Genomic DNA, 56318 nt, shown 5'->3' on the forward strand with positions numbered 1-56318 from the left:
CGCCGCGATAATCGCATAGGAGCTCGGGGCCGGATTGGTCGGCCAGTGAGCCGGCTTGATGTTGAGCGGCAGCCCGGTCTTCTTGGCCTGACGCGCCAGTTCCTGCAGGCGGTATTCCTGCCGCGAGGGGTGCCGATCCTTGGGCGGTGTGCCCCCGGTACGGCCGAACAACGCCATGATATCCAAGGGTTTGTAGACGATGGTCAGACCGTGCTTGGCCGCGATCTCTTCGACGCGGCCCCCGGTGAGATAGGTAAAGGGTGAGATTGTTGCGAAATAGTAGTCCAGCTGTGCCATTGATGCCCCCCGCAGCCTTGTCCGCGCCCGGATGGGGCGCTTGCCTAGGCAAGACCGTATGGCAGTGGTAAGCGGTGTCAACTCCACCACGAGGTGAGTCCCCCGGCAACAGGCCCGCAAAGGATCAAAGACCCGATGCCCGCACAAATCTCCCCGAAAATCATCTCCGGCAATGCCAATGTCCCCCTGGCGAAAGCCATTTCGCGCCGCATGTCCGCCTATCGCGGCATGGCGGTGGGTCTGGTCGACACCCGCGTGGAGCGGTTCAACGATGGCGAGATCTTCGTCGAGGTGTTCGAGAATGTGCGCGGCGAGGATATGTTCATCATCCAGTCCACGTCGAACCCGGCCAATGACAACCTCATGGAGCTGCTGATCATCTCCGACGCGCTGCGCCGCTCGTCGGCGAGCCGGATCACCGCGATCATCCCCTATTTCGGCTACGCGCGGCAGGACCGCCGCACCAAGGCGCGCACACCGATCACCGCCAAGCTGGTCGCGAACATGATGGTCGAAGCCGGGGTCGAGCGGATCCTGACCATGGATCTGCACGCGGCCCAGATCCAGGGCTTCTTCGACATCCCCGTGGACAACCTCTATGCCGCGCCGATCTTTGCGCTGGATGTGCTGCACCACTTCGCGGGCAAGCTCGAGAACGTGACCGTGGTCTCGCCGGATGTGGGCGGCGTGGCCCGCGCCCGCGAACTCGCCCAGCGGATCGGCTGTGGCCTCGCGATCGTGGACAAGCGCCGCTCCCAACCCGGCGTGGTCGAGGAAATGACCGTGATCGGCGAGGTCGAAGGCAAGACCTGCATCATTGTGGACGACATCTGCGACACGGCCGGAACACTCTGCAAGGCGGCGGACCTGCTGATGAGCGAAGGGGCGACCGAGGTCCACTCCTACATCACCCATGGTGTGCTCTCGGGCCCGGCTGTGGAGCGGATCACCAAATCCTCAATGAAAAGCCTCGTGATCACCGACTCGATTGCAGCCACCGAGCCCGTGAAGGCCGCCCATAACATCCGGATCGTGCCCACAGCCCCGGTATTCGCGCAGGCAATCCTGAACATCTGGAACGGGACAAGCGTGTCATCTCTTTTCGACACCGACACGCTGACACCGATCTATGAGGGCATGTACGCCAACGCGAGTTGAGCCCTGTGTGACGCGCCGGTGCAGCTATGACCTCGGCGTCTACTCTGTACCGCGCGCGTTCATAAAACGATCGGCATGCTCCGCGTAGCGGGGCAAATGCCCGAAATCGAGACGCATCGAGCCGGTCATCGACCAGGAGTTTGCATGCTCCTCCCTGAGCTCGATTTTTAGGGTCACGGCCCCAAATCCGTCGCAGGTCGCGGTCAGGTTCATGCCAAGTTCGAGCGGTTCCCACACCACCTCCCCCGTCTAGGGCGTCTCGAAGGCTGCGAGCTACTGAAAGAAGTCAACGAAACTCCTGTCGAGGACGTGGCAGTACAGGCTTACTCTCTTGACCGCCTTGAGCCCCGGTTGTTCGACCGTGACGTGAAACGCGTCTTTTGATCTGCCCCAAAACGTAAGGGAAGACGGCGGGTCCGACCCATTCAGGACGAAGACTGGCTGCAAGGTCACGCCTCCTTTGCGCTCGACGATCGCAGGCTGAGGTCAATCGACCTGCCACTGATCCTCTGAGGTCAGCTCGCCAATTGCGAGCCACGTCGCGTGGAGACGAGCGACCCGGCTATCGCCCCAGGTTCGAAACACGAGGTCGAATCCCTCCGCGGTGACGGCGTCGGCCTGCAGATCCGCGCGTTGGTTGGCACCGTGGTCCATATCCCAGAGCGCCAGCCCCACATGGACCACCGGCACCGCGCTGAACGAGTCAGAGAAGGTCACGGAACGGCGCACCTCGCGCTGCCCTTCGCCGGTCCACATCTCGCCGCCATCCTCGAAATCGGAAAACAGGGAGACGTAGCCTTGATCGACACCGATCAGGTGAGTGCGGAGTTTCTTCATGTCGGCGCTTTGCAGGGGACCATTGCCGCTGTTTTAGGCAGAGGGAGGCAAAGAGGCAAAGAAAAAGCCCCGCCGAAGCGGGGCCCTGTATTCTTTGCAGTGTTCTTCAGGTGCCGGGTTGGGCGCGCAGGCCTCAGACCATATCCTCGAGCAGGCGCACGAAGTCGGACACGACCTTTTCGGCCACGTCCTTGTGCTCTCCCTCGGCCTCGGCGGCCTTGGCGCGCGCAGCTTCGAGATGCTCTTCGATGGCGGCGCGGGACTCCGTACCGGCGGGATAGGCCCGCTCGGCCAGCACGGTCGTGCCGGTCGGGCTGATCTCGGCAAAGCCACCGGTCACCACATAGGCCGACGTCCCCTCGGGGCCGTTGACCTGCAGCAGGCCGGGGCGCAGCGTCGTGATGGTCGGCGCATGATCGGCCATGGCCGTCATATCGCCGTCCGCCCCGGGCAGCTGCACCTCGGTCACCTCAAGCGACGCAAGGCGCCGCTCGGGGGACACGAGGTCGAATTGCAGGGTGTTTGCCATGATGACCCCTTACGCCGCGTCTGCGGCCATGCGCTCGGCTTTGGCGATCACCTCGTCAATGCCGCCCACCATGTAGAAGGCGCCTTCCGGCAGGTGGTCGTACTCGCCCGCCACAACGGCCTTGAAGGACGCGATGGTGTCTTCGAGCGGCACCTGCACCCCGTCGGAGCCGGTGAACACTTTCGCCACGTCGAAGGGCTGCGAGAGGAAGCGCTGGATTTTCCGGGCGCGGGCCACGGTCAGCTTGTCCTCTTCGGACAGTTCGTCCATCCCGAGAATGGCGATGATGTCCTGCAGCGACTTGTAGCGCTGAAGGATCCCCTGAACCTCACGGGCCACGCCGTAATGCTCTTCGCCGACGATAGCCGGGTCCATGAGACGCGAGGTGGAGTCGAGCGGGTCCACGGCCGGGTAGATCCCGAGCTCGGAGATCGCACGCGACAGAACGGTCGTGGCGTCGAGGTGAGCAAAGGACGTGGCCGGCGCAGGGTCGGTCAGGTCGTCCGCAGGCACGTAGACGGCCTGCACCGAGGTGATCGAGCCGGACTTCGTGGAGGTAATCCGCTCCTGCATGGCGCCCATATCGGTGGCCAGTGTCGGCTGGTAGCCCACAGCGGAAGGAATACGACCCAGAAGCGCCGACACCTCGGAGCCCGCCTGCGTAAAGCGGAAGATGTTGTCCACGAAGAACAGAACGTCGGTCCCGGACTGGTCGCGGAACTGCTCGGCCAGGGTCAGACCGGTCAGAGCCACACGCATCCGGGCTCCCGGAGGCTCGTTCATCTGACCGTAAACAAGGGCCACCTGGCTCTTGGACAGGTCATCGGGGTTGATGACGTTGGATTCGATCATCTCGTGGTAGAGGTCGTTGCCCTCACGGGTCCGCTCGCCCACCCCCGCGAACACCGAGAAGCCCGAGTGCACTTTGGCGATGTTGTTGATCAGTTCCATGATGAGAACCGTCTTGCCCACACCGGCACCGCCGAACAGGCCGATCTTGCCGCCCTTGGCGTAGGGTGCGAGCAGGTCGATCACCTTGATGCCCGTGGCGAGCACGGCGCTCTCGGTGGACTGCTCGTTGAACTCGGGCGCGTCCGCGTGGATCGAGCGGGTCTCGGTCGCTTCGACCGGGCCGCCTTCGTCCACGGGCTCACCCACCACGTTCAGGATCCGACCGAGGGTCGCGTTGCCCACGGGGATCGTGATCGGGCCGCCCGTGTCCTCAACCGCCTGCCCGCGCACGAGCCCTTCGGTTGCGTCCATGGCGATCGCGCGCACGGTGTTTTCGCCGAGGTGCTGGGCCACTTCGAGGACCAGCCGCTTCCCATTGTTGTCCGTCGTCAGAGAGTTCAGGATTTCCGGCAGGGCATCCTCGAACTGCACGTCGACAACGGCGCCGATCACCTGAGTGATTTTGCCTTTAGCATTTGCCATTTGATGTCTCCGGTTCCGTTAGAGCGCCTCGGCGCCCGAAATGATTTCGATAAGCTCGTTGGTGATGACGGCCTGACGCGAGCGGTTGAACTCGATGGTCAGTTTGTCGATCATCTCGCCGGCATTGCGCGTCGCGTTGTCCATGGCGCTCATGCGAGCCCCCTGTTCGGACGCGCCGTTCTCCAGCAGAGCTGCGAAAATTTGCGTTGCGACCCCGCGCGGCAGAAGATCGGCCAGAATGGCCTCTTCGGACGGCTCGTAGTCATAGAGCGTGGCGTCTCCGCCCTCTTCAGGGGCATCGAAGGAGGCCGGGATGATCTGCTGCGCGGTCGGGATCTGGCTGATCACCGACTGGAATTGCGCATAAAAGATCGTCGCGACATCGAACTCTTCGGCGTCGAAGCGGGACAGCAGGTCCTGCGCGATATCGGCAGCATTGTCATAGCCGATCCGCTTGACCTCGGAGAGATCCACGTGACCGACGAAATACTCGCCCAGATCGCGCTTGATCGCCTCGCGGCCCTTCTTGCCGACGGTCAGGATCTTGACCGTCTTGCCCGCTGCGATGAGCTCCTGTGCATGGGTCCGGGCGAGCTTGGCAATGGACGAGTTGAACCCGCCGCACAAACCCCGCTCCGCGGTCATGACCACCAGAAGCTGCACCTGATCGCTGCCCGAGCCCACGAGGAGCTTGGGACCGCTATCGCCATCGCCGACCGATGCCGCAAGCCCGCCGAGCACGGCATTGAACCGCTCGGTATAGGGGCGCGAGGCCTCGGCCGCATCCTGGGCCCGCCGCAGTTTTGCGGCGGCCACCATCTGCATGGCCTTCGTGATCTTCCGAGTGCTTTTCACACTCTCGATCCTGTTTTTGAGGTCCTTAAGACTTGGCATGTCTCAGACCCCTTACGCGAAGGTCGCGGCGTATTCGTCGAGCGCGGCCTTGATCTTGTCCTCGGCGTCCCCTTTGATTTTCGGGTCTTCCTTGGTGATCATGTCGAGAACCGCGGAATGCTTGCCGCGCAGATGCGCCAGAAGCCCGGCTTCGTAACGCCCCACATCCTTGACGTCGATCTTGTCGAGATAGCCCTTGGTACCTGCATAGATCACGCATACGATCTCGGCATTGGTCAGCGGCGAGTACTGCGGCTGCTTCATCAGCTCGGTCAGACGCGCACCACGGTTCAGCAGCTGCTGGGTCGCGGCGTCGAGGTCGGAGCCAAACTGGGCAAAGGCCGCCATCTCGCGGTACTGGGCCAGTTCCAGTTTCACCGGACCCGCAACCGACTTCATCGAGTTGGTCTGGGCCGAGGAGCCCACACGCGACACCGACAGGCCGGTGTTCACGGCCGGGCGGATGCCTTGGTAGAACAGCTCGGTTTCGAGGAAGATCTGACCGTCGGTGATCGAGATCACGTTGGTCGGAATAAACGCGGACACGTCGCCACCCTGGGTTTCGATGATCGGCAGAGCCGTCAGCGAACCGTTGCCGCTGTCATCGCCGAGCTTCGCAGACCGCTCGAGCAGGCGGGAGTGGAGGTAGAACACGTCGCCCGGATAGGCTTCGCGGCCCGGCGGGCGGCGCAGCAGCAGGGACATCTGACGATAGGACACGGCCTGCTTGGACAGGTCATCATAGATGATCAGCGCGTGACGGCCATTGTCGCGGAAATGCTCGGCCATGGCGGTCGCGGCATAGGGTGCCAGGAACTGCATCGGCGCCGGGTCGGAGGCGGTGGCCGCCACGACGATCGAGTAGTCGATCGCGCCGCTCTCTTCGAGCTTCTTCACCAGCTGGGCCACGGTGGACCGCTTCTGGCCCACGGCGACATAGACGCAGTAGAGCTTCTGGCTCTCGTCGTCGCCTGCGGCTTCGTTGTAGGATTTCTGGTTCAGGATCGCGTCCAGAGCCACGGCGGTCTTGCCGGTCTGACGGTCACCAATGATCAGCTCGCGCTGGCCACGGCCGATCGGGATCATCGCGTCCACGGATTTCAGGCCGGTCGCCATGGGCTCGTGCACGGATTTACGCGGGATGATGCCCGGCGCTTTCACGTCTGCGATGCCGCGCTTGGTAGCGCCGATCGGACCCTTGCCGTCCAGCGGGTTGCCGAGACCGTCCACAACACGACCCAGCAGCTCGTCACCGATCGGCACGTCCACGATGGAATTGGTGCGCTTGACGGTGTCGCCTTCTTTAATGTCGCGGTCGGAGCCGAAGATCACGATACCGACATTGTCGACTTCCAGGTTCAGAGCCATCCCGCGGATGCCGCCCGGGAATTCGACCATTTCACCGGCCTGCACATTGTCCAGCCCGTGGACACGCGCGATGCCGTCACCGACGCTGAGCACGCGGCCCACCTCAGCGACTTCGGCTTCCTGGCCAAAGTTCTTGATCTGCTCCTTGAGGATCGCAGAGATTTCGGCAGCTTGGATTCCCATTTACCCGACCTCTTTCATTGTATTCTGGAGTGCATTGAGCTTCGCGCGGATCGAGGTGTCGATCATCTTCGAGCCCATCTTGACGACAAGACCGCCGATAAGGGCGCTATCGACGGTCGTATTCACTTTAACGGTTTTGCTGGCGGAGGCGCTGAGCACCTTGGTCAGCTCTGCCAGATTCTCGGCGCTGAGCGGCTGAGCGGAGGTGACATCGGCGGTAATCTCGCCCTTCTCCTCGGCAATGCGCGCGCGCAGGCTCGCGACAAGCTGCGGCAGCACAAAGAGACGACGCTTGCCGGCCATCAGTGTCAGCGCATTCGCGAGCGTCTCGAGGAGCCCCATTTTCTTGGCAAGCGCGGCGATGGCAGCGCCCTGTTCGTCGCGGCTATACACCGGCGACGAGATCAGGTCGCGGAACTCCGCGCTGTCCTTGAGCGCGGCGTCGAGCGTGTCTGCACCCGCCTCCAACGCGCTGAGGTTGTTTTCTTCCTTGGCCAGTTCAAAGATCGCTGTCGCATAACGATCAGCGATACCGGAGGAGATCGAAGCTGAGTCTGACACGTCCACCCTTCCGCTGTCTGTGCCGCACGGAGATGGAGGTTCCGTGGCAGCCGCTTGAGGAACTCGCTGGACGCAAGTTCCGGAATTTCCCGGCGGAAATAACAGACCCCCCCACCTGCCGCAACTCTGTTAGTATTTGTGATCACTACCGAAAACTACTTAGTTTCAAGTCGTTAGGTTTAAACCCTTGAGAGCGCGACACTTTGAAGCTTGAATATTGACGGATCGGCTCGGAGTGTTAGCGCCCGAAGAGTGAATCGCTCTACCTCCGGTGGATTCGGTGGCGATCAAATCGGCTTGACCCCCGAGGCGGGTATCCCCTCCAGAACCTGAAGCGGTCGGCGCAGTCGCGTGGCCCGGTCCGCGAAGGTTGGCTCCTGCATCTGCTTCGACACCTCGACCAGAAAAACACCCCCCGCAAAGCGCGTCGGCAGGTATTGTCCCAGCTTTTCGCACGCCGCCGTGGAGCGCAGCCAGAACCGCTTTTCGCTGGGCGGGGTAAAGAGTGCGGAGGCGTGACGCTCATTGACGAACCCATGATCGCTGAGCTGCGCCTCAAGCTGACCGAGGCTGTAGGGCCGTCCATAGCCGAAGGGCGTGCCATCGCGCCGGGACCAGAGCCCCGCACGGTTTGGCACCACGAACAGCCCCCGCCCGCCGGAGGCCAGCACGCGCCAGCATTCCGCCAGAAGCGCGGCGGGCGTCTCGGACGTCTCCAGCCCGTGCAGCAGCACCAGCTTGTCGACACTGCCGGTCTCCAGAGGCCAAGAGCGCTCGTCACAGAGCACCGAGATATTCGGCATCCCCGCGGGCCAGGGCATCACGCCTTGCGGCCCGGGCATCAGCCCCACCACCCGGCGCGCATCGGCGAGATAGGGCCGCAGAAGCGGCACCGCGAAGCCGAAGCCTGCCACGGTCTCGCCCGCAGCCTTGGGCCAAAGGCTCAGCATCCCGTTGCGAATGGCCGCCTGCGCGACGCGTCCCAGCCGCGTGCGATAGTAGAACTGGCGCAGATCAAGAACGTCGAGGTGCAAACGCGGTCTCACAAAGAAAGGACGGTCGCGCACGCCGCTTCTTGAACGTGCTCACACCATTATTAACTACATGGCCCGGGCGGAACGGCAAAGAAATAGCGCCTCCTTCGCCCGGCGATGTTGTCGCGGCCCCTGACGCCTCAGCCTGATCACGACCGGTGATCCGCCGGTCAGGGCCTTGGACCTGTTGCCGCAAGACATCAATTTGCACAAAATATAGGCACAACCCCGGTATGGATCCGGCGCCTGCCCCCGAAACCTGCCGAGACATCTCGTCTCAAAACACCCGCGATTGCCGCCCGGCCAGATCCTCCCGCGCGGTTTTCCGCCAGAGAATACCCGTAAATCGGGAAAAAACGCGCAACGCCCGCGAAAGCGCGCGCCTGCCCTCTGGCTGATCACGAATGGGGTGAGACGGCGCTTTTAAGGAAAAAAACCTTGAAGCGCGCCAAAGAACACCGAACTTTAATGGATAAGGGAAATGGTCACGGAAACAGCCCCCATCCGTGGCCCCAATGAAAGGAGCTCCCGGTGCCTTCGTTTTCAAATACGCTCGAACAGGCAATCCACACCGCGCTCGCCCAGGCCAATGCACGTCGCCATGAGCTGGCGACGCTCGAGCATCTGCTTTTGGCGCTCATAGATGAGCCGGATGCTGCCAAGGTGATGAAAGCCTGCAATGTCGATCTGGACGCTCTGCGCCAGACCCTCGAAACCTTCATCGAAGACGATCTCTCGACCCTGGCTACAGATGTCGAAGGATCCGAAGCCGTGCCCACCGCCGCGTTCCAGCGGGTGATCCAGCGCGCAGCGATCCATGTGCAATCCTCCGGACGGCAGGAAGTGACCGGTGCGAATGTGCTCGTCGCGATCTTTGCCGAGCGGGAATCCAACGCGGCCTATTTCCTGCAGGAGCAGGACATGACCCGCTATGACGCGGTGAACTTCATCGCCCATGGCGTGGCCAAGAACCCAAGCTTCGGGGAATCCCGTCCGGTCTCCGGTGCCTCGGACATGGATGAGGAGGCGACCGCCGCCGCCGATCAGGGCGGGGAGGAAAAGGAATCCGCCCTCGCCAAGTATTGCGTCGATCTCAACGCCAAGGCCCGCAAGGGCGATGTCGACCCGCTGATCGGGCGCGACGGCGAGGTGGAACGCTGCATTCAGGTGCTGTGCCGCCGGCGCAAGAACAACCCGCTGCTTGTGGGTGATCCGGGCGTCGGCAAGACCGCCATCGCAGAAGGGCTCGCACGCAAGATCGTGCAGGCGGAAACGCCGGAGGTTCTGCAAGGGGCCACGATCTACAGCCTCGACATGGGCGCGCTGCTCGCCGGGACCCGCTATCGCGGGGATTTCGAAGAGCGTCTGAAAGCCGTTGTGACCGAGCTCGAGGATCACCCGGATGCGGTGCTGTTCATCGACGAGATCCACACGGTGATCGGCGCGGGCGCAACCTCGGGCGGGGCGATGGATGCCTCGAACCTGCTCAAGCCTGCCCTGCAGGGCGGCAAGCTGCGCTGCATGGGCTCGACCACCTACAAGGAATTCCGCCAGCACTTCGAAAAGGACCGCGCCCTGAGCCGCCGGTTCCAGAAGATCGATGTGACGGAGCCTTCGGTCGAGGATGCGGTCAAGATCCTCAAGGGTCTCAAGCCCTATTTCGAGGATCACCACGCGATCAAGTACACCTCCGACGCGATCAAGACCGCGGTGGAGCTGTCGGCGCGCTATATCAACGACCGCAAGCTGCCGGATAAGGCGATCGACGTGATCGACGAAGCCGGGGCGGCCCAGCATCTGGTGGCAGAGAGCAAGCGGCGCAAGACCATCGGCGCCAAGGAGATCGAGGCCGTGGTGGCCAAGATCGCCCGGATCCCGCCGAAGAGCGTGTCCAAGGATGATGCCGAGGTTCTCAAGGATCTCGAGGTCACCCTGAAGCGCGTGGTCTTTGGTCAGGACAAGGCGATCGAGGCGCTGAGCTCCGCGATCAAACTGGCCCGGGCCGGCCTGCGCGAGCCCGAGAAGCCCATCGGCAACTATCTCTTTGCGGGTCCCACCGGGGTCGGCAAGACCGAGGTCGCCAAGCAGCTTTCGGATACGCTGGGCGTCGAGCTTCTGCGCTTTGACATGTCCGAATACATGGAGAAGCACGCGGTCAGCCGTCTGATCGGGGCGCCTCCGGGCTATGTCGGCTTCGATCAGGGCGGCCTGCTGACCGATGGCGTGGACCAGCACCCCCATTGCGTGCTGCTGCTCGACGAGATCGAGAAGGCGCATCCGGATGTCTACAACATCCTGCTGCAGGTGATGGATCACGGGACCCTGACCGACCACAACGGCCGGACCGTGGATTTCCGCAATGTGATCCTGATCATGACGTCGAATGCCGGGGCCGCCGAGCAGGCCAAGGCCGCGATCGGCTTCGGGCGCGATCGGCGCGAGGGCGAGGACACCGCCGCGATCGAGCGGACCTTCACGCCTGAGTTCCGCAACCGTCTGGACGCAGTGATCAGCTTCGCGCCTCTCGGCAAGGAGATCATCCTGCAGGTGGTCGAGAAGTTCGTGCTGCAGCTCGAAGCGCAGCTCTTGGATCGCAACGTCACCATCGAGCTTACGCCGGAGGCTGCCCAGCTTCTGGGGGACAAGGGCTATGACGACAAGATGGGCGCGCGCCCGCTGGGTCGTGTCATTCAGGAGCAGATCAAGAAGCCGCTGGCCGAGGAACTGCTCTTTGGCAAGCTCGCCAAGGGCGGTGTCGTGAAGGTGGCCGTCAAGGATGGCGAGATCGACCTGCAGATCGAGCCGATTGGCGCGCCGCGCCTGTCGAGCAAGAAGCCACCGCTTCTCACTGCGGATTGATCCCCCCACAGAACGCAAAAAGCCCGGTCCAACGACCGGGCTTTTTTTAGCCTCCGCCGCGCCTATTTCTCGGTGAATTTCAGCTCGATCCGACGGTTGAGCGCGCGGCCCTCGGGTGTGTCCGCGAGGCTCACGGGCTGGTACTCCCCAAAGCCCGTGGGCGCGAGCCGCCCGGGCGGGATGCCGAGATCCTCGATCATATAGCGCACCACCGACAGAGCGCGGCCCTGGCTCAGCTCCCAGTTATCAGCGTATTTGCCACCGCCGAAGATCGGCACGTTGTCCGTATGGCCGTCGACCCGCAGCACCCAGTCGATCCCTGACGGGATCCGATCCGCCACCTCGCGCAGAATGCCCGCGACCTTGGCCACTTCGGCCTGCCCCTGCTCCGAAAGCTCCACCGCGCCGGTGTCAAACAACACCGAGGACGAGAACACGAACCGGTCCCCTGAGATCCGCACTCCCTCCTGATCGCCCAGAAGATCGCGCAACTGACCGAAGAATTCCGAGCGGAACCGTTCAAGGTTCTGCGCCTCGGCCTCCAGACGCAGGCGCTCGGCCTCTTCGAGATTGGCACGGGCGCGCTGTTCCGCAGCCACCCGGGCAAGCGCAGTGTTCAGCTCGGTCCCCAGCGCCTGGATCTGCACCTGCGCCTCGGCATCCTTGGCATTGGCGACATCCAGCAGCCCCTGCAACCCGTTGAGCTGCGACCGCAGAGCCGCGACCTGCTCGTTGAGGACGGCGACGCGCCGGGCGTCTTCGGCTGACTGCGCCTCAACCTGGCTGAGCTGCCGTTGCGCCAGCCCGAGCAAAAGCCGGTCGCGCTGTGCCGCGGTCAGGCGCTGGGACAGATCCTCCGCCCGGGCGCTCGCGTCGGCCAACTCGCCAGACAGCTGTTCCCGCGCGAGTTCGGCGGCGGCGAGCTTGGTCAGCGTGTCCTCCGCCTCCTGACGACGTTCCTCCAGCGCGAGGGTCATCGCGGTCAGTTCCGCATCGGCATTCTCGAGCCGCGCGCGCAGCGCTTCGGCCGCGGCGGCCTCGGCCAAACGTGCTGCTTCGGCTTCGCTCAGCGCGCCCTCGCTGGTATCCAACCGGGCGCGCAGGGCTTCGGCGGCGGCCAGTTCCGCCAGGCGCACGGCCTCTGCCGCGTCCAGCTCGGCGCTTTGATCCGCCACCGTGGCGCGCAACTCCTCCAGCCGGGCGAGATCCTCCAGCCGGGACAGCTCGGCCGCGTCGAGGGCTGCGGCCTGATCGGCCACGGTCTCGCGCAGCTCGGCAAGCCGTGCCTGTGCTTCGAGCCGGGCCAACTCCGCCGCATCAAAGGCCTCGGTCTGGCTGGCCAGATCCGCCTCAAGGGCCGCACGCCGGGCTGCCTCATTTTCCAACCCGATCTCTGCATCGGACAGGGCACTGCGCAGGGCGAGCTGATCCGCCTCCGCCGCCGCGATCTGCGCGAGCAGGGTGCTCAGCCGGGTTTCCTGCGCGGCTTGTTCCGCCTGCAGATCCGCCACCAGTGCCTCCAGCGCGTCCGACCGCGCCGCGGCGAGACGCGCGGCCTCGACCTGACTGTCCATCTCGGTGCGCATGCGCGCCAGGGCGAGGTTCAGGGCCTCGGCCTCGCTGAGCGCCACGTCGCGGGCGGCCTCCACTTCGGCGAGGCTGGCCGACAGGCTGTCTCGTTCGCCCGTGCGGTCCGACAGGGTCTGGCCAAGGGACTGGTTCTCGGACAAGAGCGCCGCGACCCGATCCTCGAACCCCGAGATCCGGGCATCGCGCTCGGCAATCGCGGCCTCTGCCGTATCGATTTGCGCCGTCAGCGTCGCGATCAGCGTGTCCTGCGCCAGCGCCTGCGCCTCGGCATCATCCAGCGTCGCCGACAGCGCGCCAACCGTCTCTGACAGGGTCTGGGTCCGCGTGCGTTCGAGCCCCAGCGCGTCGGCCAGATCCGAGAGCTGCACCGTGAGGCTGTCAAGCTCCGTATCCTTGACCTCGATCTGCTCGCTGAGCACCGATTGCATGACCATGAAAATTGTCAGAACAAAGAACAGCACCAGCAACAGCGCCGTCATCGCATCCACGAACCCCGGCCAGATGTTGCCCGTGGAGCGTTGGTTGAACCGGCGCGTCACGGCCATGGATCAGCGCTCTTCGTTGGGGTCAACGGGGCGGCGGGCGCGCAGCACGGCCTCTTCGGGATCGAAATCGTCGTGCAGAACCGTGCGCAGGGCCTCGGCGGCCACCGCGGTCGGGTCGCTGACGCCCGAGCGCGCGGCCTGCTTCACGGTCATGTTGAGCGAGGCGAGATCACCGCGCAGCTCGGATACGGTTTCCTGTCGCCCGGCGGACATCTCCTCGAGGATCCGCAGAAGCTGCACATCGATGCTGCGCAGGCGCATCCGGCTTTCCGCGTCGATCCCGTCATGGCCGGATGTGATCTGCTGTTCCAGAAGGTTGCCCAGCCGCTCCTGACTTTCGGCCACACGTTCCAGCGCCGCCGTCGTCTGGTCGTTTCGCCCCAGTTGCGAGGTCAGCGAGGTCACCGACTGCGCCACGCCCACCAGCCTCTGGTCCAGCCGGGTCGCGCGTTCATCGGCCTGCACGAAGAGGTCCTGCAGGGATTCAATCTGCGCCACCATGTGGTCCAGAACCTGGGCCACGATATCCATGTCGAAGCCGCCGCCCTCGACCTCGGAGGAGGCAAAGCCGACCTTGGTGATGGTGGACAGCCATTCCTCCAGCTCGCGGTAGAACCGGTTCTGCCCATGTCCGACGAAGAGCTCCAGCAGCCCGACCACAAGCGAGCCCGCCAGCCCCAGCAGGGACGACGCGAAGGCCGTGCCCATGCCGCCCAGCTGTGCCTCGAGCCCGGTCATCAAGCGGCCAAAGACCGCCACACCGCCCTCGCCTTCGGACGGATCGAGCGAGCGGATCGTCTCAACCACCGCAGGGACAGTCGTCGCAAGGCCATAGAACGTGCCCAAAAGTCCGAGAAAAATCAGAAGATTGACGATGTATCGCGTGATATCCCGCGCCTCGTCGATCCGGGTGGCCACAGACTCGAGGATCGAGCGCGAGGAGTTCGCGCTGAGCTGCATCCGCGCCTTGCGCGACCCCAGCAGCCCTGCCAGCGAGCCCACGAGCCGCGGTGCCGTCACCCGCGAGGCAGACGGCACGCCATTGGCGAAATTCTCGATCCAGCGCACCGCCGAGGACAATTGCAGCAGTTGCAGCAGGCAGGACATCACCCCGGCCACGAAGACCAGAACGATCACCCCGTTGAGATAGGGATTGGCGAGAAAGATCGGCGCGACCCGCGGATAGGCCAGCCAGCCTCCGGCCCCGACAAGTCCCAGCACCATCAGCATCAGCAGGAACTGACGTGTCGGGCGACCGAACAAGCGTCGCGCGCGGGGTTCCGGAGTGTCCATTCTCGAAGCCTTTTTGCCGGGTCTTGCGGAAACGATACGCGCTACGTCTCCTATTGCAAGTTGCGACATACCTGTTTTCCGGCTCAGGTCAAAGAGTTGAGGGCAATTCCTCGACCCGTGCGACCAGCCAGGCCAGGTCCGGATCGCGCAATCCGATCTCGCGCAAATGGGACTCGGTGTTGCGCAGATACTCGGTATTGGGTCCCCGCCCGCCCACGGCCCGGGCGATGATCTGCGCCTGATCCTCCAAAGGCAGGTTGCCGCAATACTGCACATGGGCCTGATCGACCACGTATGTCACCGCCGTCACGGCGCGGCCATCGCGCAAGGTCACCGGGGCGGTGATCTCCAGATAGGCCGACGAGACCAGCTCGCGCTCGCGCAGGGCGGCCATGGTCTCGGCCTCGGTGCCCGGGACCACGCGGAAGGCCACCCCGTCGCAATAGCTGTCGGGCGCGGTGTCCAGCGCCAGGACCAGTCCGGGGTCGGTCTCGGTCCCGCGATGGTGGATCGAGCGCATGCAAAAGGACCGGTGCCATCCGTCGAGCCGGGCAATCCCCTGCTCGGCCACCGGAAATTCCGGGTTCCAGATCAGCGATCCGTATCCAAAGACCCAAAGGGGCGCGTCCATTCTCTGGTCCTCCATGCTGCGCGCGGTTAAACAGCAGCACGTGCTCCGAGGGAAGGGAAAACCCCGATGAAATGGCTCCTGGGAATCTGTGCCGCAGCGGCGCTGGGATGGTTCGCTTATTGGTTTGTTGGCGCCTCGGCGCTGGAACGCAGTCTGACCGCCTGGTTCGAGGATCGCCGCGCCGAAGGCTGGCAGGTCGAGTGGACCGAGCTTGAGGTGCGCGGCTTTCCGAACCGGTTCGACACGGTGCTGACCGAGCCCGCCCTGGCGGATCCGGGCACCGGGATCGCCTGGGAGGCGCCGTTCTTTCAGCTTCTGGCGCTCAGCTACCAGCCCAACAAGGTGATTGCGGTCTTTCCCAACACCCAGACGATCTCGACCCCGCTGGGCCGGTCGCAGCTCGACAGCTCGAAAATGCAGGCCTCGCTGCATCTCGGGGCGAGTGCGCGCCTGCCCCTGCAGAGCGCGATCTTCGTGGCCGACGCGCCCGAGCTGAGCAGTGGCATCGGCCGGACCCGGGCCCAGACCCTGCGGCTGGCCATGCGCGCCACCGAGGGCGCGCCCCAGACCTATGACATTGGGGTCGAGGCGCTGAGCTTTGCCCTGCCCGTGGCGATCAAGCGACGGCTGGATCCCGGCGAGCTGCTGCCCGCTGCTCTGGAGACCCTGCGCTTGGATGCGGTGGTGCGATTTGACCGGGACTGGGATCTGGACGCAATTGAAACGCGCCGCCCCCAGCCCCGCGAGATCACCCTGAACGAGGCCCGCGCGGCATGGGGGCCGCTGGGGTTGCGTGCGGTTGGGGCGCTTGAGATCGACGACCGCGGACGCGCCAGTGGCGAGCTGACGATCAAGGCGAGCAACTGGCGCGATATCCTGCAGGTGGCGGAACGCTCCGGGCTGGTGCCCAGCGCGTTCTTGCCCCTGATGGAGCGCGGGCTGGAGGCGCTGGCCGGATTGTCCGGGCCGGAGACCTCGCTCGACATTCCGCTGACCCTGCGTGACGGGCAGATGCGGCTGGGCTTTCTGTCCCTCGGGCAGGCCCCGCGCTTCGTCCTGCGCTAGCCGTCTCCGAAACCCTCAGCGGCAATAGGGCCCGCTGCGGTAGCGTGCGACGTCGAAATGGAAGTGGTCCTTGTGGTAACGGTCCGCCTCAGGGCCAAGCACCGTGCCAAAGGGACCGCAGGCCGCCTGATGCATCTGGCGCAGCATCCTGCCCTGTTTGCGATCATCCCAGCCCTTGAGGACGGTGATCGCCGTTCCATCCTTGAGCATGATGGCCGAGATGTCGATCGCCTTGCCCTTGCCATGCTCCGAGATCTTGGCCCCGACCTTGTGGTTCCGGGTCCGGCAGCTGTAATGGGCCGCCACGCGCAGCTCGGCAACCCCGCCACCCGTGCGCTTCACCGCCGGTTTGACGCCCGTATCGACCCAGCGCCGCAGGGCCTCGGCGGCCTCGCATGTCATGGTCGACGCGGTGGAGAGGCGCACGCCCTCAACCTCGACCACCTGCACCGCGTTGCGCACGCCGCAGCCGCGCAGACGCCCGGCAATGTCGGGCACGGACCGTCCGAGGATCTGACGACTGCCGCAAATGCGACCGACTTTCGACGGTGTGCCCTGGGGGCGGGTGACCTGCACCCGGGCCGGGCGCGGTTTCAGGGTCCCTCGGGGGGTCGGGCGGGGCGAGACCCGCAAGCTGGGCAGGCTCGCGGCCTGGATCGCCCGGCTCGTATCGACCAGAGGCAAGGCGGGGCGCGGCACCGGCACGAAACGCTCGGCGACCTGCGACAGGATCACCGCCTCGGTGCGCGGTGCCGGGCGGGGGGACCGGTCGAGCGCCAGCGCGGGCAGGCTCAGCGCGGCCAGAACCGCCGCCAGAACCGCGCCGCGCCCGAGGCTCATTCCGCCGGAGCCTTGGTCTTGGCGGTGGGAACCCGGCCAAAATCCGGGGCATCCGTGTCCTGACCTGCGTCGATGATCCCCCGCCGGATCGCGCGGGTGCGGGTGAAATAGTCGTGCAGGTGATCACCATCCTCGGTGCGGATCGCCCGTTGCAGCGCGAAGAGCTCTTCGGTGAAACGTCCGAGGATCTCGAGCGTGGCGGCCTTGTTGGTCAGGAACACGTCCCGCCACATGGTCGGATCCGAGGCCGCGATCCGGGTAAAATCCCGGAACCCCGCCGCGGAATACTTGATCACCTCGCTATCGGTCACCCGGCGCAGGTCATCGGCCACACCCACCATCGTGTACGCGATCAGGTGGGGCGCATGGCTCGTGACCGCGAGCACCAGATCATGATGGGCCGGGTCCATCACATCGACATTGCTGCCCAGCTCTTCCCAATAGGTTCTCAGCCGCGCGAGCTCTGCTGGATCGCTCCCCTCGGCGGGCACGAGGATGCACCATTTGTTGTCGAAGAGCTCGGCAAAGCCCGAGCGCGGCCCCGAATGCTCGGTCCCGGCGAGCGGGTGGCCGGGAATGAAATGGACGCCCTCGGGGATATGCGGGGCCACGGCCTCGATCACTGCGGCTTTGACCGAGCCCACATCCGTGACCACAGCCCCCGGTTTGAGAACCGGAGCGATCTCGGCGGCCACAGCCCCCATGGCGCCCACGGGCACGCAGAGCACCACGAGATCCGCATCGCGCACCGCCTCGGCCGCACTGTCACAGACCGTGTCCACGAGCCCGATCTCGGCGGCGGTCGCCCGGGTCTCGGCACTGCGGGCATAGCCCGAGATCTCGCCCGCAAGCCCGGCACGACGCGTGGCATGGGCCATGGAGCCTGCGATCAGGCCGAGCCCGATCAACGCGATCTTGGGGTAGATGACGCTCATGGCCTGTGCTCCTTGAAGGCGGCGACCCCCGCGACCAGCGCCCGGCAGCTTTCCTCGTCGCCCACGGTCATCCGCAGGGCCGAGGGCAGCTTGTAACCCGTCACCCGCCGCACGATCAGGCCGCGCGCCTTGAGAAAGGCGTCGCAAGCCCCGGCTTCCTCGGGGCTGGCAAAGCGCGCGAGGATGAAATTGGCCGAGGAGGTGTCCGAGGGCACGCCCAGCGCCGCCAGCTCCGTCGCGAGCCAGCTGCGCCACTTGGCATTCTCGGCCCGGCACTGGTCGGTATAGTCCGTGTCAAGCACGGCAGCTTCGGCGGCGGCCAGCGCCCCAGTCGAGAGGTTGAACGGGCCCCGCACCCGGTGGAGCACATCCACCAGCGCCTTGGGCCCATAGCCCCAGCCCACGCGCAGGGCCCCCAGACCATAGATTTTCGAGAAGGTCCGGGTCATCACCACATTCTCGCGGCTCTCGACCAGCGCGAGCCCGGCATCGTAATCCGGCACATATTCCGCATAGGCCCCGTCGAGCACCAACAGACAGCCCTCGGGCAACCCGTCCGCGAGCCGGCCCAGGGCATTGCCCCCGATCATGGTGCCGGTCGGGTTGTTCGGATTGGCGATGAACACCATCTTGGTGCGTGCCGTCACTGCGTCGAGAATGGCGTCCACATCCGTCACGCGCTCGCGTTCGGGCACCTCGACCGGGGTGCCCCCTGCGGCCAGCGTGCTGATCCGGTACATGGCAAAGCCATGCTCGGTATGGATCACCTCGTCCCCCGGGCCCACGTAGGCCTGGCAAAGAAAGGCAATGATCTCGTCCGAGCCCGCGCCGCAGATCACCCGCGCCGGATCCAGCCCGTTCACCTCGGCGATCGCCGCGCGCAGGGAGGCGTGATCGGTCGAGGGGTAGCGATGCAGGTTGGCCGCGGCCTCGGTATAGGCCGCGATGGCCCGCGGACTCGGCCCCAAAGGGTTCTCATTCGAGCTGAGCTTGATAACCTTCTCGACCCCCGCCACATGGGAGGCCCCGCCCTCGTAAAGCGCGATATCCATAATGCCAGGCTGCGGGGCGATCTGTGTCATATCAAACTCTTAGCGGACGAGGGTGTTCTGCAAGGCCCATGGCGTGTCCAATGCCAGGTCCTCGGGAAAGGGGCTATCGCGGTCCGTGAGGGGCGTCCAGTCGGTGTAATGTCCCTCCACCGGGCCGAGATAGGGCAGCTGCACTTCGAGACAGCGGGCATAATCCATCTCGTCGGTCTCGACGATCCCAGCATTCGGGTTCTCGAGCGCCCAGACCATGCCCGCAAGCACAGCCGAGGTGACCTGCAACCCGGTGGCGTTCTGGTCGGGCGCGAGCGTCTTGGTTTCCTCGTTCGAGAGCCGCGAGCCATACCACAGCGCGTTTTTCGCATGCCCATAGAGCAGCACGCCCAGCTCATCGATGCCGTCGGTGATCTCATCCACGTCAAAGATGTGGTGCGCGGTCTGGATCTGGCCGGATCCGAACATCTCATGCAGCGACAGCACCGCGTCATCGCAGGGATGATACGCATAATGGCAAGTCGGGCGGAACTCGGGGTGGTCCCCCTCCCCCACGGTGAAGTAATCGGCGATGGAGATCGCCTCGTTATGGGTCACGAGGAAGCCGAATTGCGGCCCGCGCGTTGGGCACCATGTGCGCACGCGGGTATCGGCCCCGGGCTGTTCGAGCCAGATCGCGGCCTTGCAGCCTGCCGCCTGCCGGTGGGCATTGGCGGGCATCCAGGGCTCGAAGGTGCCCCAGCCCATCTCGGAGGGTTGGTAGCCCTCGGCGATGAAGCCCTCCACCGACCATGTGTTGACAAAGACCTGATGGGGCTTGGCCTTGGCGCGCACCTGCGTGTCCCGCTCAGCGATATGCACGCCCTGTACACCCAGATCGCGCATGAGCGCAGCCCAGCCGTCGCGGGTCGTGGGCGCCTCGCTGGCGTGGCCGGTATCCTTGGCCAGCATCATCAGCCCGGCCTTGACGAACCACGACACCATGCCCGGGTTCGCCCCGCAGCAGGACACCGCCGTGGTCCCGCCCGGGCGCGCGGCCTTCTCGTCGCGCACAGCCTGCCGCAGCGCATAGTTGGTGCGCGCCGCATTATCGGCCGTGTCGAAATAGTAGCCTGCCCAGGGTTCGACCACGGTGTCGATGTAAGGAACCCCGATCTCGCGGCAGTGCTTCATCAGGTCGAGCGATGACGTATCCACCGAAAGGTTCACGCAGAACCCCTTGCCTTCGGGAAAGAGCGCGTTCAGCTCGTCGCGGTAATTCTCGGGCGTCAGCGCCACCTGCTTGTGGCGGATGCCCCGCGCCTTGAGGATCTCGACCCCCTCGGGCTTGGGTTCGACCACCAGAAACTGGTCGCGGTCATAGTCGAAATGCCGCTCGATCAGCGGCAGGGTCCCCTGCCCGATGGAGCCGAAGCCGATCATCACCACAGGGCCGTCGATGCGGCCATAGACGGGGTAGTCGGACATGGGGAGGCTCTCCTGCTCTGGACGGCAAACACAAAAAGGGCCGCGCTGGTCTCGCGCGGCCCTGAAAAGCGGTTATGCGCGAACGGATTAGTTCTGTGCGTAGTATTCGATCACGAGGTTCGGTTCCATCATCACCGGATAGGGCACATCTGCAAGACCCGGCGTGCGGACGAAGGTCGCTTTCATCTTGTTATGGTCGGCATCCACGTAGTCCGGCACGTCGCGCTCGGGCAGCTGGGTTGCCTCCAGCAGGGCGGCCATCTGGCGGGACTTCTCACGCACCTCGACGACGTCGCCTTCCTTGACGCGGTAGGACGGGATGTTCACGCGCTGACCGTTCACCAGGACATGGCCATGGTTCACGAACTGACGGGCGGCGAAGATGGTCGCGACGAACTTGGCGCGGTAGACCACGGCGTCCAGACGACGCTCCAGCAGACCGATCAGGTTCTCACCGGTATCGCCCTTCACCCGCTCGGCTTCGCCGTAGATGCGGCGGAACTGCTTCTCGGTGAGGTCGCCGTAATAGCCCTTGAGCTTCTGCTTGGCGCGCAGCTGCAGACCGAAGTCGGACATCTTCTGCTTGCGGCGCTGACCGTGCTGGCCCGGGCCATATTCGCGGCGATTGATCGGGGATTTCGGACGGCCCCAGATGTTCTCGCCCATGCGGCGGTCGATTTTGTACTTGGCAGACGTGCGTTTGGTCACGGCTGATCTCCTTCGTTTGTGAAGGGCGTTGTCCTCTGGCCTTGCGGCCTGACAGGGATCCTCTTGCGAGGGCCACCAACACCAATGAATGGCGCGCTTATACGCATCGCCCTTCTGGTGTCAACGGCTGTCGCGCACTGGCGTGGCCCGGGGGCGATTTGGCGCGCTCAGGCGCCTGATTTGGTCTGCATAACGGCGCCGTTCAGCTGCGCCTCGCCATGGAGCACCCGGTCCGCCAGCACCGCGGCTGAGGTGCGATTCTCTACCCCCATCTTCTGGAACACCTGTTCGAGATGCTTGTTGATGGTGCGCGCGCTCAGGGACAGGATCTGCGCAATATCGCGGTTCGACTTCCCCATTGAGAGCCAATAGAGCACCTCGGCCTCGCGCGGCGTCAGCTGAAAGACCTGCGCCAGAAGCTCCTCGGGTGCCATTTCGGCCGCCGCGCGGACCCGCAACAGGATCTCCCGCGAGGGTGACGAGCCAAGATAGGAGATCTCGCAATCCCCTTCGCGGTAGGGCGTGGCGCTGGAGATCGGCGCGCTGATACAGGCCCGCAGCCACTGCCCGAAGGCCTGCCCGGAAAAGAGCTCCCGCGCGCAGGTGATCCCGCCCCGGGCCAGTTCCTCCTGGGCCTTGGGGCTGCTCCAGACAAGCTCGCCGCTGGTATTGACGGCGATCACCGTGCGGCCCGTGGTGTCGAGCGCCTCGCGCGCGCTCTGGATCATCTTGGCATTGATCATGTGGATCGTGATCCGGGCCAGCAGTTCGTCGACCACCACAGGCTTGGTGACATAGTCGACACCGCCGGAATTCAGGCCTTTCACGATATGTTCGGGCTCGGTCAGCCCCGTCATGAAGACGACCGGCGCCGGGATCGGGTCCGCGCCGCTCTTCATCCGAAGGCAGGTCTCGAAGCCGTCCATCTCGGGCATGACCGCATCCATCAGAACCACGTCCGGCGCGATCCGGCGGGCCAGATCGATGGCGGTGGCGCCACTGCGTGCGACGATCACCGTGATGCCGTTCTCTTCGAGAACCGAGGCCACCATGCCGAGAGAATCCGGATCATCATCCACCACAAGTGCAATATCGTGACGATCCCGATCAGCTGGCAACATCGCGCGTGTCCTTCAATACATCAACAATCCCCGGCAGGTCATAGAGCCCCGCCATCTTGTTCAGCCGCACCAGCATCGACCCTCGCAAGCTGCCGTTCTCGGCCAGCTCCGCGATCCGCTCGGTAAGCGCCCGGGCCATGCCGTTCCGGGCCAGCTCGATCAGGGCGAGCCGGTCCTCATCCGAAAGCTCCGAGACCGCGACCCCGGTGGGCGCCGTGGTCTCGGTCATCACCAGCTCGAGCCGCAGAAGCTCGGCGATCCGCACCAGAAGGTCATCGAGGCTGTAGGGCTTTGCAACGAAGGCATCGCAGAGCGCGACCTCTCGCGGGGGCGGTTTGCCGACCCGCGCATGCCCCGAGACCATCACGATCGGTGTCGCCCGGAACGCGCCCGAGCGCAGCTTCTCGGCCAGGGTCCAGCCATCCTGCCCCGGCAGGTCGATATCCAGCACAAAGAGATCCGGTGAGATGTCATCCAGCATCGCAAGCCCCTGCTCGGCGCTGCCGGCGGTGACCACGGCAAAGCCCAGCGGATCAAAGAAGGATGTGGCGAGTTGCAGATGGTTGCGGTCATCATCCACCACCATCAGCGTCTTGCGCGGCCCGACAAAGCCCCGCACCGCCCGGGTCCGCGAGGGCGAGCCGGTGGTCGCCGGGGCCTGATGGGTGTCCACGGCGACGCTGGGCAGCATCAGCCGGACACGGAACACGCTGCCCACCCCGGGGGTACTGTCCACGGTGATCTCGCCGCCGAGGATCTCGACCAGCAGCTTGGTGATGGTCAGGCCCAGCCCCGAGCCGGTTTCGCGCACGGTGTTGATCCGCTCGAACGGGTTCCAGATCCGTTTGAGGTCTTCGGGCGCGATGCCCACCCCGGTGTCGCGCACCTCGATCACCACAACCTCGTTGCGATAGATGATATGCAGCCCGACCTCACCCTCCTGCGTGTAACGGATCGCGTTGGACAGCAGGTTGATGATGATCTGGCGCAGGCGCTTTTCATCAAAGCTCACCCATTCGGGCAGGGCGCCCGACGTGGTGAGCGAGGATTTGAGGCCCTTCTCACGCGCGCTTTCTTCGAAGATCGCGCTGACCTGCCGCAAGAAAGAGGGAAAGGCGATGCGGTCCCGGCTGATCTCCAGCCGACCAGCCTCGATCTTGGAGATATCCAGCAGACCCTCGATCAGGCCGGCCAGATGCTCGCTGCTGCGCCGGATCGTCTTGACCGAATTGCGCCGCTGCTCGGGGATCTCGGGGTCCTTTTCGAGGATCTGAGCAAAGCCATAGATCGAGTTGAGCGGCGTGCGCAGCTCGTGGCTGAGCCCGGTCATGTAGCGGGTCTTGGCGAGGTTCGCGGCCTCGGCCTTCTCCTTGGCGCGCTGCAATTCGAGATCCGTGCGCTCATGGGCGCGCACCTCGAAAAGCAGGCGCTCGGTCTGCTTCTCGGCCTCGTCGCGGGCCTGATCCTGGCTCTCGCTGATCAGCAGATACATCCAGACCACCACCCCCACGGCGATCATCACCATCGAGAAGATCACCCACAGCACCGCGTCGAAATTCTCGGCATTCTGGAAACTGCGCACCAGAAGCAGAAGCGCCCCGAAGGCCGCCCCCAACAGGGAGGTCACCATGGCAAAGCGGAACATCCGCGACATCAGCACGGTCGCCACGGGCCGCGGGAATATCCCGGTCACGATACTCCTGGACATGTCGGCCAGCCGCGCGTGGGGCTTGCAGGCATCGCGGCAATTGCTGTCCAGCGTGCAGCAGAGCGAACAGATCGGCCCGGTATGGAACGGGCAATGGGTCATGTCCTCGGGATCGAAGGAGTATTCACAGATGATGCAGGTCGAGGCGATCTCATCCGGCGTCGGCCGCGCGATGTAGTAGCGCCCCTTGGTCGCCGCCGCGATCACCGGGGCCAGCACGAAGGAACTGCCCAGCGCGATGAAGGAGGACGTCGCCTCCGCCAGATCGCCAAACAGCCCGCCATAGGCCAGCAGCGACAGCACGCAGGCCGTGGCCATGGCGCCGATCCCCACCGGGTTGATATCGTAGAGATGCGCCCGGCGGAATTCGATCCCCGGCGGGCTGTAGCCAAGTGGCTTGTTCACCACCAGATCCGCGACCAGCGCCCCGATCCAGGCCAGCGCCACGTGGGAATAAAGCGCGAGCGTCTTTTCCAGCGCGCCGAACACGCCCAGCTCCATCAGCAGCACCGCGATGCCCACATTGAACACCAGCCAGACCACCCGCCCGGGATGGGCATGGGTGAGCCGCGAGAAGAAGTTCGACCATGCGATGGAGCCCGCATAGGCATTGGTGACATTGATCTTGAGCTGGCTGAGGATCACGAAAACGCTGGTCAGCAGCAACACCACCAGAGGCGAGTTGATCGTCTGGTTGAAGACGGTCTCGTACATGCGCGTGGGGTCGGTCGCATCCTCCGCCGGGACACCATGGGCGATGGCCAGCGTGATCAGATAGGACCCGGCCAGCATCTTGAGCATACCCAGCACCGACCAGCCCGGCCCCGCCACGATCAGCGCCCCCCACCAGCGGCGCTTGTCCGCCCGGGTCTTGGGTTCGGGCAGGAAGCGCAGGTAGTCCACCTGCTCGCCCACCTGCGCAATCAGCGAGAAGATCACGCCCGAGGCCGCGCCCAGCAGGATCAGCTTGCCCGCATTGTCCACCGGCTCCGGCGTGTTGCCCTGAAAGCTGGACCACCCCTCGATGTCGTAGCCCACGAAGGCGAGGATCACGAAGGGCGTGATATGCAGCACGACCCAGAGCGGCTGGGTCCAGGCTTGGAAGGCCGAGATTTTCGAGAACCCGTTGATCACCAGCGGAATGACCACAAAGGCACTGATCAGATAGCCCAGAACGAGCGGCACCCCGAAACAGTATTCCAGCGCGAGGGCGAGAATCGCCGCCTCCAGCGCGAAGAAGATGAAGGTGAAGGTCGCGTAGATCAGCGAGGTGATGGTCGAGCCGATATAGCCGAACCCCGCCCCGCGCGTGAGCAGGTCGATATCCACGCTGTAGCGCGCGGCGTAATAGCTGATCGGGAAGGCCGTCAGGAAGAGAAAGGCCCCGACCAGCATGATCGCCACGATGGCGATATCGAATCCATAGGTCAGGGTCAGCGCCCCGCCGATCGCCTCCAGCGCCAGAAACGAGATCGAGCCGATCGCGGTATTCGCGACCCGGGCATAGGACCAACGCCGGGCGCGCCGCGCGGTGAAGCGCAGGGCGAAATCTTCCATCGTTTCATTGGCAACCCAGCGGTTGTAGCGCCGCTTTTCCTGAGTTGCACGATAGAGCGTTGCCATATGGCCCCCGGGATCAATCGTCTCAACATACACACGGGCGGGCGCGGCTTAGCTGCGGCTAAGCGCGTCCCTCCGCCCCCTGTGTCCTTTAAGTTCCGTTAACGACCTTACAGGGGAGGAACGCGCACCTGCATACGTCATTCGACGTATAAGGTTTCTGACGCTCTTCGGGAAAAAGTTAACGCAGACGGCAGCGCGCTGCCCGACACGTCAACCTATCCCCACAAGGAGCTGTTATGACTGATCGCAAAACCCCGAAATCCATGTCCGGACCCAGCCGTCGCGCTGTGATGGCCGGCGGCACGGCGCTGGCGGCCTCGCTGTTTTTGCCCAAGGACCTGCGCGCGGCGGATTTCCCGACCGCCGAGGTGAACACGACCGGGCTGGCCGTGACCGACGACACGGTCACCATCGGCATCCTGCACTCCGTCACGGGCACCATGGCGATCTCGGAAACCGGCTCCGTGCAGGCAGAGAAGCTCGCCATCGAGCAGATCAACGCCCAGGGCGGCATCCTTGGCCGCAAGATCGAATATATTCAGGAAGACGGTGCCTCCGACTGGCCGACCTTTGCCGAAAAGGCCCGCAAGCTGCTGGTCAACGACAAGGTCGCCTCGGTCATGGGCTGCTGGACCTCTGCCAGCCGCAAGGCCGTCCTGCCCGTCTTCGAACAGCATAACGGCTTCCTCTACTACCCGACCTTCTACGAAGGCCTCGAGCAGTCGCCGAACGTCATCTATACCGGTCAGGAAGCGACCCAGCAGATCATCGCGGGCCTCGACTGGGTCTCCGAGACCAAGGGCGCCAAAACCTTCTACCTGCTCGGGTCCGACTACATCTGGCCGCGCACCTCGAACAAGATCGCGCGCAAGCATATCGAGAACTTCCTCGAAGGCTCCAAGGTCGTGGGCGAAGAGTACTATCCGCTCGGCCATACCCAGTTCAACTCGGTCATCAACAAGATCCGCCTGCGCAAGCCGGACGTGATTTATGCGATCGTCGTGGGCGGCTCGAACGTGGCCTTCTACAAGCAGCTCAAGGCCGCGGGCATCGACCCGGCTGGCGAGAGCCCGCTCGTGCTGACCATCTCCGTAACCGAGGACGAGATCCGCGGCATCGGTGGCGAGAACATCGAAGGCACCTATGCCTGCATGAAGTACTTCCAGAGCCTGGAAAACGAGAACAACCTCGATTTCGTCCGCGCCTTCAAAGAGATGTGGGGCGAGGACATGGTGATCGGCGACGTGACCCAGGCTGCCTATCTCGGACCGTGGCTCTGGAAAGCCGCTGTCGAAAAAGCCGGTTCGTTCGATGTGGACAAGGTCCGCGAAGCGAGCCCGGGCATCGAACTCACCACAGCCCCCGAGGGCTACGTCAAGGTCCATGAGAACCACCACCTCTGGTCCAAGACGCGCGTGGGTCGTGCGAAGGCCGACGGTCAGTACGACGTCGTGTTCGAGACTGCAGAGCTGGTCGAGCCGGATCCGTTTCCCGAAGGCTACCAGTAAGCTGCAAGCGAGGGAGGGCGCGGTGCCAGGCGCGCCCTCTCCCACTTCTCCCCCGGCGTTTTCCTAATCCCCCCAGAGGTTTGCGATGTTTTCCGACTATTCGATGGGCGAGCTCGGCGCGATTTTCGCGATGCAGGGTTTCGCCGGTCTCATCCTGTTTTCCGTCTTTGTCCTCATGGCCCTGGGGCTCGCCATCATCTTTGGTCAGATGGGCGTGATCAACATGGCCCATGGCGAGTTCATGATCCTCGGGGCCTATGTCACCTACCTGACCTCGAATGTCTTCGCGACCTACCTGCCAGACCTCTTCAGCATCTATTTCTTTGTCGCGATGATCCTCGCCTTCCTTGCCTCGGGCGCCCTGGGCCTGATCGTGGAATGGGGGCTCATACGACATCTCTATAAACGCCCGCTCGATACGCTTCTGGCGACCTGGGGCCTCAGCCTCATCCTGCAGCAGATCTATCGCAGCGTCTTTGGCGCGCGGGAGGTCGGCGTGACGATTCCCGACTGGATGATGGGCTCGCTGCCCCTGACGGACCTCGTGGAGATCCCGATCAACGGGATCTTCGTGATGGTGCTCGCAACCTGCATCTCGATTGCCGTCTACGTGATGATGTTCCGCTCCTCCTGGGGTTTGCAGGTGCGCGCGATCAACCAGAATCGGGTCATGGCGGATGCCACGGGCATCAACACCGCCTGGACCGACCGGCTGACCTTCGGGATCGGCTGCGGCGTGGCCGGTGTGGCGGGCTCGGCCTTTACGATGATCGGCTCCACCGGGCCGACGGCGGGCCAGCTATATATCGTGGACACCTTCCTCGTGGTGGTCTTCGGCGGCGCGGGCAGTCTGCTCGGCACCATCGCCAGTGCCTTCTCGATCAGTCAGGCCCAGTCGATCATGGAATTCTTCCTCTCGGGCTCGATGGCCAAGGTTCTGACCCTGCTCGTGGTGGTCGGCATCCTGATGGTGCGTCCGCAAGGCCTCTTCTCCCTGAAACTGCGCAAGTAAGGAGCTCGACCCGATGCAGGTTTCCTCCAACCGTATCTTCACCCGTCAGGACGTGATTGCTTTTGCTGTGCTGGCTGCCGTGATCTTTGTCCTGCTGCCCCTCGCGCTCGACACCTTTCGTCTGAACCTGTTCGGCAAGTACCTGACCTATGCCTTCGTCGCGGTGGGGCTCGTGCTCTGCTGGGGCGCGGGCGGGATCCTCAGCCTCGGACAGGGCGTGTTCTTCGGCCTTGGCGGGTATTGCATGGCGATGTTCCTCAAGCTGGAGGCTTCGACCCCGGAAAACACCGCGATCCAGTCCACGCCCGGCATTCCCGACTTCATGGACTGGAACCAGCTGACGGCCCTGCCCTGGTGGTGGGAACCCTTCAACAACCTCGCCTTTGCCCTGCTCGCAGTCGTCGCGGTTCCGGTCATCTTTGCCTTCATCATCGGGGTGGCCATGTTCACCCGGCGCGTGGGTGGCGTCTACTTCGCCATCATCACCCAGGCCTTCGCCGCGATCCTCACGATCCTGATCATCGGGCAGCAGGGCTTCACGGGCGGCGTGAACGGGATCACCGACCTGCGCACCCTGAATGGCTGGGACATCCGCACGGATGAGGCCAAGGAACTGCTCTATTACGTCAATGGCGTGCTGCTCTTTCTCTGCCTCGCCATCGCGCAATATGTCCGCAAGTCCAAGCTCGGACGGCTTCTGATCGCCATGCGCGACCAAGAGGACCGGGTGCGTTTCTCAGGCTACAACGTGGCGAGCTTCAAGATCTTCATCTTCTGCCTCGGCGCGGCCTTTGCGGGCGTCGGCGGCGCGATGTTCACCCTGCAGGTGGGCTTCATGTCCCCTACCCTCGTTGGGATCGTTCCCTCCATCGAAATGGTCATTTTCTGCGCCGTGGGCGGACGCCTGTCCATCGTCGGCGCGGTCTATGGCGCACTTTTGGTGAACTGGGCCAAAACCTCGCTCTCGGAAAGCTTCCCCGAGCTGTGGTTGTTGGGGCTCGGCGGTCTTTTCATCGCGGTTGTGATGCTCTTCCCGAACGGTCTGGCCGGTGTCTATTCCGAGCATGTGGCCCCGCGCATCGCGGCCCTGTTCAAGAAGACGCCCCCCGATCCCGACCCCGCCAACACCCCCACCGCGCCGACCTCGACGACGGTCGCGCCAGCCACCAAGACGGCCGCGGAATAGGAGCCAGCCATGCAAGGACATAACCCCAATTTCGTGCTCGCGGTCGAAGGGCTCACGGTTTCCTTCGACGGGTTCAAGGCGGTGGACGATCTCAGCTTCTATGTAGAGCCGAACGAGTGCCGCGTGATCATCGGGCCCAATGGGGCGGGCAAGACCACGGTGCTCGACCTGATCTGCGGACGCACCAAGGCCACGAGCGGGTCGGTGAACTTCAAGGGTCTGGAGCTGCTGGAAAAGCGCGAAGACCAGATCGTCCATGCGGGCGTCGGGCGCAAATTCCAGACCCCGTCGGTCTATGAGGATCTCACGGTCTTCGAAAACCTCGAGCTCAGCTATCCGCGCGGGCATTCGGTCTTTGGTGCCCTGCTCTTTCGCCGCGACCAGGAGGTGCAGGCCCGCATCCAGGAGATCGCCGAGACGATCTTTCTCGATGATCAGCTCGAAGAGAAAGCCGCCTATCTCAGCCATGGCCAGAAGCAATGGCTCGAGATCGGGATGCTGCTGATCCAGGACCCGGAACTGTTGATGCTGGACGAGCCCGTGGCGGGCATGTCCGTGGCCGAGCGCAAGAAAACCGCCGAGCTGCTCAACAAGATCATCAAGGACCGCTCGGTCATCGTGATCGAGCATGACATGGGCTTTGTCGCGGATATCGCGACCCGGGTCACCGTGCTGCATCAGGGCAAGACCCTGTCCGAAGGCTCGATGGAGCGGGTGCAGGCCGATCCCAAAGTCATCGAAGTCTATCTCGGCCACTGAAGGAGATCCGCAATGCTGTCCGTCGAAAACCTCTGTGCGGCCTATGGCGAGTCCGAGGTGCTGCACAGCCTCAACCTGGATGTGAAACCCGCCGAGATCGTGGCCGTCATGGGCCGCAACGGGATGGGCAAAACCACCCTGATGAAGACCCTGATGGGGATCGTGCCCGAGAAAGACGGGAGCGCCCGGATCGGAGACACCTCGATTGCAGGCATGAAACCGCATCAGCGGGTCTCGTCCGGCATCGCCTATGTGCCCCAGGGCCGGATGATCTTCTCGTCCATGACCGTGCGCGAGAATATCGAGACCGGCCTGACCTCGACCGGCTCCAAGACGGTGCCCGAGGATATTTACGAGCTGTTCCCGGTGCTGCTGGAGATGAAATCGCGCCGCGGCGGCAACCTGTCGGGCGGCCAGCAACAGCAGCTGGCGATTGCCCGGGCGCTGGCGAGCGATCCGAAGGTTCTGTTGCTGGATGAGCCGACCGAGGGGATCCAGCCCTCGATCATCCGCGAGATGGCCCGGACCCTGCGCAAGATCCGGGACCAGAAGGGCCTGACGATCATCGTGTCGGAACAGGTGCTGAGCTTTGCGCTCGACGTGGCGGACCGGGTGATCGTGATCGAGAACGGCACTTTCGTCCATGACAGCCCGCGCGACGGGATCGACGAGGCGAAAGTCTCAAAATTCCTATCGGTTTGACCAAGAAGGAGAGGACCTAACCATGGCTGACACACTGATTTCGGTGGATCTCAGCGAGAGCCCGCACACGAATGAGAATGTGCACAATCGCTGGCATCCCGACATTCCGATCAATGTCTGGGTCGAACCCGGGGACGATTTCAAGATCGAGACCTATGACTGGACCGGCGGACAGATCAAGAATAACGACGACGCCTCCGACGTGCGCGACGTGGAGCTGGAACAGGTGCACTACCTGTCCGGTCCCATCGGGGTCAAAGGGGCCGAGCCGGGCGATCTTCTGGTGGTCGATATCCTCGATATCGGCGCCAAGGAAGAGATGCTCTGGGGCTTCAACGGCTTCTTCTCGAAACAGAATGGCGGCGGTTTCCTGACCGAGCATTTCCCCGAGGCCCAGAAATCGATCTGGGATTTCGACGGCATGTTCACCAAGTCCCGCCACGTGCCGGGCGTGAAATATGCCGGTCTGATCCACCCGGGTCTGATCGGCTGTCTGCCGGATCGCAAGATGCTGGATATGTGGAACAGCCGCGAGACCAAGCTGTTCAACACCGACCCGGAGCGTACGCCGCCCCTGGCCGCCCTGCCCAACACCCAGAGCGCGCATATGGGCGCGATGAAGGGCGACGCCCGCGATCAGGCCGCTACCGAGGCCGCCCGGACCGTCCCGCCACGCGAGCATGGCGGGAACTGTGACATCAAGGACCTGAGCCGCGGCTGCAAGATCTACTTCCCGGTCTATGTGGACGGCGCGGGCCTCTCGATGGGGGATCTCCACTTCAGCCAGGGCGATGGCGAGATCACCTTCTGCGGCGCGATCGAGATGGCCGGCTGGCTGCATCTCAAGGTCGAGCTGATCAAGGGCGGCGTCGAGAAATACGGCGTCAAGAACCCGATCTTCAAGCCCTCGCCGATCAAGCCGGTCTATGATGACTACCTGATCTTCGAAGGCATCTCCGTCGATGAGGCGGGCGAGCAGCACTATCTGGACGTGCATGTCGCCTATCGTCAGGCCTGCCTGAACGCGATCGAGTATCTCAAGAAGTTCGGCTACACGGGCGCTCAGGCCTACGCGATCCTCGGGACCGCGCCGGTGCAGGGGCATATCTCGGGGGTGGTGGACATACCAAACGCCTGTGCCACGCTCTGGCTCCCCAATGACATCTTCGAATGGGACATGATGCCGAATGCCAACGGCCCGACCAAGTATCTGGACGGCTCCGTGGACATCCCGCTCGCGCCCGATCTCTGAGTCCTCACCTGAGGGAGGCCTTCGGGCCTCCCATTTTTCCCGCGCCCGGAGACCCCGATGCCCGTTTATGATTACCTCTGCGATGAGTGCGGCCCCTTCACCGCTTTGAATTCCATCGCCAATTACAAAGAGCCCTGCGAATGCCCCGATTGCGCGGCCGAGAGCCCGCGGGTCATGCTCAACGTGCCGCGCCTTGCCATGATGAGCAATGCGAGCCGCACGGCCCACGCCACCAACGAACGCAGCGCTGACAGTCCCAAGCGGTCCAAGAACCACGGGCCGAACTGCGGCTGCTGTGGCGGTGGATCGTCGAAAATGCCCTCGAAAACCCTGCATCACAGCAATGGCGCCAAGTCTTTTCCGACCAAGCGTCCCTGGATGATTTCACACTGACCCCATCAGTCGAGGGTTCCTCCTCCAATGGGGGCAGGGAGGAGAGCGGCGCGCGGGCCCTGGGCCTGCGCGCCTTTTTCATGCGCGGATACCGGGTCTACCGGGTCTGGAACGCCAGCGGCCACATGAAGTCGAGCGGCTTATAGCCCTGCCCGAGATACTGCACCGTCCCGTTTCCATCGGTCATGTTGTAGCCCGGGTGCAGCGCCCCTGCGGGCACCGAAAAGGGAAAGAACGCGCCCGTCTCGGGATTGTAGGACGCGGTCGCGTGACAAGCATGGCAACTCGCGTTGAACCGCGTCCAATAGGCCGCCTGGGCCGTGTTCGGACTGCCGGCGAAATCCTCCATATCCGTATGACCGAGGATCACGGGAACGGTGCCGTTGCCATCCTCGGTGAACCGGATCTGCGTGCCATTGGGCGCGTAGCCCTCGAACCCGAAGCCCCCGATCCCCGCCTCGTCCAGAAGCGCGTCTATATCCGCTTCGCTCAGCGGTGCGCGTTGGGTGATGAAACTGTCGCGGACATGGGCCACGCCCGGGTTGTCGTTGAACTCGAAAGTGCTCCAGAACCAACTGGGGGCCTCGTCGTAGAACATCTGCCCCGGATCCGGCAGGGATTGCATCTTCACCATCAGGTGCAGGCCGCGCCACCAGTATTCCCCGCCCTCGAAGGGAAAGGTCAGCGCGCCCTCGGGCACCGGGCTGCCTTCGGTCACCTGCAGCCAGGACGCCTTGAGCTCGATCGAGCCCACGGGCATGTCCACATAGTCGTTCTTGGTGAAAAACGCCGCGATGCCGCGTTTCGTGGTCAGGTCACTATCGACCAGATAGTCATAGCTGATCTGGTTGCGGTTGACCTCTTCATTGGCGCCGTCCGGATCGGCCGTGGCCACGCGCCCCGCCTCCAGATCCTTTTTCTCGGCCGAGGGTTTCATGGTGCTGCGCGCCATGTTCGAGAAATCGAACGGCACTGCCGTGGCGAAGGTGTCCGGATCCGTGGGCCAGGCCATCCAGAGCGGCACCTGCCCGGTGCCAGACATGCCACGATCCGGATCCGCGATCAGCTGGTTGACCCGGGCAAAGATCATCCAGGCGAGACGCTCGCGATCCGCGAGATCGCCCTCAAAGGCGAAACTGGCGCAATCGGCGGCGAAGGCCGCGTCGGCTTTGGTCAGCCAGCCGGGCCCGGTGCAGGCCTCGGTGCCCTGGGCCTGTGCCGTGCTGGCGCCGATCAGCGCGAGACCGGTGCAGAGCGCGGCCTGTCGAGTGATGGTCATGATGGGTGCCCCCCTTGAATGGAATAGGTTTGAAGAAAGCGAAACGTGGCAAACTGCTGGAACTGTATCCCATTCCGCGCCAATCGGGAGAAAACTTGCCCACTGACTTGGGAAACCTCGCGGTGTCCGCGCACGCAGACAAGGCGCGCGGAGGGCCTGCGCCTTAGCAGGACCGGCCCGAAACCCTTTCAAAAACCGGGCAGGCCCGGCGGCATGTCGCATCCGGGGGCTGAGTGTTTCCCCTCTGCGCCGCGCAGCGCTACACCGGGGGGAGGCAGGGCACACAGGCACCGGAGACCAGAGAATGACGAGCATCTACGACGATTTGCAGATCGGGGCAGAGGCCCAGGCCACACGCCTGTGCCGCGAGGAAGACCTGATCGTCTTTGCCAATACCTCCGGCAATTACAATCCGTTGAACGTGCCCGATCAGGATGGCGACGGGGATGGCCGCCCCGAGGCCGTGGCCCCGTCCATGTGGGTGGCCTCGCTGATCTCTTCGGTGCTGGGCAATCAGCTGCCGGGGCCCGGAACGCGCTACCGGTCCCAGAGCCTGACCTTTGTCGGGCAGGCCATGGCAGGCGAGACCCTGATCGCGCGGGTCCGCGTGCGCGAGAAATTCGCCGACCGGGTGGTCCGCCTCGATACCTGGGTCGAGACCGATACCGGGCGGCTGCTGGTCGAAGGCGAGGCCGAGGTCTATGCGCCCGAGGTGCTCGTGAGCCTCGACCGTGAACAGGTGCCGGGCCTTGTGGTGCAGCGCCATGTGCATTTCGACGAGATGATCGCCCGTGCCGAGCCCCTGCCGCCCTTCACCACCGCGGTGGTCGCCCCCGAAGAGCCCGACGCGCTGGCCGGTGCGATCCTCGGGGCCGAGCATACGCTGATCACGCCGCTCCTGATCGGGGACCCGGACAAGATCGCCAGCGCCGCCGAGACCCGGGGCATCGACCTCTCCCCCTACGAGATCATCGCCGAACCCCAGCACAAGGCCGCCGCCAAGCGCGCCGTGCAACTGGTGCATGAGGGGCGGGCCAAGGCCATCATGAAGGGGCATCTGCATACGGATGTCCTGCTGAGTGCGATCCTCAAGAAAGATGGCGGGCTGCGCGGCACGCGGCGGCTGAGCCATGTCTTCGTGATGGATGTGCCCGGGCTCGACCATCCGATCATGATCACCGATGCCGCGATCAACATCGCGCCGGATCTCAAGACCAAGGCGGATATCATCCAGAACGCCATCGATCTGGCCAATGCCATCGGGATCGACACGCCCAAGGTCGGGATCCTGTCGGCGGTCGAGACCGTGAACCCCGCGATCCCCTCGACTCTCGACGCGGCGATCCTGTCCAAGATGGCCGAGCGCGGGCAGATCACCGGCGGGCTGGTGGACGGCCCGCTCGCCATGGACAACGCCGTGGATCTGGCGGCGGCGCGCACGAAGGGCATCACCTCGATGGTGGCCGGGCGCGCGGACATCCTGATCGCGCCGAACCTCGAGGCCGGGAACATGCTCGCCAAGGAGCTGACCTTCCTCGCCCATGCGGATGCGGGCGGGATCGTGATGGGGGCCCAATGCCCGGTGATCCTGACCAGCCGGGCCGATAGCGATCAGGCGAGGCTGGCCTCCTGCGCCATCGCCGCCCTCGCAGTCGGAGCCGCCGGATGAGCGTGCTGCTGACCCTGAATGCAGGCAGCTCCTCGGTCAAATTCTCGGTCTACGCGGTCACCGCCGAGCCGACCCTGATGGTCGAGGGGCTGGTGGACGGGCTGGGTCCGGACGCACGGCTGATCCTGCGCGGGCAGGATCGCGCCCCTCTGCCCCTTGGTCCCACGGACCATGCGGGGGCGATGGCGGCGATCCTTGCGGCCCTTGCGCCGGTGCTGGCCGGGCGCGCGGTGGCCGGGGTCGGGCACCGCATCGTCCATGGCGGCTCGGCCTATGGCGCGCCTGTGGTGCTGACGCCCGAGGTGCTGGACCAGCTCCGCGCCTTCATCCCGCTCGCCCCGCTGCACCAGCCCCATAACCTCGCCATGGTCACCGCCGCGCAAGAGGCCTTTCCGGACGCGGTGCAGATCGGCTGTTTCGACACGGCGTTCCACCAAGGGCACCCTTGGGTGAACGACACCTTCGCCCTGCCCCGCCGGTTCCACGACGAGGGCGTGCGGCGCTACGGCTTCCATGGGCTGTCCTATGACTACATCACCGACCACCTGCGCGCGACGGACCCCGCGCTGGCCGCCGGGCGGATCGTGATCGCCCATCTGGGAAACGGGGCCTCCATGTGCGCGGTCCGTGATGGACAAAGCGTCGGCTCGAGCATGGGCTTCTCGGCGCTGGACGGGCTGCCCATGGGCACACGCTGCGGCCAGCTCGACCCGGGCGTGCTGCTTTACCTGATGGATCAGGGGCTGAGTGCGGCCGAGATCACCACGCTCCTCTACACCGAGAGCGGGCTGAAGGGGCTGTCGGGGATCAGTCATGACATGCGCACGCTGCTGGCGAGCGACGCGCCCGAGGCGGCGGAAGCGATCGATTACTACGTGTTCCGCATCCGCCGCGAGCTGGGTGCGATGACGGCGGTGCTGGGCGGGCTCGACGGGCTGGTCTTCTGCGGCGGCATCGGCGAGCACGCAGCGCCCGTGCGCGCCCGGGTGATCGAGGGGATGGGCTATCTCGGCCTGACCCTCGATGCCGGGGCCAATGACGGCGACGCGCGGCAGATCGGGGGCGGACCCGTGCCGATCCTCGTCATTCCCACGGATGAAGAGCGGGTGATCGCCCGCGCGGTGGCCCGCAGCCTGACCGGCTGAACCGCCCATGACTTGCGGCGGCGCCGTTTTGCCGCCATCGTTGATCCAACGGCCGGACAGGACCCCATGCCAAACGACACTGCCCCCAGCGACACCCCGCTCTACCTGACCACGAAGGAGGTCGCGGATCTGCTGCGGGTGCGCGAGCGCAAGGTCTATGACCTGGCCGGGGCGGATGAAATCCCCCACCGGCGGATCACCGGCAAGCTGCTGTTCCCGCGCGACGAGATCATGGCCTGGATCGATGGCTCCGGCGAGGCCGCGCCCGCGCAGGTGCCCGATGTGCTCACCGGCTCCCATGATCCGCTGCTCGCCTGGGCCGTCGGCGAGAGCAATGGCGGGCTCGCGGTACTGCAAAACGGCAGTGCGGACGGGCTGACCTGCTTTGCCCAGGGCAAGGCGGCGCTGGCCGGGTTGCACATTCCCGAGGGCGACGGGCGCTGGAACCGGAACACGGTCGCGTCTCACGGATTGCGGGACTGCGTCCTGATCCGCTGGGCCCTTCGGGAGCGCGGGCTGATCCTCGCCCCCGGGATCGCGGACCGGGTCAAAAGCCTCAATGATCTCGCAGGTCTGCGCGTGGTCCGGCGGCAGTCCGGCGCCGGGGCGGCGGCGCTGCTTGATCAGCTTCTGGCGGGCGTGGGCCTCTCGGCAGAGGCACTGGCTCCGGCCGAAGGTGTCGCGCGCACGGAAACCGATGCCGCGCTCGCCGTGGCCTCGGGCGCTGCGGATGCGGCCCTCGGCATTGCCGCCATGGCGCGGCAGTTCAAGCTCGGCTTCCTGCCGATCCTGATGGAGCCTTTCGATTTGCTGATCGACCGGCGGGCCTATTTCACGCCGCCGGTGCAAAGCCTCCTGCAGGTCGCCCGAACACCCGAGATCACGCAAAAGGCCGCGTCGCTGGGCGGGTATGATATCGCGACCATGGGCGAGGTCCTGTGGAACGCGACCTGAGCCGCGTCAGCCCCCTGCATTCGGGAAGAAGAGCTGCTGCCCGTCGAGCTTGAAGGACGCGATGGCGGCTTGCCCCTCCGGTGAGAGGATCCAGTCCACGAAACCCTGCCCAAGCTCAGCCTTGACCCGGGGGTGGACCTCCGGGTTCACGAGGATGATGCCGTATTGGTTGAACAGACGCGGGTCGCCCTCGACCAGGATCCGGTGGCCCGCCTTGTTGCCAAAGGCGATCCATGTGGCGCGGTCGGTCATCACATAGCCGCCCATGCCGATCCCGGTATTCAAGGTCGCCCCCATGCCCGAGCCGGTCTCGCGATACCAACCGCCTGAGGCGTCCTGCGCGTCGATCCCGCTTTCGGCCCACAATCTCAGCTCGGCCTTGTTCGTCCCGCTGTCATCGCCCCGGCTGAGAAACGGTGCCTCGGCCTCGGCGATCTGGCGCAGGGCCGCGGTCACATCCGTCTCACCGGCCACGCCTGCGGGGTCCGCCGCCGGGCCCACGATCACGAAGTCATTATACATCACATCCGCGCGCGAGACGCCGTAGCCCTCGGCCACAAAGGCCATCTCGGCCTCCTTGGCATGGACAAAAAGCACATCGCCATCGCCATTGGCCGCGTTGCGCAGGGCCTGTCCCGTGCCCACGGCCACCACGCGCACATCGACGCCGCTTTGCGCCTCGTAGATCGGCAGGAGATGGTCAAACAGGCCTGAATTCTGGGTCGAGGTCGTGGATTGAACGAGGATGAAGCGGTCTTCGGTCGCGGCCCCCGACAGGGCAAAACACGACAGCCCGGCCCCCAGCGCCAGGGCTATAAAACGAGATTTTAGGGACACGATTTCCTCCTCGGATCGGGATACAAACAAGAATTCCCGGGGACTTAGTCGAGCAGCCGACCATCGAGCCAGGCGGCCATTTCCGGGCTGCGCGGCGCATGCAGAACCTGCGCGGCGCGGCCTGCTTCGGCCACGCGGCCCTTGTGCAAAAAGACCACGTCATCGGCCAGACGCTGGGCCTGACCGCGATCATGGGTCACCATCACCACCGAGACGCCTGCCCCATGGGCGGCCTCCACGAGGGTTTCGATATGACGGGTCGCGGCGGGATCGAGGCTCGCCGTGGGCTCGTCCAGCAAGAGCATTCGAGGCTCGGTCGAAAGCGCGCGGGCTACCGCAAGCCGTTGCTGCTCGCCGCCCGACAGGACACGGGCCGGACGGTGGGCCAGATCGCTGAGCCCCGCGCGGTCCAGCGCCTCGGCCTCGCGGGCGGCGCGGGCCTGCCCCCGGACACCGCGCACCGACAGGGCAAAGCGCAGATTGCCAAGCACCGACCGGCGCAGCAGGACCGGACGCTGCAGCACCATGGCCTGGGCGGCGCGAGCAGAACTGTCGAGGGAGTTACCCTCCCATTGGACCGTCCCGGTATCGGGGGTAATCAACCCGTGCAGCACCCGCAGGAGCAGGCTCTTGCCCGCCCCGTTGGCCCCGAGGATCACCGTCTTGCGCCCGGGCCGGATTGCGAGGGTCAGGTTGTCGAGCAGCCGCACGCCGCGCCGGGTCAGGCAGATATCCTGAGCGGCGAGTTGGGCCGGGCCCGGCAGGCTGGTGCCATCGGCGACCAGCGGCAGGTCTGGAGAGAGGTCACGCATAAGCCGCCCTCACCGCCGAGGCGCGCACGGACATCACCAGCGCATTCACGATCACCGCCAGCGTCAGCAGGATCACCCCGAGCGCCAGAGCCAGCTCCAGATTGCCCTTGGAGGTTTCCAGCGCGATCGAGGTCGTCATGACCCGTGTCGCATGGTCGATATTGCCGCCGACAATCATCACCGCGCCAACCTCGGCCACGGCCCGCCCGAACCCGGCCAGCGCCACGGTCAGCAGCGTGTAGCGCGCATCCCAGAGATAGGCGGTGATCCGGTCCAGCGGTCCGACCTGCAGCGACGCGAACTGCTCGGCATATTCCACGTTCAGATCGGCCACCACCTGCCGCGTCAGCGCGGCGATGATCGGCGTCACCAGCAAGGTCTGGGCGATGATCATCGCCGTGGGTGTGTAAAGCAGGCCAAGGGTCCCCAGTGGCCCTGCCGCCGACAGCATCAGATAGACGAGCAGCCCCACCACCACAGGGGGCATGCCCATTGCTGCGTTCAGCAGGACCACCAGAACCGTTCGCCCCGGAAACCGAAACGCGCCGGCAGCCGCCCCTAGCGGCAAACCGATCAGACAAGAGAGAGCGACGGCGGTGAGGGTGACACGCAACGACAGGCCGATGATCTCCAACAGGTCCGGATCCCATGCAAAGATCAGACCAAAAGCATCTGCGAAAATGCTCCAGAAACCCGGCATCGTTAAGCGTCTCCTTCCCCTGTGCGGGAAGAAATGCACAAAAATGCAGTCAGGGCCAGCGAAAAGCACCCTGCAATACACGCTCCGGATGAGAAACGCGTGTTTTGCATGTGACTTTTCAACGGGTAACGCTTGGCCTACGACTATCGTCGCAAGACCTGCGGTCGCGCCTGTGCGCGGTCGGGCTTAGCGGGTCTCGTGCAGCTTGCCGCTGATCCAATAGGCGTAGCTCACGCCCACATTGTCCATAAGCTCACTGAGCTCACTGGCCTGCGAGACCATCTGCGCCTGAGCCTGGAGAAAGATATTCCCGGTCCGGTCGACATATTTCGGCATGGTATCCACACCGTCCAGCGACTGAGCATAGCTGATCCAATCGCTCCAATCCTTGATCCAGGACTGTTGCAGGGCATTCATCCGCTTGTAGGTCGCCTCCGCCAGTTCCCAGCTCTCAGCCATCGTGTCGGCGGTCGGCGGCTTCGCGGCCAGTTGCGCGGCGTTGCGCGAATTGGTCAGGGCCCGGGTGGCGAGGCTGGCCTGCAGTTTCGCCGTGGTTTCGAACGCGCTTTCCATGGGGAAACCTCTCAGACGCCGCCCAATCGGGTCAGCATGGTGTGGATCGCGCGGATCTGCACCGCGTCGCGCGAATAGTAATCCGGCGCATAGGGGTCCTCAGCGCTATAGCCCCACCAGTCCCAGCAGCCCTCGGGGTTCTGGACATCATTGCTGTCACCGCCCTCGGCCTGGGGAAAAAGCAGGATCAGGTCATTCGCCTCGGCCCATTCCATATAGCCCGTGCTGCGCACATAGCGGTCGCCATAGGGCGGCTGGTTCTGGCTGTCTTCGCGGCCATTGACGAAATTGATATAGGCATAGCCCTGCTTGCAGCCATGCAAGACCACATGGACCCCGATCGCCTGCGCCTCACCGGAGGCCACCCGTGACGGAATATAGGCATAGCCAAATTCCGACATGGAGGCCTTGGGCGCGCCGGTTTCGACAAACTCCGACTGATCGAAGCGAATAAGGTCGCCCAGACACGACGACGCCGGGGGATGGGCGCCGGGATAGAGATGGTCGAGAATCTGGTGCGACTGCACGAACGGGCCCCGGTTTATATAGGGGGGCTCGTTCGCGGCAAGGAGGGAATCTTCGGGGTTCATGGTGATGATCGAATGCCCCGCGGGCACATCATCCACGAACATCACTGCATCGCCCGCAACGCCGAGCTCTTCGTAGAAGGCCCGGGTCGCGTGCACGGCGTATTGGTTGACCACCTTGTCCTCGGAGCCCGTGAAAATATAGAGCCTCTGCCCTGCAAGGTTGGACAGGTCGTCGATATTCGCGGTCTGATGCGCCAGTTGCGCCAGCTTCTTGGGATTGGGCGCGGTCGACGGGGTCAGCGGCGTCATCGCCACATAAAACGAGTTCAGAATGCAGGAGGTCGGCGCAAGCGGCGCCGCCTCGAAGGTCTCGGCCGCCCGGTAAGGACCACCCGCGATGACCCCCGCCCCGATAAAGGAGGAGGAATGCGCGACATGCAGTTGGACCGTCATGAAGGCCCCGGACGACAGCCCGGAGATGGAGTGACGCTTGTCAGAAGGAAAACTCGGAAGGGTAACGATGGCACTGTCGAACATTAACGTCCCTTGGGTCACAAAGCTTCCTGCATGTCGCGCAGTACGTTTCCAGTCAGAGGGCTGGAGGCACTCGAACCGTCTGGACAGAACACTCCGGACGTAAGGTTACTTTCTGCCATGCAGCATGATTCAGGCAAGCGTTTATTTTGCTGTTGCAGCATTTTGTCCGCTTTCCGCCGATTATACGAAAAACAGAAACAAAATAGGGATCTCAAAGACAGGGAAGCCTAATAAGCGACCATGGTTTTAAGCGTGTATGTTGCAACTGCATTGTTTTCATCATCCCGCAGATCCACATGCCAGCGCACTTCGCCGTAATCGTCCGTCCGGCGGGTCTTGCGCTTGACCGTCAGTTGGGCGTGAACCCTTGTCCCTGGTACGACGGGCTTTTCGAACTGCAGGTCTTCGAGCCCGGTATTGGCCAGAACGGGCCCCTCCGAGGGTTCCACGAAGAGACCCGCTGCAAAGGACAGCAACAGATACCCATGGGCCACGCGCCCGGGAAAGAACGGGTTGCGCGCCGCGGCATCCTCATCGAGATGCGCGTAGAACCGGTCCCCCGTAAAATCGGCGAAATGGGCGATATCGTCCTGGGTGACCTCGCGCGCCGCCGTCTCGAGGGTCTCGCCGATCTCAAGCTCGTGGAACCGCCGCTGAAACGGATGGCAGGGGCCGGTCTGCTGCGCAGAGCCCGGCACCCAGATCCCGCCAATCGCCGTCAGCAGGTCGGGACTGCCCTGAATCGCGGTCCGTTGCATATAGTGTAGCACGCCGCGCACCCCTCCGAGCTCTTCACCGCCACCGGCCCGCCCGGGTCCGCCATGGACCATATGCGGCAGCGGGGCGCCATGGCCGGTCGCCTCGGCCATGCTGTGACGGTTGTTGACATAGAGCCGCCCGTGGAAGGCCGCCGCACCCAGCGCGACGTCGCGCGCAAACCCGGTATCGGCGGTGATGACCGAGGCCACCAGACTGCCGCCGCCGCGGTTCACCAGATCCACCGCCTCTTCCGGATCGCCATAGCCCATAACCGTGGCCACGGGGCCAAACGCCTCGACCGCATGGAGCGCCCGGGCCCCGCGCGGATCGGCACAATGATAGAGCATGGGCGGCAGGAAGGCCCCGGCCTCCGCATCCGCGCCATGGACCTCAAAGGCGTCGGGATTGCCGCAGACCCGCTCGGCCTCGCCGCCCAGGGTCGCGGCCTTGGCCAGCACATCCGCCCGCTGCGCAGCCGAGACCAGCGCGCCCATTTGGGTCCCGGCCTCGGCAGGATGGCCGATCACCGTCTGCGCAAGCCGCGCGGACAGGGCCGTAAGCACCGGGTCCAGATGGGCGTCGGGGACGAGGATCCGGCGGATTGCCGTGCATTTCTGCCCGGCCTTCACGGTCATCTCGCGATGCACCTCGGTGACAAAGAGGTCGAACTCCGGCGTGCCCGGCCCCGCATCGGGCCCAAGGACCGACGCGTTCAGGCTGTCCTGCTCGGCCACGAAGCGCACCGAGTTGCGCAGCAGGTGGTCCGCCCCGCGCAGCATCAGCGCGGTCTCGGCGGACCCGGTGAAGCTCACCACGTCCTGACAGTCGAGCTGATCCAGAAGGTCTCCCAACCCGCCGGTCACAAGCTGCAGCGCGCCGTCGGGCAGGATCCCGCTCTGTACGATCAGCCGCAGGCAGGCCTCGGTCACCTGACAGGTTGCCGTGGCCGGTTTCACGATGGCCGGCATCCCGGCCAGAAGGGTCGGCGCGAGCTTTTCCAACATGCCCCAGACCGGAAAGTTGAAGGCGTTGATATGCACCGCGACGCCCTGCAGCGGGGTGCAGATATGCTGGCCCACGAAAGTACCGGAACGTGAGAGCGCCTCGACCCCGCCATCCAGATAGACCTGGCCATCGGGCATCTCACGCCGCCCCTTGGACGCGATGACGAACATCGTGCCGATCCCGCCGTCGATATCGATCTTGCCATCGGCCCGGGTCGCGCCGGTGCGCAGCGACAGGGTATGGAGCTGCTCTTTATGGGTGTTGAGATAGGTCGCCAGCGCCTTGAGCATCCGGGCCCGGTCATGGAACCCCATGGCGCGCAGGGCCGGCCCGCCAACACGGCGGGCATAGTCGCGCATCGCGCCGAGATCGAGCGCCCCGTTCCCCGCCCGGCCCAGCGGCGCCCCCGTAACCGCGTCGGTGACAAGCCGGGCCCCATCGCCGGGCGGCACCCATCCGCCAAGGGCGAAGCTTTCGATATCCTGCAGTGTCATATCCCCTCCCCGAGATTGCTCCACGGGATGCCCCGCGTCTTGCGGCGATACTGCGCGGCCTCAGGGCCGAAGACCAGTCCCCGCCCGCGCGCCCACAGAGGTTGGGATGCGGGGCTAGGGATCGGGATGGGCGGCCCGGAGGCATTCGAGAAACTCGCGGGTCTTGCGGTCCGGCTCGGGGTTGCGGCGCGCCACGGCGGCAAAGGTCGTCGCATAAGCCGTCTCGCCCGGGGCCACCGGGCGCACATGCCCCTTGCGCAGGAAAGCCGCAGCCACGTGATCGGCCAGAAATCCCAAGTAGCGTCCCGATTGCACCAGAAGCGACAGCGCCTCTTCCTCCTGCACCCGGGCGCTGCGCTCCAGCCCGAGGGAGGCCGCGGCATGCATGTTCGGCGAGTTGAAGGCGTAGCCCGCATATTTGTACTGCGCGAGGTCCAACTCGGCGAGCGGCGTGCTCTGGGGGATGTCAAAGAGCGGATGCCCGACCCCGCAATAGAGCGTCATATGCTCGGTATAGAGCGGCTGATAGCTCAGCAGGCTGGAATCCCGGTGGATCGGCACAATCGCCAGATCGAGCGAGCCATCGGTCACCCGGGCCTCCAGAACCCCGGGCGCGGCCAAGGCGATCTCGAGCGCGACATCCGGCGCCAGCGCGTCAAAGGCGCGGATCGCCCCGTCCACCTGCGCCCGCGGGTTGGTCGAGGATTGGTCGAACAGCCCCAGCCGCAAGGTCCCGGTCAGATGGGTGTGAATGCTGTCGATCTCGGCCTGAAACCCGTCGATGGAGGCAAGAAGCCGCCGCGATGCCTCGAGCACCAGCTCCCCCTCAGGGGTCAGCGAGAACCCGGAGGGCCCGCGATTGCAGAGTTTCAGCCCGATCCGAAGCTCCAGATCCGAGATATGTTTCGAGATCGTCGAGCGCCCGATATTCAGCTCCACCTCCGAAGCCGCGAAGCCGCCGCACTCGGTCACTGTGATGAAAATGCGGACCAGCCGAATATCAACGTCGCTTAGGCTTCTTAAGTGTGCGCGATTGAGCATCCAAGGTTTCCTGTGCTTGCAACTATAGTCGCCCATAATGCAACTTACCAAAAGACGTACGATCCGTATGATGCGTCCATTCAAAGAACACGCGTAAAACGTGTGATTGTCCTACAGGGAGACAGAGAAGTGTCTATAAAGCCCCCACTATCGGAGCTGCCGATCAAGACCGCTGATACCGGTTTTTATCGCGGCTTCAGCCTAAATGTGACCGTCGTCAGCAAAATCATCATCAGCGTCCTGGTCGTCTGGTGTATTGTCTGGCCGACGGAAGCCGGTACGATCCTCGGCAACTGGAACACCGCGATCCTCGCGCAATTCGCCGCCTGGTATATCTGGGTCGTCGCAGCCTTCGTGCTGGTCTGCATCGGTCTGGCCCTCTGGCCAGCGGCCGGTCGCCTCAACCTCGGCGTGGCCGGGGAAACACCTGAGTTTTCAAATTTCTCGTGGTTTTCCATGATGTTCGGCGCCGGTATCGGCGTTGGCATGCTGACATGGGCCGTGGCCGAACCGGTCGCGCATTTCCAGAACAACCCTTCTGTGATCATGGGTGAAACCACCGCCCTGGGCGCAGACAATGTGCGGACGGCCTATGTCTGGTCCTATCTGCACTGGGGTCTGGGTGCCTGGGCCTGCTATGCGATTGCTGGTCTTTCGCTGGCCTTCTTCAGCTATCGCCGGGGCCTGCCCCTGACGATCCGGTCCTCGCTGACACCGCTCTTCGGCAAGTCGCTTTCAGGCACTGTCGGCCATGTCATCGACATCGTCGCGGTGGTTGCGACCATTCTCGGCGTGGCCCAGACGCTCGGATTCGGCGTCGAGCAATTTGTGGCCGGTCTGACACGGATCGGGTTTGGCGGTCTGGCCAACCCGGATGGCTCTGCCACGACCTTCGGGATCGTGATCGCCCTGCTGGTGATCATGGGCGCCTCGACAATTTCGGCGCTGTCCGGGGTTGGCAAGGGCATCAAGTGGCTGTCCAACATCAACATGACCCTGTCGATCGTCCTGCTCGGCTTCTTCATCCTGTTCGGGGCAACCTGGTTCGGGGCGATGGCCTTCTTCGTCGGCATCTGGGACTACATCCTCGCCCTGCCCTTCCTGAGCTTCAACGTCTACAGCTCTGACGGGGTCGAAGGCTCCGAAGCCTTCCTGCTGACCCAGTGGCAAGGCTGGTGGCCGGTGTTCTACTGGGCCTGGTGGATCGCCTTTGCGCCCTTCGTGGGCCTGTTCCTCGCACGCATCTCGCGCGGTCGTTCGATCCGTGAATTCGTGCTGGGCGCGATGATCGTGCCCTCTCTGATGTGCTTTGTCTGGTTCGCCTGGGCCGGTGGCACCGCCATCGATCTGGAGCTCACCGGAGGCGCCGATGGCGTGATCCTGGGCGCGGCCAATGGCGACAAGATCTTCGCCATGACCGAGTTCATGCTCGCACCGATTGCCGAGGCTCTGGCCTGGGGCATGGCGGTTCTGATCGTTGTGCTGCTGCTGACCTTCCTGGTGACCTCTGCGGACTCTGCCGTTCTGATCGTGAACACGATCAACGCGGCGGGTGACGAAGGGCCCAAGGCGCGTCCGCATATCCTCTTCTGGGGGGCGGCTCTGGCGCTGGTGGTTGGCGGTCTGCTGATCTCGGGCGGCACGGGCGCGATCCAAACCGCGATGGTGATCGGGGCGCTGCCCTTCTCCATCGTGATGGCGCTGATGTGCGTGGCTCTGATCAAGGCAATCTGGAACGATGGGCGGCGTGAAGCCGCCGGTGTCGCCACCACCATCGATCCCGAGACATCGACCATGCCCGCGGAATAATCCGCACGCGATACAAAGGAACGGCCCCGGACTTTCCGGGGCCGTTTTCATTTTCACGACCGGTTTTGCGCGCGCCTCACTGCGCAGGTTGCAGCTGCGCCCGCAGGAACGCCACGTTCAGCGCCAGCCCCGGCAGCAGCCATTGAAACAGCCGCACCACCGCCAGAACCTCATCCACGGGTGCATCCTGCGCGGCTGCGTCGCGCAGCTCCGCCGCGGTCAGACCCGTCACATTCGGCAGTCCTGCGGCCAGCGCGACAGCCGCCTCATGCACGCGGCACACCTGTCCCTCGTAGCGCGAGGACACCACCGCCCCGCGCAGATCGCGCCATGCGGGTGCGAAATAGCTCGGCCAGCGGGCGAAGGCCCGGTAATCGGTGTTCACAAACGGCAGGCCCAGCGTCTCGCGAATATCCGCATAGAGCGCGACGGTGCTCGGATCCGCGTGATGCGCCTCGACCAGAGGAGGACGCGGCAGGGGCGGCGGCCCCGGGATCCCGGGGCCCGGCGCCTGTGCGCCTTCCCATTCCTGCCCCTCCAGCAGCAGCCGGGCGAGGGATGCCATCAGCAGATAGGGCATGTTGCCCGCCGAGAAGACCGCGTTGCAGGCGCGGATCTCGTCCAGCTCGCGCGTGTCATAGCCCTGCGCGCGCAGCCGCGTAAGGATCGAAACGGGGGCGAGGGTCGCCGCCGCGCCCTCCGCCGTGTTGCGCAAGCTCTCGCAGGCCGCACCGAAAGCCGCGCTGCGAGCGATAGGCACCAGCGCAGACCAGAGCCGCCCGTAAAACGCCGGATACTGGGCGAAAGCCATGGCCACGACCCCCACCCAGGGCACGCCCAGCCCTGCCTTGGTCCGGTCATAGGCCTCGGCCAGCATGCCCGTCGCGGCATATTCCGGCACCGGGTGAATGGCCGGGATCGGATCCGGCTTGAGACGCGGCAGCTCAGGCGTCATCGCCCGTCCCGGGCAGGCTCTCGCTCCAGTCCCGCAGCTCGCTCAGAACCCCGAGCGCCGTGCGGCCCAGCGCCGTAATCTCGTAATGCACCGAGACCGGCGCGGTTTGCGTCACCTCCCGGGTGATCAGGCCGTGGGCCTCCAGATGGCGCAGCCGCTCGGCAATCATCTTCTTCGAGGCCCCGCCCACCATGCGCGCGAGATCGTTGAACCGCACCGGGCCATCCTTGAGATGCCACAGGATCGAACCGGTCCATTTGCCGCCGATGATCCGCATCCCACGTTCAATGGCACAAGGCTCGGTACAGGCATCCAAAACCTGCCGCCGCCCCGCGCCATCCGTCTCGACCCGTGCCTCCATGGACCCTCGCCTCCTCGCACCCGACCCAGGTTACCAAAAGTATACTAATTGCTTTTCGTGCATTCCCTGCCCAGCTTCCGCCCCAGGTCCCTGTCCGTCAAGGGATCGCAGGCCCATTCCCGCCGGAGACACCCGCCATGCCGACACCCGATATCCATCTCTACACCGCCGCCACGATGAACGGATACAAGCCGGTTATCTTCCTTGAAGAGGCGGGCGTGCCCTATGACCTGACCTTCGTCGATTTCTCCAAGCGGGCGCAAAAGGCCCAGGAGTACATGCGCCTCAACCCGAACGGGCGCATCCCGACCATCGTTGATCGCGGCAATTGCGACTTCCCGGTTTTCGAGAGCGGCGCAATCCTGTGGTATCTGGCGGAGAAATACGGACAGTTCCTGCCGGATGCGGGCCGGGCCCGATCCGAGGTCCTGCAATGGCTGATGTTTCAGATGGGCGGGATCGGCCCGATGATGGGACAAGCCATGTATTTCCAGCGGATCGCCGCGCCGAACGGCCATGAGCAGCCGTTTTCCATTCAGCGCTACGTGAGTGAAACCCGCCGCCTGCTGGAGGTGCTGAACACCCGGCTTGAGGGGCGCGACTGGCTCGCCGGGGACGCGTACTCCATCGCGGATATGGCGACCTATCCCTGGGCGCGCGCCTATCCATGGGCGAAGGTCGATGTTGCGGATCTGCCGGCGCTGACTGCGTGGTTCGACCGGATCGATGCGCGCCCTGCGGTGCAGAAGGCCCTGACCATCCCCAAGGCCCAGCCGCAATTCTGGGATGCTGCGGCGGATGACGGGGCCTTCGCCGCCGAGAACGCCGCGCGCTTTGCCTCGGATGCCTCGAAGGACTGAGCCCGGGGGGCAGGCCGCCCCCCGGCCCGCCTACCAGCTGCCCGTATTAGGCATAGAGGCCCAGGGCTCGGCCTTCTCGAGGTTCGGACCCGCCTGCAGCAGCTCGATCGAGATCCCGTCCGGAGAGCGGACAAAGGCCATGTGACCATCCCGCGGGGGGCGGTTGATCACGACCCCCGCCGCCATCAAGCGCGCGCAGGTGGCGTAGATATCCGGCACGCGAAAGGCCAGATGGCCGAAATTGCGCCCGCCCTCATAGGGTTCGGGATCCCAGTTATAGGTCAGCTCGATCAGGGGCGACTTCTGGGCGCGTGCGCGGTCCAGATCCCCGGGCGCGGCAAGGAAGACGAGGGTAAAGCGCCCTTGCTCATTCTCGATGCGGTTGGTTTCCACCAACCCCAGCGTGTCACAGTAGAATGCGAGCGACGCGTCCAGATCGCTGACGCGCAGCATGGTATGCAGGTAGTCCATGGTATCTCCGTTCGGATGGCCCGGCGCGGGGCGCGCCGGGCAGGAATGCGCGCGGCGGTTCAGGCCGCCGCACGGGTTTCGGTGAGGGCGTCGAGCAAAAGCGTGGCCACCGCCGCGCTCGACATCGGGTTCTGCCCGGTGATCAAACGCCCGTCGCGGATCGCGGTTTCCGTGAAATCCGCCCCCGCCTCGAAATGCGCGCCCAGTTCGCGGAACCGCGTCTCGAGCAGGAAGGGCACCACGTCGGTCAGCCCGACCGCCTCTTCCTCGGCATTGGTGAAACTGTTCACCCGCAGCCCGGCCACAAGCGGTGTGCCATCGGCGCGGGTGGCATTCACCAGACCGGCGGGCCCGTGACAGACCGCAGCAACCACGCCGCCCGCCGCGTGGATCGCGCTGACGGCCTTGGCGAGGGCCGTGCTCTGCGGAAAATCGAACGCCGTGCCATGCCCGCCGGGCAGGAAGATCGCGTCATAGGCCGCCGGATCGATGTCGGAGATCGCTGCGGTGTTGGCCAGCGCTGCCATCGCCTCGGGCGCATCGAGAAAGCGCTGAACCGCAGCGGGCCGCTTGGAGGGTTCCGCGTCGAGGCTCGTGGGGTCATGGGCCGCCGCCCCGCCCTGGATCGAGGCCAGCGTGACCCGGTGGCCCGCATCCACCAGCGCCCAATAGGGCACGGCGAGCTCTTCGTAGTAAAAACCGGTGGGCCGGCCGGTCTCCCCCAGCGCGGTGTGAGATGTCAGGACGATCAGAATATCTGCCATGGGATCCTCTGTGTTGTGTGGTTCCGTTCCATCCCAAGATGGGGGTGGCTCGGGTCGTTGGGAAATCGGAACCACCGATAGCGCAAATCGGTTCCGCCAGAGCCCCAGCCGGATCGGCCGCGACCGGATCAAGCCCGGGCCAGGAAGGCTGCGCTGACCAGATCGCGAAACCAGATCTCGGCAGGGTCGCGATGGGTCGTCGCGCTCCAGGCCAGCGTGTTGGTCACCGGCGGCACGGCCACGGGACAGGGCTCCACCGCGAACGCCCCGTGGCGCGACAGGGCCTCGGCCACGAAATCCGGCACCGTCGTGATCAGATCCGTCCCCGGCAGGGCCCCAAGGATCAGAGCAAAGCTCGACAGCCCGAGCGCGATGCGCCGTGTCCGCCCCAGCGCGCGCAGTTGATCATCCACAAAGCCCGACAGGTCCCCCATGGGCGTCACGAGGGCCTGCGGACGGCTGCAGAAATCGGCCAGCCCCTCAAGCGGCGGCGCGGCGGCATTGCGCAGCACGACCCAAGGCGCATGACGCAGAACCCGCATCTTGGCGCTCGCCGCCGGGTCGTTGCGCAGATAGCCCGCGATGGTCGAGACCTCGCCGCTGGCCAGCATATCCGGCAGGGACCGGTAATCCCCGATCCGCACGGACAGATCACACTGCGGGGCTTCGGCTCTCAGGCGTGCGGTCATCTCGGGCAGCGCGCTCAGGGCCAGCGCATCGGTGCAGCCGAGGCGAAAGACCCGCGCATCCGAGGCCGGATCAAAGGGCCGCAAGGCGCCAAGTGCGGCGGCCAGCCCGTCGTAATGGGGGCGCAGGGCCTGCACCAGCTCCTCGGCCCGGGCCGTGGGCACGAGGTCGCGCCCCTGCCGCACGAGCAACTCGTCTTCGAACAGATCCCGCAGCCGCGCCAGCGTCCCCGAAACGGTCGATTGGGCAAGGTGCAGCCGCCGGGCCGCCTTGGTGGTGGACCGTTCCTCGATCAGCGCGATGAGGGCCGAGATCATCTTGAGATCCAGTTGATCGAGCCCCGGAGGGGTGCCAGCCATGGGTCAGGTCCTGCAAACTGGCCCAGCTATGGCACGACCGGTCCGCGCGAGGCAATGACACCCGGTTCGGGCGCTCAACCCCCTGCACGCCCCGCCCGCGCCGAGAGGCACACACCCGCGCAGATGACGCAAATGGCGAGCCCCGTGGGCAGGTCCAGCGGCTCGCCCAGCACCGGGACCGCCATGAGCGCGGCCAGCGCCGGAGTGACCGAGCCCAGCACGGCACAGCGGCCCGAGCCCAGCTGTGCGATGGCAAAGGCATAGGTTAGGAGCGCGAGCACGCTGACACAGAGCCCTTGCACGAGGATGAAGGGCATCGCCTCCTCCAGGGTGAAGCTGCCCCAGTTCGACCGTGCCAGCCCCGTGGCCATCAACACGCCCATTCCCAGTGTCGAAGGCAGCGCGATGACCAGCGCGCAGCCCAGCGGGTCGAGCCCCGAGCGTTTGACCGCCAGTGTGAACGCCCCCCAACACAGAGAGGCCAGCAGCAATGTCACCGCCCCGCCCAGCGCCGTCGCCCCCGCGATCGGCCCGACGATCAGCGCCACCCCCACAAGGATCAGACCCAGTGCCCCGGCCCCGAGGGGCGTCGGCCGCGTGCCGTCCCGCAGCCAGATCAACAAGGCCACGCTCCCCGGTACGGTCCCCGCGATCAGGGCGCTGACATGGGCGGCCGAGGTCACCGCCCCGCCGCGCACCGCCAGCCAGAAAAACGGCAGCCCGGCCCCGATGGCGATCACGGCGCAATTGCCGAGCCCCGCGCGCCGGATCATCGGCAGACGGGCGGGCAGAAACGGCAAGAAGACCAGCGTCGGCACAACCGCCCGGATCAGGGCGATATCGGCAAAGGCCAGCGCGGACGCCTCGCTCACCCGCGCACTGAGGGCGAAGGCCGCCCAGACAAGCACCGTCGCGGCCATGGCCAGATATCCCATCCCGCGTGCAGAGGGCGGTGATTGGCGAACCGAACCGGGTGCGGACAGAGTGACGGAGGCAGTTGTGGACATGGGGGGCACTTTCTGAAATCCCGCCATCATGGCAGCCTCACACTCGCTTGAGATTGCCAATTCTGCCTTTCTGATGTCTGATCTTGGCAGATTCTGCTCTCGAGGGCCATATGGACGCCAAGGACTACCAGATCATCAAGGAGTTGCAGCGCGACGGGCGGCTCACAAATCAGGAGCTGTCCGAACGGGTCAACCTCTCGCCGTCGCCCTGCTTGCGCCGGGTCCGAAACCTCGAAAAGGCCGGCATCCTCAAGGGCTATTCCGCCGTGGTGGATGAACGGGCCTTCGGGCTGGGCATGACCGCCTTCGTGCGCATCACGCTGGAGCGGCATTCCGGGGCGTCCGCCTCGGCCTTCGAGGAAGGGGTGCAGCGGATCGACGAGGTGCTCGACTGCTATGTGATGGCCGGTGGCACGGATTATCTCTTGCGGGTCCTTGTCCCGGACCTGCAGAGCTACGAGCGGTTCATCCGCAACCGGCTGCACAAGATCGAAGGCATCGCCTCGATCGATACGGGCTTTGCCTATGGCGTTGTGAAACAGGCGCAGGTCTTCCCGGACATCCAGCGCTAGAGCCCGCGAAAATCGCTAGGAACCGCCCCGCCCCCCCGTTTAGGCTACCCCGGGCTGGCACGGCAGTGCCGCGCGGAGGAGGGAGCAGCCCTGAAAGACCGCTACGACAACCGGCTCAGCACGGGCTCCGCGGCGGCGCGGGATCACTATATCACCGGGCTCGACCGTCTGCTGGCGGGGCAGGTCCGGTTTGTCGACGCATTCGAGCAGGCGGTCGCAGCGGATCCCGGTTTCGCCCTCGGCCATGCGGCCCTGGCGCGCGGGGCGCAAACCGTCGGGGACGGCGCCCGCGCCCGGGATGCCATTGCCACCGCGCGCGGGCTCACCGGTGGCATCAACCCCCGCGAACAGAGCCATATCCACGCGCTCGACCTGCTGATGGCTGGCAGGACCGCCGAGGCCTATGCCGCGATCCGCGCCCATGTGGACCTCTACCCGCGCGACGCGCTGATCGCGCAGACCTGCTCGTCGGTTTTCGGGTTGATCGGGTTTTCCGGCCAGCCCGGACGCGAGGCCGAGATTCTGGCCTATACGGCGGGCCTCCTGCCCCATTACCGCGAAGACTGGTGGTGCCTGAGCCAATATGCCTTTGCCCTTTGCGAGACCGGGGCGCTCGACCGGGCGGCGCGGTATATCGACCGGTCACTGGCCCTGAACCCACAGAACGCCCACGGCGCCCATGTGCGCAGCCATGTCTACTACGAGGCCGGGGATCCGAAGCTCGGGGTTGCCTATCTTGGCGAGTGGCTCGCCGGCTACCACCGGGAGGGGTACCTGCACGGGCATTTGTCCTGGCACGCGGCACTCTGGGCGCTGGAACAGGGAGATGTCGCGACCATGTGGGACAGGATCGATGCGGATATCCGTCCGGGGGCGAGCGCGGGGCTGCCGATCAATGTGCTCACCGACACCGCCTCGATCCTCCACCGTGCGGAAATGGCAGGCGTGCCTGTCCCGCAGGCGCGCTGGGACGAGATCAGCGCCTATGCGGCGCAGTTCTTTCCGAAGGCCGGGCTGGGTTTTGTCGACATCCATGCCGCCCTCGCCCATGCCATGGCCGGCGATGGCGATGCGATGGCCCGGCTGATGGAGACGCCCAATGATCTGACCGGTGATCTGGTCACCCCGATCGCCGAGGGCTATCTGGCCCTTTCGCGCGGCGACTGGGCGGAGGCGGTGCAATGCCTGAGCTCGGCCATGGCCGATCATGCGCGGCTCGGTGGCAGCCGCGCCCAGCGCGACCTGCTGGAGATCTCGCTCCTCGGGGCCCTGCTCCGGCTCGGCAAGGAGAGCGAGGCCCGACGCCTGCTGGCCCTGCGGCGTCCGGCATTGGCGCGATCGCGGGTCGTCCATGGGCTGGAGGCCCATATCTGAGATCCATCTCCCCCAGCCGTTGCACGGGGGGACAGCCGTCCCCGGCCTACAGCGTTCTGTGTGCGCACCCGCACAGGGGGGTGCGATTGACAGCACCCTACCCCATGGGAAACCATCCACCTCTCGCGCGCCTTGTCGCCGTAGGCCCCGTATGGACAGAGCCCCCACGCCCTGCCCCGGGCCCACCCCGACAGGCCCAGTCCAGACCCGGACACGGAGCAAAGCGGCGGCCTCGATGCCCCGCAACCACCCGTGCCCACAGCCTCGGAGACACCGCCATGAACCGTCGTGCCCTACTCAAACTCGCCGCCGCCGCCCCCATTGCCCCGCTTGCCATCCAGTTCGTGCCCATGGCGCAGGCCGCAGGCCATGGAGATGTCACCCAGGTGATCGGGGTACAGCATTTCCGGGTCGGCACATGGGTGGTCACCGCGCTGCTGGACGGCTCCCTGCCCATTGGGCCGGAAAACTTCTCGAACCTCACCCCGGAGGAGGCCGAGGCGCTGACGCGGGCCGCCTTCCTCGAGGGGCCTGCGGTGGATACGGGCGTGAACGCCTATGTTCTGCGCAACGGGACCGAGACCATCCTCGTGGATGCGGGGGGTGCCGGGGCGTTTCCGGGGCTCGGGGCCCTGCCCGCCGCCCTCGAAGCCGCCGAGATCGCGGCATCGGATGTGACCCGCGTGGTGCTCACCCATCTGCATCCGGATCATATCGGGGGTCTGCTGGGCGAGGCCGGGCCGGTTTTCACCAATGCCAGCGTGCATGTGCACGCAGCCGATATCGCCTTCTGGAACGATGCGGAGATCAAGGCGCAGGTGCCGGAGGGCTTCCACCCGTTCTTTGACCTGGCCGTTGCCGTGACCAAAGCCTATGGCGACAAGATCATGCCCTTTGAGGGCGATACGGACCTGTTGCCCGGTCTGGCGGCCCGCGCTCTGCCCGGGCACACGCCGGGTCACTCCGGGTTCCTTGTCTCGTCAGAGGGTGAAGAGTTGCTGATCTGGGGCGATATCATCCATGTGGGCGCCTTCCAGTTCCCCAAACCCGAAGCCGCGATCGGCTTCGACGTGGACCCGGACACCGCGGTAAGCACGCGCATGGCCCTTCTGGCCGACGTCGCCGAGAGCCGCCTGACCGTGGCCGGCATGCATCTGCCCTTCCCCGGGATCGGCCATGTCGTCACCGAGGGCAGCGGCTATCGCTTCGTGCCGCAGGGCTGGACCTTCTCCCTCTGATCTCATCCACCGGCGGGCCCTGGGCGGGCCCGCCCAATATCCCCTGGGCTTTGACCGGACGGATCCATGCGGCCAAATTGGCGGTTGTACGCGCCAAGGGGGCATCCCCCGGATCATCGGCACGCCGCCGCTGCTCCCTTTAGATTGGCCGGAACCACCCCGGGATCGAGTTTTTGCGTGACCCGCAGGGCCATGCCATGCACCATGGCGCGAGATCCAAGGGAGCTTTCGACATGCCAGCACGTTTGGCCCTTGTCTGTGTCACGCTGCTCACAGCAAGCCAATGGACCGCGCCCGCCACCGCGGCGGAGACTGTCGTCCTGACCACGACGGAATGGCCGCCCTATTCCGGTGCGACGATTGCGGGCCAAGGCGCGATGTCCGTCATCCTGAAGGAGGCGTTTTCGCGCGTGGGCATCACCCTTGAGGTGCAGGTCCTGCCCTGGCGACGCGCGATCGAACAGGCACGCAAGGGGACGGACGCGATCGGCTATTTCCCCGGGTATCACTGCGATCACCTGCCCGGGTTCGCAGCCTCCGAGCCCCTCGGCATCGGCCCGCTGGGGTTCGCCGAGAACCTCGAAAACCCGATCACATGGTCCTCGGTCGGCGAGTTGGGGGAACAGGGGCTGCGGATCGGGACCGTGCGGGGTTACGCCAATACCGAGGAATTCGATCAAAAAGTCGGGCAGGGCTGGATCCGGGCCGTGCCTGCCCAGACGGATACGGCCAATCTGGCCGCCCTCGCGCGCGGGCGCGTGGACGCGGCGGTCGTGGATTCTCGCGTGCTGCGCTACCTGCTGCAAACCGACCCGGACCTGATGCCCTATCGCGACACGATCCGGTTCGATGAACGCCCCCTCGACATCAAGACGCTGCATGCCTGTTTTCTCGCCGGGGCAGATGGCGATGCCACCCGGCGCCAACTCGATGCCGGGCTGGCCGAGATCTCGGCGGATGCGCTGCTGGATGATTACCTGAAGGCCATGGA

At 64.9% G+C, this 56318-nt stretch carries 53 protein-coding genes (2 of these 53 only partly in view); 19 read left to right on the forward strand and 34 right to left on the reverse strand.

Features of this window, described 5'->3' with window-relative positions:
* Window positions 1–297, reverse strand: the start of a protein-coding gene (locus ACP15I_RS14150) for a 2-hydroxychromene-2-carboxylate isomerase (RefSeq protein WP_424975585.1). Its footprint begins 303 nt before the window's first position; 297 of the gene's 600 nt are visible here — the first part of the coding sequence; the start codon lies at window positions 295–297; its stop codon lies off the left edge, out of view.
* Window positions 298–432: 135 nt separating this feature from the next.
* Here ACP15I_RS14150 and ACP15I_RS14155 point away from each other — a divergent pair, with 135 nt between their 5' ends.
* The gene (locus tag ACP15I_RS14155) at window positions 433–1455 is read left to right on the forward strand and encodes a ribose-phosphate pyrophosphokinase (protein WP_424975586.1); all 1023 of its coding nucleotides are present in this window, start codon (window positions 433–435) and stop codon (window positions 1453–1455) included.
* 39 nt (window positions 1456–1494) lie between these two features.
* On the opposite strand, the gene ACP15I_RS14160 is transcribed toward ACP15I_RS14155, so the two are convergent.
* From ACP15I_RS14160 to ACP15I_RS14195, 8 genes are all read right to left on the reverse strand, one after another.
* Entirely contained in the window at window positions 1495–1695 is a 201-nt protein-coding gene (locus ACP15I_RS14160; RefSeq protein WP_424975587.1) for a DUF6228 family protein, read from the reverse strand.
* 246 nt (window positions 1696–1941) lie between these two features.
* Window positions 1942–2292: an H-type lectin domain-containing protein gene (locus ACP15I_RS14165; RefSeq protein ID WP_424975588.1), complete on the reverse strand. Its 351-nt coding sequence runs from the start codon at window positions 2290–2292 to the stop codon at window positions 1942–1944.
* A 133-nt stretch (window positions 2293–2425) separates the two neighbouring features.
* The gene (locus ACP15I_RS14170) at window positions 2426–2821 is read right to left on the reverse strand and encodes a F0F1 ATP synthase subunit epsilon (protein WP_424975589.1); all 396 of its coding nucleotides are present in this window, start codon (window positions 2819–2821) and stop codon (window positions 2426–2428) included.
* Between the two features lie 9 nt (window positions 2822–2830).
* On the reverse strand, window positions 2831–4255 hold the full coding sequence (gene atpD, locus ACP15I_RS14175; protein WP_424975590.1) for a F0F1 ATP synthase subunit beta: 1425 nt from the start codon (window positions 4253–4255) through the stop codon (window positions 2831–2833).
* A gap of 18 nt (window positions 4256–4273) precedes the next feature.
* On the reverse strand, window positions 4274–5149 hold the full coding sequence (locus ACP15I_RS14180; protein ID WP_424965182.1) for a F0F1 ATP synthase subunit gamma: 876 nt from the start codon (window positions 5147–5149) through the stop codon (window positions 4274–4276).
* Window positions 5150–5161: 12 nt separating this feature from the next.
* Window positions 5162–6700 (reverse strand): F0F1 ATP synthase subunit alpha, encoded by a 1539-nt coding sequence (gene atpA, locus ACP15I_RS14185; RefSeq protein ID WP_424965183.1) that lies wholly within the window; start codon window positions 6698–6700, stop codon window positions 5162–5164.
* A complete protein-coding gene (locus ACP15I_RS14190) occupies window positions 6701–7267 on the reverse strand; it encodes a F0F1 ATP synthase subunit delta (protein WP_424965184.1) in 567 nt (188 codons plus the stop codon).
* Between the two features lie 281 nt (window positions 7268–7548).
* On the reverse strand, window positions 7549–8295 hold the full coding sequence (locus ACP15I_RS14195; protein WP_424965185.1) for a class I SAM-dependent methyltransferase: 747 nt from the start codon (window positions 8293–8295) through the stop codon (window positions 7549–7551).
* A 531-nt stretch (window positions 8296–8826) separates the two neighbouring features.
* Here ACP15I_RS14195 and clpA point away from each other — a divergent pair.
* Window positions 8827–11154: an ATP-dependent Clp protease ATP-binding subunit ClpA gene (gene clpA, locus ACP15I_RS14200; protein ID WP_424965186.1), complete on the forward strand. Its 2328-nt coding sequence runs from the start codon at window positions 8827–8829 to the stop codon at window positions 11152–11154.
* A gap of 62 nt (window positions 11155–11216) precedes the next feature.
* Here the strand turns inward: clpA and ACP15I_RS14205 are convergent, their stop codons facing one another.
* From ACP15I_RS14205 to ACP15I_RS14215, 3 genes are all read right to left on the reverse strand, one after another.
* The gene (locus tag ACP15I_RS14205; protein ID WP_424975591.1) at window positions 11217–13289 is read right to left on the reverse strand and encodes a peptidoglycan -binding protein; all 2073 of its coding nucleotides are present in this window, start codon (window positions 13287–13289) and stop codon (window positions 11217–11219) included.
* A 3-nt stretch (window positions 13290–13292) separates the two neighbouring features.
* The gene (locus ACP15I_RS14210) at window positions 13293–14582 is read right to left on the reverse strand and encodes a biopolymer transporter ExbB (protein ID WP_424975592.1); all 1290 of its coding nucleotides are present in this window, start codon (window positions 14580–14582) and stop codon (window positions 13293–13295) included.
* 88 nt (window positions 14583–14670) lie between these two features.
* Complete coding sequence (locus tag ACP15I_RS14215; RefSeq protein WP_424975593.1) at window positions 14671–15213, reverse strand: gamma-glutamylcyclotransferase; 543 nt, start codon at window positions 15211–15213, stop codon at window positions 14671–14673.
* Between the two features lie 66 nt (window positions 15214–15279).
* Between ACP15I_RS14215 and ACP15I_RS14220 the strand changes: the two genes are divergently transcribed.
* Complete coding sequence (locus ACP15I_RS14220; RefSeq protein ID WP_424975594.1) at window positions 15280–16278, forward strand: DUF2125 domain-containing protein; 999 nt, start codon at window positions 15280–15282, stop codon at window positions 16276–16278.
* A gap of 15 nt (window positions 16279–16293) precedes the next feature.
* On the opposite strand, the gene ACP15I_RS14225 is transcribed toward ACP15I_RS14220, so the two are convergent.
* The 7 genes from ACP15I_RS14225 to ACP15I_RS14255 all read right to left on the reverse strand — a co-directional run bounded on the left by ACP15I_RS14225 (window position 16294) and on the right by ACP15I_RS14255 (window position 25723).
* Window positions 16294–17118: an extensin family protein gene (locus ACP15I_RS14225; protein WP_424975595.1), complete on the reverse strand. Its 825-nt coding sequence runs from the start codon at window positions 17116–17118 to the stop codon at window positions 16294–16296.
* On the reverse strand, window positions 17115–18053 hold the full coding sequence (locus ACP15I_RS14230) for a prephenate/arogenate dehydrogenase family protein (protein WP_424975596.1): 939 nt from the start codon (window positions 18051–18053) through the stop codon (window positions 17115–17117). Before ACP15I_RS14230 ends, ACP15I_RS14225 begins: the two co-directional genes overlap by 4 nt.
* Window positions 18050–19135: a histidinol-phosphate transaminase gene (hisC, locus tag ACP15I_RS14235; RefSeq protein ID WP_424975597.1), complete on the reverse strand. Its 1086-nt coding sequence runs from the start codon at window positions 19133–19135 to the stop codon at window positions 18050–18052. Before hisC ends, ACP15I_RS14230 begins: the two co-directional genes overlap by 4 nt.
* 9 nt (window positions 19136–19144) lie before the next feature.
* Window positions 19145–20563 (reverse strand): homospermidine synthase, encoded by a 1419-nt coding sequence (locus ACP15I_RS14240; RefSeq protein WP_424975598.1) that lies wholly within the window; start codon window positions 20561–20563, stop codon window positions 19145–19147.
* 87 nt (window positions 20564–20650) lie between these two features.
* Window positions 20651–21271 (reverse strand): 30S ribosomal protein S4, encoded by a 621-nt coding sequence (rpsD, locus tag ACP15I_RS14245; RefSeq protein ID WP_424965195.1) that lies wholly within the window; start codon window positions 21269–21271, stop codon window positions 20651–20653.
* 167 nt (window positions 21272–21438) lie between these two features.
* A complete protein-coding gene (locus tag ACP15I_RS14250) occupies window positions 21439–22392 on the reverse strand; it encodes a response regulator (RefSeq protein ID WP_424975599.1) in 954 nt (317 codons plus the stop codon).
* Entirely contained in the window at window positions 22379–25723 is a 3345-nt protein-coding gene (locus tag ACP15I_RS14255) for a hybrid sensor histidine kinase/response regulator (RefSeq protein ID WP_424975600.1), read from the reverse strand. The genes ACP15I_RS14250 and ACP15I_RS14255 overlap by 14 nt, the downstream gene beginning before the upstream one ends.
* A 236-nt stretch (window positions 25724–25959) precedes the next feature.
* On the opposite strand from ACP15I_RS14255, the gene urtA reads away from it, so the two are divergent.
* The 7 genes from urtA to ACP15I_RS14290 all read left to right on the forward strand — a co-directional run bounded on the left by urtA (window position 25960) and on the right by ACP15I_RS14290 (window position 32535).
* Window positions 25960–27231, forward strand: a complete 1272-nt coding sequence (gene urtA / locus ACP15I_RS14260; protein ID WP_424975601.1) for an urea ABC transporter substrate-binding protein — start codon at window positions 25960–25962, stop codon at window positions 27229–27231.
* Between the two features lie 85 nt (window positions 27232–27316).
* Window positions 27317–28243 carry an urea ABC transporter permease subunit UrtB gene (gene urtB / locus ACP15I_RS14265; RefSeq protein WP_424965199.1) on the forward strand — a complete coding sequence of 309 codons (927 nt, stop codon included), beginning with the start codon at window positions 27317–27319 and terminating at the stop codon, window positions 28241–28243.
* Between the two features lie 13 nt (window positions 28244–28256).
* Complete coding sequence (gene urtC / locus ACP15I_RS14270) at window positions 28257–29429, forward strand: urea ABC transporter permease subunit UrtC (RefSeq protein WP_424975602.1); 1173 nt, start codon at window positions 28257–28259, stop codon at window positions 29427–29429.
* Between the two features lie 9 nt (window positions 29430–29438).
* Window positions 29439–30188 carry an urea ABC transporter ATP-binding protein UrtD gene (gene urtD, locus ACP15I_RS14275; protein ID WP_424965201.1) on the forward strand — a complete coding sequence of 250 codons (750 nt, stop codon included), beginning with the start codon at window positions 29439–29441 and terminating at the stop codon, window positions 30186–30188.
* 12 nt (window positions 30189–30200) lie between these two features.
* Complete coding sequence (urtE, locus tag ACP15I_RS14280) at window positions 30201–30890, forward strand: urea ABC transporter ATP-binding subunit UrtE (RefSeq protein ID WP_424965202.1); 690 nt, start codon at window positions 30201–30203, stop codon at window positions 30888–30890.
* Window positions 30891–30912: 22 nt separating this feature from the next.
* The gene (gene fmdA / locus ACP15I_RS14285; RefSeq protein WP_424965203.1) at window positions 30913–32142 is read left to right on the forward strand and encodes a formamidase; all 1230 of its coding nucleotides are present in this window, start codon (window positions 30913–30915) and stop codon (window positions 32140–32142) included.
* A 57-nt stretch (window positions 32143–32199) separates the two neighbouring features.
* Window positions 32200–32535 (forward strand): FmdB family zinc ribbon protein, encoded by a 336-nt coding sequence (locus tag ACP15I_RS14290; RefSeq protein ID WP_424965204.1) that lies wholly within the window; start codon window positions 32200–32202, stop codon window positions 32533–32535.
* Window positions 32536–32632: 97 nt separating this feature from the next.
* Here the strand turns inward: ACP15I_RS14290 and ACP15I_RS14295 are convergent, their stop codons facing one another.
* Complete coding sequence (locus ACP15I_RS14295; RefSeq protein ID WP_424975603.1) at window positions 32633–33814, reverse strand: hypothetical protein; 1182 nt, start codon at window positions 33812–33814, stop codon at window positions 32633–32635.
* A 304-nt stretch (window positions 33815–34118) separates the two neighbouring features.
* Between ACP15I_RS14295 and ACP15I_RS14300 the strand changes: the two genes are divergently transcribed.
* The 3 genes from ACP15I_RS14300 to ACP15I_RS14310 all read left to right on the forward strand — a co-directional run bounded on the left by ACP15I_RS14300 (window position 34119) and on the right by ACP15I_RS14310 (window position 37582).
* The gene (locus ACP15I_RS14300; RefSeq protein WP_424975604.1) at window positions 34119–35483 is read left to right on the forward strand and encodes a bifunctional enoyl-CoA hydratase/phosphate acetyltransferase; all 1365 of its coding nucleotides are present in this window, start codon (window positions 34119–34121) and stop codon (window positions 35481–35483) included.
* Window positions 35480–36628: an acetate/propionate family kinase gene (locus ACP15I_RS14305; protein ID WP_424975605.1), complete on the forward strand. Its 1149-nt coding sequence runs from the start codon at window positions 35480–35482 to the stop codon at window positions 36626–36628. The genes ACP15I_RS14300 and ACP15I_RS14305 overlap by 4 nt, the downstream gene beginning before the upstream one ends.
* Window positions 36629–36694: 66 nt before the next feature.
* Window positions 36695–37582, forward strand: a complete 888-nt coding sequence (locus tag ACP15I_RS14310; protein ID WP_424975606.1) for a substrate-binding domain-containing protein — start codon at window positions 36695–36697, stop codon at window positions 37580–37582.
* 6 nt (window positions 37583–37588) lie between these two features.
* Here the strand turns inward: ACP15I_RS14310 and ACP15I_RS14315 are convergent, their stop codons facing one another.
* From ACP15I_RS14315 to ACP15I_RS14345, 7 genes are all read right to left on the reverse strand, one after another.
* Window positions 37589–38419, reverse strand: a complete 831-nt coding sequence (locus ACP15I_RS14315) for a substrate-binding domain-containing protein (protein ID WP_424975607.1) — start codon at window positions 38417–38419, stop codon at window positions 37589–37591.
* 44 nt (window positions 38420–38463) lie between these two features.
* Complete coding sequence (locus ACP15I_RS14320; RefSeq protein ID WP_424975608.1) at window positions 38464–39231, reverse strand: ATP-binding cassette domain-containing protein; 768 nt, start codon at window positions 39229–39231, stop codon at window positions 38464–38466.
* Window positions 39224–39931: an ABC transporter permease gene (locus ACP15I_RS14325; protein ID WP_424975609.1), complete on the reverse strand. Its 708-nt coding sequence runs from the start codon at window positions 39929–39931 to the stop codon at window positions 39224–39226. The genes ACP15I_RS14320 and ACP15I_RS14325 overlap by 8 nt, the downstream gene beginning before the upstream one ends.
* Before the next feature lie 186 nt (window positions 39932–40117).
* Window positions 40118–40504, reverse strand: a complete 387-nt coding sequence (locus ACP15I_RS14330) for a hypothetical protein (RefSeq protein WP_424965212.1) — start codon at window positions 40502–40504, stop codon at window positions 40118–40120.
* 11 nt (window positions 40505–40515) lie between these two features.
* Complete coding sequence (locus ACP15I_RS14335; RefSeq protein ID WP_424975610.1) at window positions 40516–41487, reverse strand: hypothetical protein; 972 nt, start codon at window positions 41485–41487, stop codon at window positions 40516–40518.
* Window positions 41488–41798: 311 nt separating this feature from the next.
* Window positions 41799–43829, reverse strand: coding sequence for a phenylacetic acid degradation bifunctional protein PaaZ (gene paaZ / locus ACP15I_RS14340; protein WP_424975611.1), 2031 nt, complete (start codon window positions 43827–43829; stop codon window positions 41799–41801).
* Between the two features lie 114 nt (window positions 43830–43943).
* Entirely contained in the window at window positions 43944–44906 is a 963-nt protein-coding gene (locus ACP15I_RS14345) for a LysR family transcriptional regulator (RefSeq protein ID WP_424975612.1), read from the reverse strand.
* A gap of 93 nt (window positions 44907–44999) precedes the next feature.
* On the opposite strand from ACP15I_RS14345, the gene ACP15I_RS14350 reads away from it, so the two are divergent.
* Complete coding sequence (locus ACP15I_RS14350) at window positions 45000–46679, forward strand: BCCT family transporter (protein WP_424975613.1); 1680 nt, start codon at window positions 45000–45002, stop codon at window positions 46677–46679.
* A 76-nt stretch (window positions 46680–46755) separates the two neighbouring features.
* Here ACP15I_RS14350 and ACP15I_RS14355 read toward each other — a convergent pair whose 3' ends face one another.
* Together ACP15I_RS14355 and ACP15I_RS14360 are read right to left on the reverse strand one after the other, a co-directional pair.
* A complete protein-coding gene (locus ACP15I_RS14355) occupies window positions 46756–47634 on the reverse strand; it encodes a hypothetical protein (protein WP_424975614.1) in 879 nt (292 codons plus the stop codon).
* Window positions 47624–47995, reverse strand: coding sequence for a winged helix-turn-helix transcriptional regulator (locus ACP15I_RS14360; protein ID WP_424975615.1), 372 nt, complete (start codon window positions 47993–47995; stop codon window positions 47624–47626). Before ACP15I_RS14360 ends, ACP15I_RS14355 begins: the two co-directional genes overlap by 11 nt.
* A 137-nt stretch (window positions 47996–48132) precedes the next feature.
* Between ACP15I_RS14360 and ACP15I_RS14365 the strand changes: the two genes are divergently transcribed.
* Window positions 48133–48855, forward strand: a complete 723-nt coding sequence (locus ACP15I_RS14365) for a glutathione S-transferase family protein (RefSeq protein ID WP_424975616.1) — start codon at window positions 48133–48135, stop codon at window positions 48853–48855.
* 30 nt (window positions 48856–48885) lie between these two features.
* Here the strand turns inward: ACP15I_RS14365 and ACP15I_RS14370 are convergent, their stop codons facing one another.
* From ACP15I_RS14370 to ACP15I_RS14385, 4 genes are all read right to left on the reverse strand, one after another.
* Window positions 48886–49326, reverse strand: a complete 441-nt coding sequence (locus ACP15I_RS14370; protein ID WP_424965220.1) for a VOC family protein — start codon at window positions 49324–49326, stop codon at window positions 48886–48888.
* Window positions 49327–49385: 59 nt separating this feature from the next.
* Entirely contained in the window at window positions 49386–50090 is a 705-nt protein-coding gene (locus ACP15I_RS14375) for a type 1 glutamine amidotransferase domain-containing protein (protein WP_424975617.1), read from the reverse strand.
* A 128-nt stretch (window positions 50091–50218) separates the two neighbouring features.
* Window positions 50219–51136: a LysR family transcriptional regulator gene (locus tag ACP15I_RS14380; protein WP_424975618.1), complete on the reverse strand. Its 918-nt coding sequence runs from the start codon at window positions 51134–51136 to the stop codon at window positions 50219–50221.
* A 74-nt stretch (window positions 51137–51210) separates the two neighbouring features.
* Window positions 51211–52071, reverse strand: a complete 861-nt coding sequence (locus ACP15I_RS14385; protein WP_424975619.1) for a DMT family transporter — start codon at window positions 52069–52071, stop codon at window positions 51211–51213.
* Window positions 52072–52253: 182 nt separating this feature from the next.
* Here ACP15I_RS14385 and ACP15I_RS14390 point away from each other — a divergent pair, with 182 nt between their 5' ends.
* Window positions 52254–52715, forward strand: coding sequence for an Lrp/AsnC family transcriptional regulator (locus ACP15I_RS14390; RefSeq protein WP_424975757.1), 462 nt, complete (start codon window positions 52254–52256; stop codon window positions 52713–52715).
* Between the two features lie 39 nt (window positions 52716–52754).
* Here ACP15I_RS14390 and ACP15I_RS14395 read toward each other — a convergent pair whose 3' ends face one another.
* Window positions 52755–53072: a hypothetical protein gene (locus ACP15I_RS14395; protein WP_424975620.1), complete on the reverse strand. Its 318-nt coding sequence runs from the start codon at window positions 53070–53072 to the stop codon at window positions 52755–52757.
* Between the two features lie 21 nt (window positions 53073–53093).
* Between ACP15I_RS14395 and ACP15I_RS14400 the strand changes: the two genes are divergently transcribed.
* The 3 genes from ACP15I_RS14400 to ACP15I_RS14410 form a co-directional block, all read left to right on the forward strand.
* On the forward strand, window positions 53094–54089 hold the full coding sequence (locus ACP15I_RS14400) for a tetratricopeptide repeat protein (protein WP_424975621.1): 996 nt from the start codon (window positions 53094–53096) through the stop codon (window positions 54087–54089).
* 278 nt (window positions 54090–54367) lie between these two features.
* Window positions 54368–55327 (forward strand): MBL fold metallo-hydrolase, encoded by a 960-nt coding sequence (locus ACP15I_RS14405; RefSeq protein WP_424975622.1) that lies wholly within the window; start codon window positions 54368–54370, stop codon window positions 55325–55327.
* Between the two features lie 233 nt (window positions 55328–55560).
* Window positions 55561–56318, forward strand: the 5' portion of a protein-coding gene (locus ACP15I_RS14410) for a substrate-binding periplasmic protein (protein WP_424975623.1). The gene runs 4 nt beyond the window's last position; only the first 758 of its 762 coding nucleotides appear in the window; the start codon lies at window positions 55561–55563; its stop codon lies off the right edge, out of view.

The organism is Dinoroseobacter sp. S124A, from assembly GCF_049801015.1.
In the GTDB taxonomy this organism is placed as follows: domain Bacteria; phylum Pseudomonadota; class Alphaproteobacteria; order Rhodobacterales; family Rhodobacteraceae; genus Dinoroseobacter.

What these genes read in the sequence shown, in the direction of transcription:
- ACP15I_RS14155 (WP_424975586.1), top strand. Translation starts at nt 433, where the DNA reads ATGCCCGCACAAATCTCCCCGAAAATCATCTCCGGCAATGCCAATGTC.
- ACP15I_RS14165 (WP_424975588.1), bottom strand. Translation starts at nt 2,292, where the DNA reads ATGAAGAAACTCCGCACTCACCTGATCGGTGTCGATCAAGGCTACGTC.
- ACP15I_RS14170 (WP_424975589.1), bottom strand. Translation starts at nt 2,821, where the DNA reads ATGGCAAACACCCTGCAATTCGACCTCGTGTCCCCCGAGCGGCGCCTT.
- atpD (WP_424975590.1), bottom strand. Translation starts at nt 4,255, where the DNA reads ATGGCAAATGCTAAAGGCAAAATCACTCAGGTGATCGGCGCCGTTGTC.
- ACP15I_RS14180 (WP_424965182.1), bottom strand. Translation starts at nt 5,149, where the DNA reads ATGCCAAGTCTTAAGGACCTCAAAAACAGGATCGAGAGTGTGAAAAGC.
- atpA (WP_424965183.1), bottom strand. Translation starts at nt 6,700, where the DNA reads ATGGGAATCCAAGCTGCCGAAATCTCTGCGATCCTCAAGGAGCAGATC.
- ACP15I_RS14205 (WP_424975591.1), bottom strand. Translation starts at nt 13,289, where the DNA reads ATGGCCGTGACGCGCCGGTTCAACCAACGCTCCACGGGCAACATCTGG.
- ACP15I_RS14210 (WP_424975592.1), bottom strand. Translation starts at nt 14,582, where the DNA reads ATGGACACTCCGGAACCCCGCGCGCGACGCTTGTTCGGTCGCCCGACA.
- ACP15I_RS14215 (WP_424975593.1), bottom strand. Translation starts at nt 15,213, where the DNA reads ATGGACGCGCCCCTTTGGGTCTTTGGATACGGATCGCTGATCTGGAAC.
- ACP15I_RS14220 (WP_424975594.1), top strand. Translation starts at nt 15,280, where the DNA reads ATGAAATGGCTCCTGGGAATCTGTGCCGCAGCGGCGCTGGGATGGTTC.
- ACP15I_RS14225 (WP_424975595.1), bottom strand. Translation starts at nt 17,118, where the DNA reads ATGAGCCTCGGGCGCGGCGCGGTTCTGGCGGCGGTTCTGGCCGCGCTG.
- ACP15I_RS14230 (WP_424975596.1), bottom strand. Translation starts at nt 18,053, where the DNA reads ATGAGCGTCATCTACCCCAAGATCGCGTTGATCGGGCTCGGCCTGATC.
- hisC (WP_424975597.1), bottom strand. Translation starts at nt 19,135, where the DNA reads ATGACACAGATCGCCCCGCAGCCTGGCATTATGGATATCGCGCTTTAC.
- ACP15I_RS14240 (WP_424975598.1), bottom strand. Translation starts at nt 20,563, where the DNA reads ATGTCCGACTACCCCGTCTATGGCCGCATCGACGGCCCTGTGGTGATG.
- ACP15I_RS14250 (WP_424975599.1), bottom strand. Translation starts at nt 22,392, where the DNA reads ATGTTGCCAGCTGATCGGGATCGTCACGATATTGCACTTGTGGTGGAT.
- ACP15I_RS14255 (WP_424975600.1), bottom strand. Translation starts at nt 25,723, where the DNA reads ATGGCAACGCTCTATCGTGCAACTCAGGAAAAGCGGCGCTACAACCGC.
- urtA (WP_424975601.1), top strand. Translation starts at nt 25,960, where the DNA reads ATGACTGATCGCAAAACCCCGAAATCCATGTCCGGACCCAGCCGTCGC.
- urtB (WP_424965199.1), top strand. Translation starts at nt 27,317, where the DNA reads ATGTTTTCCGACTATTCGATGGGCGAGCTCGGCGCGATTTTCGCGATG.
- urtC (WP_424975602.1), top strand. Translation starts at nt 28,257, where the DNA reads ATGCAGGTTTCCTCCAACCGTATCTTCACCCGTCAGGACGTGATTGCT.
- urtD (WP_424965201.1), top strand. Translation starts at nt 29,439, where the DNA reads ATGCAAGGACATAACCCCAATTTCGTGCTCGCGGTCGAAGGGCTCACG.
- urtE (WP_424965202.1), top strand. Translation starts at nt 30,201, where the DNA reads ATGCTGTCCGTCGAAAACCTCTGTGCGGCCTATGGCGAGTCCGAGGTG.
- fmdA (WP_424965203.1), top strand. Translation starts at nt 30,913, where the DNA reads ATGGCTGACACACTGATTTCGGTGGATCTCAGCGAGAGCCCGCACACG.
- ACP15I_RS14290 (WP_424965204.1), top strand. Translation starts at nt 32,200, where the DNA reads ATGCCCGTTTATGATTACCTCTGCGATGAGTGCGGCCCCTTCACCGCT.
- ACP15I_RS14295 (WP_424975603.1), bottom strand. Translation starts at nt 33,814, where the DNA reads ATGACCATCACTCGACAGGCCGCGCTCTGCACCGGTCTCGCGCTGATC.
- ACP15I_RS14300 (WP_424975604.1), top strand. Translation starts at nt 34,119, where the DNA reads ATGACGAGCATCTACGACGATTTGCAGATCGGGGCAGAGGCCCAGGCC.
- ACP15I_RS14305 (WP_424975605.1), top strand. Translation starts at nt 35,480, where the DNA reads ATGAGCGTGCTGCTGACCCTGAATGCAGGCAGCTCCTCGGTCAAATTC.
- ACP15I_RS14310 (WP_424975606.1), top strand. Translation starts at nt 36,695, where the DNA reads ATGCCAAACGACACTGCCCCCAGCGACACCCCGCTCTACCTGACCACG.
- ACP15I_RS14320 (WP_424975608.1), bottom strand. Translation starts at nt 39,231, where the DNA reads ATGCGTGACCTCTCTCCAGACCTGCCGCTGGTCGCCGATGGCACCAGC.
- ACP15I_RS14325 (WP_424975609.1), bottom strand. Translation starts at nt 39,931, where the DNA reads ATGCCGGGTTTCTGGAGCATTTTCGCAGATGCTTTTGGTCTGATCTTT.
- ACP15I_RS14330 (WP_424965212.1), bottom strand. Translation starts at nt 40,504, where the DNA reads ATGGAAAGCGCGTTCGAAACCACGGCGAAACTGCAGGCCAGCCTCGCC.
- ACP15I_RS14335 (WP_424975610.1), bottom strand. Translation starts at nt 41,487, where the DNA reads ATGACGGTCCAACTGCATGTCGCGCATTCCTCCTCCTTTATCGGGGCG.
- paaZ (WP_424975611.1), bottom strand. Translation starts at nt 43,829, where the DNA reads ATGACACTGCAGGATATCGAAAGCTTCGCCCTTGGCGGATGGGTGCCG.
- ACP15I_RS14345 (WP_424975612.1), bottom strand. Translation starts at nt 44,906, where the DNA reads ATGGGCGACTATAGTTGCAAGCACAGGAAACCTTGGATGCTCAATCGC.
- ACP15I_RS14355 (WP_424975614.1), bottom strand. Translation starts at nt 47,634, where the DNA reads ATGACGCCTGAGCTGCCGCGTCTCAAGCCGGATCCGATCCCGGCCATT.
- ACP15I_RS14360 (WP_424975615.1), bottom strand. Translation starts at nt 47,995, where the DNA reads ATGGAGGCACGGGTCGAGACGGATGGCGCGGGGCGGCGGCAGGTTTTG.
- ACP15I_RS14365 (WP_424975616.1), top strand. Translation starts at nt 48,133, where the DNA reads ATGCCGACACCCGATATCCATCTCTACACCGCCGCCACGATGAACGGA.
- ACP15I_RS14370 (WP_424965220.1), bottom strand. Translation starts at nt 49,326, where the DNA reads ATGGACTACCTGCATACCATGCTGCGCGTCAGCGATCTGGACGCGTCG.
- ACP15I_RS14375 (WP_424975617.1), bottom strand. Translation starts at nt 50,090, where the DNA reads ATGGCAGATATTCTGATCGTCCTGACATCTCACACCGCGCTGGGGGAG.
- ACP15I_RS14380 (WP_424975618.1), bottom strand. Translation starts at nt 51,136, where the DNA reads ATGGCTGGCACCCCTCCGGGGCTCGATCAACTGGATCTCAAGATGATC.
- ACP15I_RS14385 (WP_424975619.1), bottom strand. Translation starts at nt 52,071, where the DNA reads ATGGGATATCTGGCCATGGCCGCGACGGTGCTTGTCTGGGCGGCCTTC.
- ACP15I_RS14390 (WP_424975757.1), top strand. Translation starts at nt 52,254, where the DNA reads ATGGACGCCAAGGACTACCAGATCATCAAGGAGTTGCAGCGCGACGGG.
- ACP15I_RS14395 (WP_424975620.1), bottom strand. Translation starts at nt 53,072, where the DNA reads ATGGCTCTGTTCGCGGGGGTTGATGCCACCGGTGAGCCCGCGCGCGGT.
- ACP15I_RS14400 (WP_424975621.1), top strand. Translation starts at nt 53,094, where the DNA reads ATGGCTGGCAGGACCGCCGAGGCCTATGCCGCGATCCGCGCCCATGTG.
- ACP15I_RS14405 (WP_424975622.1), top strand. Translation starts at nt 54,368, where the DNA reads ATGAACCGTCGTGCCCTACTCAAACTCGCCGCCGCCGCCCCCATTGCC.